Genomic DNA, 57,671 nt, shown 5'->3' with positions numbered 1-57,671 from the left:
AAACCCAGCGAGTTATTTTTTCAACTCTTGAACAGGGTCTGAAATGGATCTAAAGTGTATAGAATCTGGTTCTTCTGTTTGGATAACCTTGTTCTTTTCGTCCAGTAACTATTTTTGTTGCTAGCAGAAAATAACAAGATTAAATCACGGTTAACTTATCTTCAATACATTCGCATAGGATAAATCAGGCTTTGATTCAGGAAAAGTTATATGTGTCCCATCCTGATTTTGTTCAAATACAAGTTCTTCCCCTGTACCTATCAAGGTGATTTTTTGTATTTGTCTGAATGCAGAGGGTATAAGGCTTTTGATTGAGACTTTTCCTGTCTGAGGCCAGCCTAGAAGAGTTGCATAGAGAATATCTCCTTTGATAGCAAAACGGACATCTTCACTAGTGAAAGGTTTACCTTTGCCCTCATTGAATCCCTGAGCATTGAGGGGCGCCGCCTGATCCATAGCTGGTCCTTCTCCAAAAATCTTCCAAGGCTTAGTTTGGTAAATAGATTCACTGTTCTTCTGCATCCATTGCCCTATCTCTTCTACTATTGCCCGTTCATCTGAGTCAATTGTACCGTCTCCACGAATAGGAACACTTAATAAAAGGTTACCATTTTTACTAACTACATCTATTAATGTATGGATAACTGTACGGGCACTTTTATAACCATGCCTTTCATATAAAGATCTATCATAATGCCATCCTCCAATACACGTATCAGTCTGCCAGCTAAAACGCTCTATGGTATTGCTCTGACCTCGTTCTATATCCCAAACCATACACTGGCGTTGTTTTTCATCAAGGATCTTCCCGTTGATAACTGCCTGCAAAGATCCTTTTTCGTGGATACTTTTGTTATATAGGTGCGCGGCAATTCGTAACCCAGCGTCACTGATAGGCCAAAGAGGCAAAACGGTGTCATCGAAATAAACCAGATCCGGAGAATAGTTATCAATCAGATCGATAGTTCTCAGAAAGAATTTTTCACAGTATGCTTTATTCGGCACAGACACTCCGTTTCCCCAATTCCATTGCTTATGGATTTGACCATTATCCAGACTGTTTACACTTAAAGGGTGATTCTGGGCATATAATTCCTGAGGGTCTAATCCTTGCCACCATTTTCCTTTTCCTTCTTCAGCCGAAAGCTTTCCATCATAGGCTACTCCTGCATAAGGCCCGGACTTATCGGAACGCTGTGTCGTTTCAAACCAGCTCCAGGCATGGGCCGCATGGACGCTGACTCCAAAGTACAAGCCAGCTTTGCGGGCTGCCTTCTCCCATTCACCAATGATATCTCTCTTTGGACCAACTTTTAGTGAATTCCATGATTGATATTTACTTTTAAACAAATCCAGATTATCATGGTGATTTGCCAGGGCAACAAAGTATTGTGCTCCCGCTTGTTTATACAACTTCATAAGCGCTTCAGGATCCCAATTTTCAGCTTTCCATTCATGAATTACATCCTTGAATCCAAACTTGGAAGGGTGTCCATATTTTTCCAGATGAAATTTATATTTATAGGTACCTTCCATATACATTTCTCTTGCATACCAGTCTCCAGCTTCTGGTTGACATTGTGGACCCCAGTGAGCCCATATGCCAAACTTTGCATCAGTGTACCATTTGGGTACTTTGTATTGTTGCAGAGACTCCCAATTTGGTTTAAAAGGTCCTTTCGCAATAGAATCTTTTTGCAATAGATTCGTTGCTTTAACCTGAAGAGGCTGAGCCATTCCTATAAAGGGAACTATTCCTGACAGTTTTTTAATGACACTTCTTCGTTTCATTTTCCAGATGATTAACTTCTTAACTATATAAACTATTTAATTACTGTCCTACTATTCTCACATAATGATATATACTGTATTCTCTTGATCATACCAGACATAGGGTCTGACAGTTGGAGAAGACAAGTTTACCAAAAGGTGCGTCCTATGGATTGTTTGAGATTGGACATAGGACAACTTACTCTCACAAAGATAGATGGGGTTTGGTGCTTTCTGGTATACAAATAAGACATTACTATATACAAATCCGACTTTCTACTTATCTTTACTAAACATGAGTCTGTTTCTAAAACTGTCTTTCTGTTACAAATGACCTTGAAATCGAACTTTTCTTTACTAAATGCAGATTATGTCAAATTGAATAAAAGCTGGAACTACCAAAATGTTATTAGTCCATTTTACAGATTGTATCTGATAGTTCAGGGAGAAGGGTCGGTTTTTAATGCATCAAAGGAATATTCCCTTGAAAGTGGGTATTTGTATTTGATTCCCAGCTTTACAATTTGTAATCACTTTTGTACAAACTATCTGAATCAGTATTATTTGCATTTTATGGAAGAGAGTGCTGATGGGACATCTTTATTCGACTCAAACCGCAAAATTTTTAAGATTCCGGCCATTGACACAGATTATATCCTTTTTCAACGAATACTAAAGCTAAATCCAAACCGGGGATTACAAAGTTCAGATAATCCGAAAGAATACGAAAAACAACCTATTTTGAAGGGGTTTCAGGAAAAGAATCAGTTGTTACCATTATGTGCCTATGTCGAAACACAAGGGATTCTTTTGCAGTTTCTGGCCCGTTTTTTGGGACTAGAAAATTACCAACCGGTTAATGCAGCCAACATACCATCAAAGGTTCTTCAGACAATTCGTTATATTCAGACACATCTGCAATTGCCACTGACAGTAGAAGATCTGGCTGAACGGGTTAGTCTTAATTCGGATTATTTCTCGAGATTGTTTTACCAGTATACAGGTGAGAGACCTTTGTCATATATTCAGCAAAAACGTATTGAAAGAGCGCAGTTTCTACTTATAACTACAGATTTTCCCTTTTCTGAAATTGCTGCTGAGACCGGATTTGAAACTATCTCGTATTTCTACCGGATATTTAAAAAAAATACCTGTCAAACGCCTGGAGAATACAAAGCAAATCGCCAATTTTAACAATTACAATCTAATAATTTGCAGTCTCCATTCTAATTGCTGCATTTATACGCTTTCGCCCATTTTCCAGCTATATATTCAAAGTGTCCTCTGACGACTTGATAAGTGGATTGACAAGATATATTTCACCCATGCAGTTTTTAAAGGAACTGAGAAATGATTCTGAAACATCGACATTTTTATCTTATCGTTTTCTACTTAACATAACATAAATTACAAAACGAATGATATTATTACATATATATGTTATTATTTTTTACATCTATTTTCTATTGCTATGGTCATAAGTCAGATATCCACTCATGACTAAAGAGTGAACTAATCTTCCACTTATACATGTGTTTCATTTTTGTTGTAAAAATTTGACTAGAATAAAAAAGAGAACTTAGCCAAATCCACTTTTGTTATTATTAAATCTGTACATTATACTATTTTTTGTGGAATATACATATAAAAATGATTACAAAAGAAAATGATACCCTCTGTAGAAGAATCAATAACTTTCAACCTTCAGAATTATCACCAGCTATGTGAGTACTTAGCAGATCAGGATAAGGATCTGAGAACAATTTTGGATATCAATGGTTATCCTCCAATGTGGACAAGGGAAAATACATTTGAAACACTTGTACATATTATCCTTGAGCAACAAGTTTCGTTGGCCTCTGCCTTAGCTGCTTTAAACAAACTTAAGGAGAAAACACAGAGGATCATGCCGGAAACTGTTCTTCTCCTTACTGACGAACAGATGAAAGCTTGTTTTGTCAGCCGGCAGAAAATAGGTTATATAAGAGGTCTAGCTCAGGAAGTCAAAGACAAAAAGATTCTTCTTGAACAATTTGCAAAAATGTCCAACAATCAGGTGCGTCAATCACTTATAGGTTTGAAAGGCATTGGAAATTGGACCATTGATGTATATTTAATGTTTGCACTTAAACGCGCAGATATTTTTCCGATGGGTGATCTAGCAGCAAGCAATGCATTAAAGTCTCTGAAACAACTTGCTTCATCTGCTTCGAAAGAAGAAATTCTCAAAATTAGTGAAAAATGGAAACCGTTCCGATCAATAGCCTGCATGATGCTATGGCATTATTACTTGTCTAACATCAGATGAATGTCTAATCCAGGTAACAGTAGTGCCTCTATACTATGAAGAGAGCAATGATACTAACTCAAATTTGAGACTGGATAAATCACAGCTAAGTCTCTAGAAAAATCTGCGGTATTAAAAAATGGCAATAGCTCTTCCGCTTGGCGGGCATAAGCTTGAATATCAGTAAACTAGATAAGCAAAGCTGGATTGATTCCGCATAACTTCCTCACAGGCTTCTTGATTAGATCGAACAAAGATAAACCTTCATTAGATCTAACTTTAGCTTTTAAATATAGAAATTGTGTAATTCATCGCGAAAACTCCCAGCATCTCGGTTCAATGACTCATCTGACTATGATCTAGTGTTACCTAGGTATCATAAGCCAATTTGTCCATAGCTTTGGCGATGAATACAAGGGACATATACACATAATCCATTAATTATACAATAATGAAGTGTAAATATATGTCAACTTTTCATTAATTATCCGCCTAACATTTGATTTAAATAAAAATAGATACCTTCAACTTTTCCTTTTACTTTTTTCTCTTCGAATCTGAATGCGACATCCGCATAGTGTACAAGATCTTTTTGGGCCTGATAGATTACCTTTCGTTTTAAATCATTATAACGTTCATAAATCTCTTCTATTCCTAATAAAGTTCTCAGTCTTACTAACTCTATATAAACTACAGAACCCTTACGAGATTCTCGCTTAAACAATTCATAAAAACATTGAGAATATCGACTCTGAAACTGCATTAACTCAGAAAGATATTGAGGTTCAAATTCATTCTTAATACGTAGTAGATATGGTAATAATTTGACATCAAACCGAAGTTCTATTTTTCCCTCTCGTTTGTAGTATTCTGCCGAACTGAGTAATGCGATTTGCAGAACGCGATTACCCATATCTATTTTGCATATATGCTTAATAAGTAGCTGAGTTGCCTTTTTCAGTTCTGAAAAAGCAGATTGTCCTGCTAATTCACTTTCTCCTATAAGCTGGTGAATATTGACCCATACTGAAAAGCTATCCTTTTGAATAGGATCTTCTGCATTTATCTCGGGCAAATTTTTAAGGACTGATATAAAAATTCGTCTTTCATATAGGTTCATATCATGTTGTGCAATCACCAAATTATTAAACTGTTTGATCTCTTCACTATCAATGTCATCTATACTACCTTCAATTTCTCCACTACCCGAACCCTGTATAGATTGTTTGGGTAAAAATAAGGGAAGTTGCTGAGCTTTATTCTGCCTTTTGCTAGTATTCATCTTTGCCATACACTTATATAACTTTAATACTTATATCAAAAATGTCACATTTATGTCTTTTGCACAAGTTTCTTTTCAAGAATATTAACGACTACGACTACGAAATTTCGTAGTCGTAGTAGAAAACTAAAATAAAGCCACAAATTTTAATCATCTTCCACTTCAAGAAACAAGACCAACAAATTATAATTCTCAGCCGAAAGCAGATTCCACTTTGATCTAATGAACTGCGAAGTAGGTATACTTCGATCAATACCCTAATGGTAAATAAAAGTTTCACTGATACCTCTACCTTACAAATTACAATACGTACCAATCACTTAACGTGCTATTCTCAACACAAACAGCAACTTTTTTAAAAGATAATAGAGGAACAATCGGCTTAATATTAATTATCCACATTTTCTAATTTTGAACATATCTTAATTAGCAACTCTACTTCTTTTGATCTACTAATATGCCCTGTTGGTCTGATTTAGCATTTTAGGTACTTAGTTACCACTTTTATGGCTACCGCATGGTCCCGGATTAATCTCTTTTAAAATCTCATTTTCAATTCAAGAGTACAAAAGTACAGCTTAGTGCAGTAAGCAACTCATTTCAATAATCAGCAAAGTAATGAATCCATTGATTAGGCTTTTTTCAAAGATATCGGACTTAATTATGATCAAGTGTCTCTGCTTCTATACTTATTTACTCCCAAAGAAAAAATAGTCTTATACTTAGACACAACCGAATAAAACTCTAACAAATATCAGGTCCTGATACTAACAGCAAAGACTGTACAGGTAGTCATTCCACTCTGCTGAAAGTTGTTTGAAAACAGCAGTGAGAATTCTTCTGTAGAAGCTCGCTGGCAAATACACAGGTTTGGTAGGCAAAGACCGGATAGCGCTATTAATTGCAGATCGGGAATTTGTAGGCAAACAGTCGTAAGGAAAGTTTATTGGATCAGTTATTGTTTTTTCTGCGTTAAACATCATTTGTTCATCTTATGCAATGGACAGACCCCATTGGTAGAACAATTATTAGACCGAAAGCCCAAACGCTATAAAAAGATATTTTGTTTTCAATCGGTATTACGGCCTCCGAAGAATTGGGTACTATCTACTACGTAGTAGGTGAATATTAAGGTATTGCTCCAGAACATGAAAAAGTGTGGTTTTGATTCGGAAACAACTCATCTACAATGCTTATAGAAGATAAAAGGTTGATTGTTCTGTTGCTAATCCTTTTGCTTTTTCTCCGATGACAAGCAATCAAGGTGAAAAATATTAAAACTAAGAATTATAGTATAAAGCGTATAGTTCTTTCGTAAAGGACTAGATTTACTTAAGACCTATCAGAATAATAAAACTATTGTTGATAAAACGTTTTGGGATCAGGGTTTACATAGAGTGACTGTTTAGTTTAATATAAATATCCAAGGTTGATTGCAAAATTAGTCTTCTCAAATAGGCTGCTTATTAATGGCTCTGCCCTATCTATTCACTCCTATCCTGGATTTGTTATTTCAATCTAATATAAAGTGCACTTTATTAACGCAACCTAAAATGTGTCCTTTATATTTTCTTAGGTGACTACTTGTGCTTTTTCGGTTGATAAAATCTTTCTAACAAATATTCAAGTTATAAACAGTTGGTTATTAATATCTTACAAATATTAATAAATATAAAAAAATTATAAAAATCTGATTATAAGCATTTTAAAAAATTAGCAGTAATAATCTTCTCGCTAAATATAGATAAGAAGACTTTAGAAAGAACCACCACTCTAATTTTGATTGGAATTCTGCCAGTGTTGCCAGCTATAGAGAACAAAAAACACCATCTTCCAGTAGCTAAATTTTTAGATGAGAAATTCGAATTTATATTCATAAGTGAATTTTTACCAAATTTTGACTTGATTCTCGGATACTTCACTCAATTTGATAACAAAGTGCAATTAGACCGAGTTATTTGTTTGTCTTTCCTTTAAGATTGTTTTAAGAATAAGCTTCGTGGCTTTTCTCCCAGTACTCATAATTGAACAAACCTTGCTCTCGTGTATTTTCTCCCATTACTTCGTGTATTTTCTCCCAGTTGGTTCGTGGTTTTTCTCCTAGTACATCCAAAATATCAATTACCGAATAAAGCTGAGAAATGAAAAAAGTATTCTCTTAGAGTAATAATGCTTCTTACAAATAAACTTTAGTAAATAAAATTGTCTTAAATTCAATACTGGGAGAAAAACCACGAAATTCCATTTAATTAGAATATATAAAATGCAAAGTTCAAGTGAGTAAAAGTCCTTCTTTACTCTACTAAAAAATCAGTCATTACGACTACTAGGAGAAAAACCACGAACCAACTGGGAGAAAATACACGAAGTAATGGGAGAAATTCCAGAATAGCTTAAAAATCAGCTTTCACAATAAGCAACTCATAATCAGATAGTTATTATCAAAACTAGTTTACTAAAGATCTTCATAGAGATAGCCTTGTATTTTTTTTTAGCCATAAAAACTTTTTGCGTTCGTGGAATCTCTCCTAGTTTGTGCTTCGCAAAACAAGTAATTCGATAATAACAAAAAAGTTATCTCGTTGTTGATCTACAATTCAGACTTCTTAAAATTCAATAATGATCTAATTTTAAGGCAGATAGAATACTATTCTGAAAGTTATAGATTTACTAATCTAGCTCTGTTTTATCTAAAGCTATAAGGGGGGCACGCGCAAAAAGGGGGATTCTAACTCTAGTTTAGATTTTTCTTCAAATTTGTATTAAAGTTCGTGGTTTTTCTCCCAGTTGTTCTATTTTTTTAACCCAAACCCTTTTTGGTTAAGGCTAAGTTAGTCTAGTTCTTTTCTAGTTTATCTAATTAGACCAGACTAAGTACTTGATTATAAGTTATTTATATGTATATGCTAGGAGAGAAGGCACGAAGGAATAGGAGAAAAACCACGAACATATTAGGGTTACTAGGAGAAAATACACGTTGCTATAGGAGAGAATACACGTTGTTATTTCTTGTACTAGGATAAATTCCACGAACTGGGAGGAAAAGCACGAAATATTGGGAGAAAATACACGAAGCTTTTATTCTTTTTCATTTACGTCAACCTAAGAACATTATTGTTTCGTGGAATCTCTCCCAGTACAAAAAAGCTAAATAATGGTTGAACATATCTAAAGACTAGTGATTTACTATTATATACTCATAATCCATAGGTATCATTCTGATGTTAGATTATACTAGAATGCTTACCCCTCTGCTGGTTCATATGGGTGAATAAATATGTACAGCACATTAGCGCTTTTACATAATTCACCGTGGCTAGACAAGTGCTATGAATTTTAGCCACTCAACTATGCATGCTAACAAAAATGATTTGGATAATGCCCAAAGGAAAAATGTTGTAAATAAAACCCTCTTTCTTTGTCGATCAGACATACTACAATGTCATTGTAAAAAATAGTTCACGAGTAATTAGGTGCAGACAGAAGCTTCTCTCCAAGAATCAAGAATATTGACAACTTTTACTAAGAAAGTATCCAGAATAGTTGTAAAGATGATCAACAATCCGATTGTATAACTGTCCAAGTGTATTTAGAGACACATAATCATAGATTACTCACTGAAAATTAGGAGAATCCATCTCTCATATGTAATGCTAAATGCCTTAGCAGCATTTATTAATTATGGAAGACAATCTCTAAAATAAATTTAGACAGGTTATATAAGAGAGTACTGGGAATTTTTTGTTTTTGTTTTTCCTAGTATTTGTTTACTTTAGCTCCATGGAACAGCAGTTAGAAATTTTTTCTGCCAAACCCAAGGAGGTTCGCCAGCATAATAATCTTATTTTTGCTCCATTTGCAATGGGGAGCGTTGAAAGCAAAATCTTTATTTCAATGCTTGAACGCATTAACCGGACAGATACTGAATTCCCTTTATGGCGTATTCCCCTCTCCGAGATTTTGCCACGTAAGGATGGCGATAGTTATGAACACCTAAAAAAAGCTGCAGTTGCTTTAAAATCACAGGTAATCGATATTGCTCCTGTTGATCCCATGAACCCAAATAGGAAACGGTTCCGTCTTCGCTCTATTGTAGATAAATGTGACCATGATAGTGGTACAGGATTTCTTTTATGCCAGTTTCATCCTGATGTAAAAGAATATCTACTTAATCTGATTGATAATTATACTCCAGCTGATCTGGCTACGCTCAAAATGTTTAAAGATGAGCGTACTGTACGTTTTTACTGGATGCTTCGTGCACGATTTCGTTACGAAGAATCCCGTATGGCAAAAACTAGTACAGTTTCAGATACAGTTAAGATTCAAATTACAGTTGAAGAATGTCGTAATTGCTTACTAAAGGATATCAAATCTTATCCTAATCCGAAAGATATTAAACGCCATATCCTTGAAAAGGTTGTTAAACCTGAGATTGATAAGACAGATTGTGCTTTTGAGTTTGGTGATCCTGTTAAACAGGGAAACAAAACATTGGCTTGGACATTTATCCGCCGAAGTGGTTCTGTTACCGTTTTACCTCTTGAACCACTACGAATTTCTGCAAAACTTATTGACGCCCTTGAAGCTCTCCCTATTGATGCTAAAGGTATAAGGCGTATCTCTGATGCCTTATATATGGATACTGATGGTTTTGAAGCTTCAGAGGCCTTTGTATGGTTCTTATTACATAAGCTAACTACCTCAAAGGACAAAGATAAAATAGCCTCTCCTGGTGGACAGTTGATTCGTTGGATTGAAGATCGTAAATTCAAATCTGAATTTTTGAAAAAAACAAAGGTTCCCTCCTCTCCTACTCCATCTTATGAGATTGTATCGTATTCAGAAACGGAATTGATTGAAATGCATGAGAATTCTGTAAAACGCAAACGTACTTCATTGGACTTTGCCGCCTGGGTTAAAGAGATTTATCTGGATAATGGCTTTGAAAGACAAAAGATTGATAATATTTGGTATGTAGTTAAAGAAAAATAATATAGTGGTTACTGAAGACAAAAGAAAACTTATAAAAGTGATAAGGTTTCTTGGGGAAGAATTTGTAATAAAGGTTTGTCCAATAACTGAATAATATGAGATAATAAAAAACACGAGACCTTTTCGTGCTTGGTTGTATTTTTGTTTTTCAATGATTAACATTACTATTCTTTAGCAAGAAATTTATCCAGTCCTAGTAAAGCAATAGTAAATACTACCTGAAACCCAGACTGTAATACCCGGTCATGTGACTATTTTATTGCTGATGCCCGTGTAGGTAATGCATGACGTCTAATGCTATTCTTGAAGATTTTGACAGTAGCAGACAAGCTATTTATTTAGAAAACCACAAAGGTTCAAGACATTCAATAATGGCTGGATCAATTCAAAGCATTATGAAACCAGCGTTTTATCCAGTTAGCAATCGACTTTACAATTGACAAATATGGGAACAAAATCGATGTAACGCATATCTTTGATGCTCCACTTAATAAAGTATGGGATGCGTGGACAAACAGCAAATTGCTAGATCAGTGATGGTATCCTAAACCGTGGAAAGCGGTTACTAAATAGCTGGAGTTTCAAGAAGGAAGTTACTGGCTGTATACTATTTTTGGACCCGAAGGAGAAAAAGAATAGGTCATAGCATACTACAAGCAAATTACTCCCTTCCAGAAATTTTCGGCGTTGGATGGCTTCTGTGATGAATAAAGCAATGTAGACGCAACTCATCCCAGATCTCTTTGGACAAATGTATTTACCAAAGATGATAATACAACAAAAGTTACAATTGAAGTTAGAAAAGAAATTGGAAGATCTTGAAAGGGTTAGTAATTACCTGAAAAACGTCTGGTAGGTACATTCTTATTTGCAACCAATGCATTGTAAATAAACAAAGACAACCCGTCTTTTGTAAAATAGAGTTTCAGGTAAAATACAGACCAGCGAAAATTATCTGTATGAAATAATCCAGAGAGCAAATCTTGAAACTATCTTTGACTGATAGTGCTGAACAATTACAATGTATTACTACAATCGCTTTCTGTCCGGTTTGTATACCTGACTCTCAAATACGCCTTATTATGGACCATCCACTTATCTGTCATATTATCAAAAATGTCACTCTTTCAGTTGAAGAATCGGAAAAGATTTTGAACTATTTCAACTACCACGAATACAATAAGAAAGAACATCTGGTCCGGGAAGGTCAGCCCTGTGAGCAGTTATATTTTGTGGTACAAGGTAGTCTTAGAATGTATTTCATTGACGAGAAGGGTATGGAACAAACAATACAGTTTGCCATTGAAAACTGGTGGATGACTGATTTGATGGCATTTCAGAGAGGCGGATTATCTGAGTTTAGCATCCAGACTATTGAAAAAACACAAATTATGCAGATTCAACAGGAAAAGTTGGAAAAACTCTTGGTGGAAGTGCCTCAACTGGAACGATACTTTAAAAACATTCACCAACGTGCCTATGCAGCGTCTCTTCTACGGGTTAAGTACCTGTTTACAATGTCTAAAGAAACGTTTTATGACTATTTTAGCGGCAAATATCCAGAATTTATTCAACGTATACCTCAAAAAATTCTCGCTTCATTTCTGGGCTTTACCCCTGAATATTTAAGCGAACTCCGCAGAAAGAAGCATAAAGAAAGAGTTAAAACTATATGATAGCCAGCTCTTTAGCCAATACATTAAAATTGGTTCATATTTAGCCTACTGAAAAAGACGAGATTCTCACATATTTTCAATAAATCACCTTTCTTAAACCAGCTTAAGTTTTTTTATCCTCTGTATCGTGACCTTTGTAATGTAATAAAATCATTCATTATAACACATCAAAACAATGGAAACACGAGTGAAAATACAAGAAGCTCAGCCGGCTGCATGGAAGGCAATGTATGGTTTAGAAACTTATCTGGCATCTACACAGGTAGCCAAAACACATAAGGAATTAATTAAAATCAGAGCTTCTCAAATGAATGGCTGTGCATTCTGTATTGATATGCATACCAAAGATGCACTTAAGAATGGTGAATCTGCCCAACGGATTTTTCTGCTGAATGCATGGAAAGAGGCTGATGTATTTACAGAAGAAGAAAAGGTTATTCTAGCAATTGCGGAAGAGGTAACACTTATTCATCAGCGTGGACTTACAGAAGAAACCTATCAGAAGGCAAAGGACCTATTTGGTGAAAGTTATATTGCCCAGTTGATCATGGTTGTAGTCAGTATTAATGCTTGGAACCGAATTGCTGTGAGCACACATCTGGAGATTTTACATTAATTATCAGTTTCATAGAGTATATACTATTACCCTTGGCTATTATATAGGCTGAGGGTTTCTTATTTTATAACTTTTTCCTTAAAACCGTGAAATTGAAGATAATCTGAGGCTAGATAAAGTGGACATCTAATGCTAATAACGTAAAGAAACTGCTACCCCCTCCCCTACTGTCTTACTGCAAGAAGCCTAGGACAAGACTGTTAGCATTTACTTTTGGAGCGTATTTTCTCTCAGAAAACATGGATTACTCTATTTGTCACAAGTATCCGTCGTGGAGGGAAGTTTCTTTTAGAAGGAAATAAATAAAAAGAGCAGAAATCAATGTGTTCTACCAAATTTGCCCCCTTCCATTGCCGAAAAATCTACCATCTGTTACTAGACAAACTATTACTTTTGTAAAGTATTTTCCTGTTATTGATAAATCATAATTTCACAGCCTTCACCTTTATGAAAAAATCAGTTTTTTTACTGCTGGCAATCCTACTTAGTGGAGCGAAAATCTATACACCCGATTCAAATGGAGAGCATACAATAACTCCTCCCTCCTCTCCTATTCATTTACTGCCTATAAACCAGCTATATATACCAAATGATACAACGTGGCATTTGGTATGGGCGGATGAATTCAATCAGGAAGGTGCTCCTAACCCAAAGAACTGGAAGTTTGAACAGGGGTTTGTTCGTAATCATGAACTGCAATGGTATCAACCCGAGAATGCGCGTTGTGAAAAGGGCATGCTTATTATTGAAGCGCGGAAAGAAAGAATGCTTAATCCGTCCTATAAGGCAGGTAGTACCGAATGGAGGACTAGTCGCAAAACCATTGAATACACAGCATCCAGCCTCAACACGCAGGGACTATATAGTTTTCAGTATGGACGTTTTGAAATGCGGGCTAAAATCGATACCCATCCGGGTCTGTGGCCAGCTTTCTGGACGCTAGGTGTTGCTGGTGAATGGCCATCTAATGGAGAAATAGACATTATGGAGTATTATAGAGATATGTTACTCGCCAATGTAGCTTGGGGAACAAACAAGCGGTATAGTGCCAAATGGAGGACCACTAAAAAACAGCTATCTACTTTTACAGATAACCATTGGGCTGAAAAGTTTCATGTCTGGCGCATGGACTGGGATGAGACTGCTATACAGCTTTATGTTGACAATGAACTCCTCAATGAAGTACTTCTCAATGAAACCATCAATGGAGATGGAAGTGGCAAAAACCCATTTCAACAACCCCATTATATCTTACTCAATCTTGCTTTGGGAGGAGACAACGGAGGAGACCCAACGGCAACTACCTTTCCAGCGCGTTTTGAAGTGGATTATGTACGGGTATACCAGCATCCGAAATAAGCGGTGCTGAAATTCACCATAACAGGAATAGATAAACCTGGGTCATCTATATTTTTAAAAATGCTGATAACCCAGAATAAGATATAAAGTGAGGTTACTGTAAAACAACCCATGCTATAGCATCAAATGGTGCTGTCCATAGTTCTCTTCTGTCTGAAGCTACATTAAATCCTTCTGCTTCTTTGCATACCAGAACCAGTGTTTGAATCCGGTAAATCCTTGACTTGGCACCAGTAGGCCGCACTCCTGTTGGTGGTACCGTATTAACTTATTTGCATCATTTAGCTAATTACAGATACATGTTTATTCTTATCAACCTGCTATTTTTTCTTGCTTAATATATTCTGTAGAAATAGTACAACTTATATCAGTACAGAATCTTTTATTGTCTAACTTGTCATCAGATTTTACTTTTCTAAAAAATACGAGTCCTTTGTTATGTCTAATTATTGTTACGGTTTTTTTGTAGTTGCATGTCTATACATTTTAACAGGCTGTGGCTCAGAAACCACCACTGAGAAGAAGCCTACAAACCAGAATACTATACAACAGCCGATATCCCCTTCACATCCCACAGCCAAGCCAGTACTCTTATCTTATAACTTCAGAAAAAACTTTCCTCTTGTGTTTAGGTCTGACAACAAAGGAGGATATTATGTACCTGATGATACTACTATCTTACTTTTTAATTCTAAAGGAACCTTGCTGAATAAAATTCACTGGAAAAGCCTGGATAAAGATATAACAGGAGTCTATGATATGGTTTCAGATGAAAATGGACTCATGTGTATCTCTTATGGAAAAATATTTCATGTCGATTTACTAGGAAATAGTACCCTAATATCAACTGCAAATTTTAATGGACATATTCGAATAACAGCAAATCATCTTCTGATTACGGATTATTTTACTAGAGATACCAGTACAACAGAGAATAATACATACAATGGGTTAGCTATAACCGATACTAGTGGCAATATGGTATCCTATCCTATTCAATACGATTACGAAAATACTAATTTTGAGATAGCTGAAGATAAAATCCTGTTATATGGAATTGATAACTATTTTTATCAACTTCCCTTGGACACACTGCAGCCCATAAAGAGAAACAAGCTTGAACTGTCAGAATATGACCGAGCCTGGTTTTTAGGCAAAATTGACGATCAGTTCATATTTAAAACCCATAATTACATTACAAAAATTGATCATATATTTTTCTTTAGTGCAGATTTAAAATTGATACGGGAAGCAATTGTAGATTTACCAACTTATGGAATCAACAGGGTATTTTTCTACATCTTCGAGAATGGCTTTGACTTTCCATCTGGTATTATTTATTCGTACGAACCCCGACAAAATGCTATTTTTCTCCTTCGTAATACCTACCGTGGTGCAGTAGTATATAACCTGATGGATGTAATAAAATGATAATTATGGATATCATCCCATAGATTAGCGTCTAATACTCTGTTCATTAGGCTTGTTCATAAAAATGTAAATATTCTTTCTGTTCAGGAGTAAGTTCCTGTCCTTTGTATAATTTAGACATAGCATAACAGATATCTCCTTCAAGCCATACTCTATATAAGAAGCATTCAAAATCAGGTACGCATTCATAAAGAAATGTATGAGAGCATGCGTCTACCTCTTCAATCATTTTTTCTGTATCCTCATCAGCATCCACTTCAGGATCAGACATAACAGTGTAAGTATGTAGCTGTTGAAACTCTGCATAGCGGTTATAAAAGAAGAAGACAACACTAATTTTCTCATAGATGCTTGTTGCTCAATTGTACTCCATTTTCAGAAAAGAAGGTGGAAGTTCCTTGCTTTTTTCCCTAGTTTTCTCCCATGCAGCCATTTCTAGAGGGAGATTCAGGGATCTGCGTTGAGGACCATTGTTGAGGACCATTGGCAATAGCTTGTAACCACTGCAGCGAACCATCCAATTTTTCAGTATTTAATGATAGTAATACTTCATAATCAAAAGATTCATATGTGTTTTCAGCTGGACGAACTGATGGTAAGCAAAAAAATACCACGTTTTTGAGAACTGAGGGAATGTTGTCGCCATACTTTAAAACAGAGTAGCTATTAAATACTAACAAAACATCACTCATATGCAAACCTAACTCTACCAATTCTCCACTCCCTATCTATATCATCCAGATCAACATCAGGATATCTATATTTCTCCATAAGATCACTCATCGCAATCTGCTGATTGCAAGGGTCTATAATCTGACAAAGTACAGTACATGATCAATGATAGCAAGATGAGGTATGATTTGCTTCTGAACCTCAGTAGTCAGTATATTATACGACTATACCAGTACCCAACAGAGAATCCTTCAAGCATACCACCCCACGGGTAAGTGACATTATACATCTCCATTCGGAAACTTAATAATTTACCATACAACCAACTCACTTCATAATGTTTGGGAAAACGCATATCTGTTTCGTTTAGCGATGTAAGCTCTTTCCTGACAACATCAATTGCCTGATCCATAAGAGGTACATAAGTCTTTATATCTCTTTCCGCCAGAAATGTGTTTTTTGTAAAATAATGAAGGATGGCTATTCGCTTCATATCCTCAGCTCGTTGATGTGCAAGCTCTTCATCTTCATCAGAAACTGCGAGCCTCAGTTCTTTTGGACCAAAAACTTTATTTAGCCAACCTCGAAAAGAATTCCTATCTGAATTTATTTCCGTCTGTACCAAATCATTTGATACTGTCACATTATTTATTTATTTATCCAATGAAGGAACAATGCCAAATGCCTTCAGCATAGCTACTAGCTGCTGTTCACGAAACTGGGCAGGACGAGCAGTCGCAAAGTTACATTGTACCCAGTTGCAATGATAATTAAGATATTTAAGTAATAGGTTTTGAGCAATAACAATTTCACTCATGTTAGTTCAGATTAGGATATTAAACAAAGCTATCAATACTAACATATCTCCTCCTCTTTTTTGTTGCCATTCTACATTAACTTATTTTATATTTATTTAATGTGTCATTTATTCATATTTAATCTTTATTCGATGAATAGATTAGTGACTATTTATTGCATATACATTTTAATCATGTGTATGCAGTAAATGACTATTCTATAAGTGTCTTGTTTTATGCGCTATCCGCGTATTAATACATTCTCCTCATCTTGACTTTTTATTCATACATTGACTTACTCTACATTTTTTCAATGTGTTATTTATACGTATTTAATTTTTACCTACTCAATGTAACAATGTATACGTAATATGTAGTTGTCTTATAGTCACTAATGTATGAATATAAATTATGTGAATATTTTATTATTAAATAATTGTTGATGCAATAAATAGTATGTTAATAAACATTTATAGATTAATTATTAGTTAAATACACGATGTTAAGTTTAGTTGTTTTGTTAATGTAATATCATACAATAATTATTTAATTATTATATGATAGATATTGTATAAATGTTTAATTCTTAAATGTTTATTAAGGTAATATTTAAATGAGTATTTTTTCATTGTTTAATTGTTCATTTAGTTGTTATATGAATGCTTATTTTATATTTATTGAATGATTAGTGATTTAATAAAGATTAATTGATTAAATTATTTTTTAATGTATATTTAAATATTGTGTAATTAGTAGTTATATATTGTGCTATTTTTTATTGTTTGCATAGTTATTAATTGCTTGCTTAGTAAGTGAATATTTATTTATTATGTGTATATGTAATATGTCTATGTTAATTATGTATATATTTGCTGAATATATATACTATGCATGCTGATTTATTAAATATTTGTTGCTTTATTGTAGGTGTATTGCATGTATATGTAGAGATTTTAAAAATACTGAATGAAGATTTAGTGTATGTTCATGCTTTTTATATTTATAAACTGAATGTGCAAAAAGTACTTATAAAATCAGTGAATACTACTTGCTTTTATCTATATTGAATGAATAAGTATTAATTTACTATTTAATCTATTGGTGTGTAATACGTATTGAGTGAATGAGCCTTGAAAGATTCGTAGTTGAGTATATGATAGAATATATATGTAAAACATGTTTAAGTACTACTTGTACATTCTAAATTGAAAAGTCTATCTCTGTTAAGCCGTAAAAAGAAGTAGTAAGAAGAGAAGGTACATTCATAAGAAATGAAAAAAATAATATACAAGGATAACTAAACAATATAAACCACAACATCAGAATGAGAACCATAGCTGTTGCCAACATGAAGGGTGGGGTAGGGAAAACTACCACAACTTTGAACGTAGGTGCTGCCCTGCGTGATCTGGGAAAAAAGGTATTGCTTATAGATGCCGATCCTCAGGCCAACCTGACCATTTCTTTTCGGTTAGAAACAAGTTTTTCTGAAAATAACCTGGCAAGCCTATTGTTGGGGTTACACTCGCTGAAGGAGGTGGTTGTTCCTGCACTGGGAATGGATTTGATTCCTGCTCATCCGATTATGGATAGTGTAATTTCAACTCTAAATGAAAAATCTTTGCGTGAACTGCTGCTTTACAAAGCGTTAAAGCCTATCCGAGAGGCTAATGTGTATGATTATATTCTGATTGATTGTGGTCCTAACCTGGGAATTTATACCAAGAATGCGATGTCTACAGCTACGGATTTGTTGGTTCCTTATCAGACTGCCTATTTCTCTTATGTGGGTATTTCTACACTGGATGAGTATCTGACAAAGATTCAGCAGGAGGTAAATGAAAACATTGAGTTGTTGGGTATTGTTATTATTCAATACAATGCGAAAGAACGAAATAACACCAAGAAAGGATTTGCAGATGCTATCAGGGATAGTGCCTTGGGAGAAAAGGTTTTCTCTACTTATATTCGTACATGTACGGCGTTGGGCGATTCGCCTATGAAAGGACAATCTATTTTTGAATATGATGGAAATTGTAACGGTGCAGTTGATTATTTATCCCTCACTAAAGAAATCCTGACTCGCCATGAATAAAAAAGATCTTATCTCTGAATCGCTTAAAAACACACCTTTGGCTACAAAAGGTAAGACACTGCTCGAATTGGCAGAAGAAGAAGAGAAATTAAATCGTGAAGCATTGACTGGATCATCCGTAGCTACTAAACCAACAGATGGAGACACACAAAATAGTGAAGGGGGAGGGGAGAAGACAATAGAAGATGTGAACTCTGTCAAAAACACTGGTAAAAACACAGCTTCGACTATATCGAAAACTAAGCCGGAGGCTGTGAAAGCTAAAGAAGCTGAGGTAAATTCAAAAGCCATCCCCAGAAAGGATACAAGTGTAAAGGATAATGTTGGAAAACAAGCGGTAGAGAGAAGCAACTATACTTTTTATCTTTCACAGGATGTAATGGAGCATCTGCAACGGATGATCTATTGGGAAGGACTACGTCAGAAGAAGCAAGGTGCAAGTTATGTTGTCGAAAATCTGCTGATCCGTTTTATGAGTGATAAAAAAGATTATCCACCAATACCAGACTCAGGTTTAGAGCTTGAGTTCTAAATGTGAGTGTCTTTTGACTACAAGTTCTTGATTCCAGATTACACACTAACATCCGATCAATTGAATGTTAGTGTGTAATCTGATATGATAGGTTATGGATTTGCTATTGATTTATCACGAATAGCTTTAAATTCAGATCCTTGTTTCCACTCGGGCCATTTTTCTTCTGAGGTCAAGCGTTTGCCTACTTCAAATAACAGCTGCAGATCACCAATGGCTCCTTCTAAGTTCCATGTAGCTGCATTGTATTCATCCGAAGGGCGATGGTAGTGTTGTTTTGTATATTCATCTGCCTTCTGTTGTCCATACTCTTTACCTTTATCAACCACATCTATACCATTGTTGATATATAGAGCGGGCACACCTGCTTTGGCAAAATTAAAGTGATCAGAACGATAATAATATCCAGATTCCGGATGCGTTTCAAATGATATCACGCGATCTTTTTTTTCGGCTGCTTCCTTCAGGTAATCTTCCAATTGAGACTGGTTACGTCCTACTATAACTATATCTTTAGTTTTCCCATAGGAGTTAAGTACATCCATGTTGATGTTGGCAACTGTTTTATTTAGCGGGTAGACTGGATTTAGTGCATAATAGGCTGAACCCCACAACCCTTGTTCTTCTGCTGTAACAGACAGGAATACTACCGTTCGGGTAGGTTTATCAGCGAGACTTTTAAAACCTCTTGCCAGTTCAAACAATCCTGCTGTTGCACTGGCATTATCCAGGGCACCATTGTAAATCGAATCACCTGTTTCATCAGGTTTACCAATCCCCAGGTGATCCCAGTGAGCCGTATAGATAATATATTCATCGGGATGTTTAGAACCTGTAATCTTTGCGATTACGTTATGTGATTTATTAAAGGTCGCTTTTACCTTGATGCTGGTTGATAACTTCACCCCCAAAGGAACAGGTTTAAATCCAGGTTTATTAGCTTGAGCATACAAGGTTGTATCTTTCCCTGCTGCTGAAAGCAGACGTTGAGCGGTTTGTTGTGTTACCCAGCCCACTGTTGAACAATATTTTTGTTCTTTTCCTCTGTCATCAAGGCGTAGACGTGAACCATTCCAATTATTTTGCACAACGCTGAAAGGGTAGCTAGCTCCTTTGGTAGTATGAATAATCAGACATCCCTTAGCTCCTTGCCGGGCAGCTTCTTCAAATTTGTAGGTCCAGCGTCCATAATATGTCATTGTATCTCCTTTAAACAAACGTTGGTCTACCCTAAAACCAGGATCATTTACCATGACCAGTACAATTTTGCCTTTGGCGTCCAGGCCTGCATAGTCATTCCAGTTATATTCGGGAGCTACTACACCATATCCAGCGAAAACTAATTCGTCTTTATTTAATGAAATCACCGAATCTGTTTTCTCAGTCCAGATTACATAGTCAGTAAAACCTTTCAACTCAAAACTTCCTTTAGTCCCTTGTACCTGCATACTTGGTGATGCTTCTGTAGCTATGTTTACCATTGGCACATCCTGTACATAACTATTGCCATTCCCAGGCTCTAAGCCCATAGCAGCAAATTTCTGCTCCAAAAACTGTACAGTTTTAGTTTCCCCTTCAGTAAAGGGTTTACGTCCCTGAAAGTCATCAGAGGCTAATACACTGATATTTTTACCAAGACTATCTGCACTAAAGGCTGATAGTCCATCCCCTCCTGTAGGGGATTCTGTTGTTTTCTGGCTGCAGCCAGTTAAAGCAATGCCTGCAACACAGCCTAAAATAAGAATTCGATATTTCATATATTATCAGAATTTGGATAAGTGACACATATAATTGGCCGGAAAATAAAAGATGTTTTCTGATACAGATGTCATTTGTATCAAAATAGTATTGGTCTTTTGGTCTAATCTATTTGCTTTCAGAAGGTGCCTGTAGCTCCTCTTTTATAGAAACCGGAATGCCCAGATTGGGAGTGCCGTCTGCATTCCATGTAAATTTCTGCATACGAGGAGATCGTTTTCCTCCACAACCATCACCCGGATTGTCATTAGCATGATAGAGTATCCAATCTTCTTTTCCATCGGGAGAGGTGAAAAATGAGTTATGTGCAGGACTATATACTCCGTTTTCTTCTGAAGTTGTGAATATAGGTTGAGGATGCTTCTTCCATTGATCCGGATTGAGTAAATCGTGGCCTTGCAGTTCTAGCAAACCCAGAGAATAGTGATCTGTCCAGCAACCACTAGCAGAGTAGACAATAAATACCTTGTCACCATGTTGAAGGAACTGTGGACCCTCGTTTACATATACCTCAGGACCTCCCTGCCATCTTCTTTCCCACTCAAGGGTAGGAGAGGAGATCTTTACCCGTTCACCTTCCAGAGTATACGGATTTTTCATTCTAGCTATGTAGATATCTTGCTGGCCGTTTTTATCACCTTCCCATCCAGACCAGATCATATATAGCTGATTTTCGTAAGAGAACACATCTCCATCAATAGCCCATTTATCAGAAGGTGTAGCAAGTTTGCCTTTAAATTTCCATTCTCCCTGAAAAGGATCTTCTGAACTGTTCTCTATCACATACATTCGGTGATTGTTGTTATCGCCATCATCCGCTGCATAATAAACATACCACTTTCCGTTTATGTGATGTACTTCAGGAGCCCATAATTCTTTTGAATGTTTAGTATTTATGGGTGGTTGCCAGATGATTTTTGTTTCACCTTGCTTTAAATTGGCTAAGTTTTTGGTTTTTCGCAATTGCAAACGGTCACCTCCTATACTGTTTGAATAGTAGTAATAGCCTTTATAATAAGTGCTATACGGGTCAGCTCCTGAAGGTAGTAAAGGATTGGAAAAGGTTTGTTCCTGAGCCTTTAGATTAGTCAGGAATGAAAAATAAAATACTGTAGTGATAGCTAGCAAAAAATGTTTCATGAAGGAAGTGTTAAAAGTGTCTTCCCAAATTTAAATGTTTTTTGCTTTTGGAAAAGTGGGTAAAACTATCTGATCTTTTTAATTCTGGAACCTATTGTCACTAACGTGACAAGCTATTTGATGAGATACTTCTCTCATCAACACTTTCTAAGATCTATCAAATTTAGTTGGACGAAGACTAGCATGAGACTTGCATTATTCATTGCTCTCTTCCAGATTGTCCCCACGATCCAGACAGAATTTTCCAAATATTATCTGTGCCTTAATATTGTCAGGGTCGAGTGTGAGAATTTCTCTAAGCAGACTTCTATCCCTTCCAAGATTGCATCATATTCATGACCATCTATCTTTAGATCCAATAGTGTGTTCTGATTGGCATGAACTGCCCTGAATAAGTGGTTTGACTTCTTTGGAAATTGGCTGCTTTGCAGAACAGAATGTTTTACTCTGTTATTTGAGATATATTCTATGAATGTTTACCAGAAGTTTGTTTTTATTTATCAGACGACAAAGTAGTTTTATAAGATATATATTAATGAGAATTTGAGTTTTGGAAAAGCGTGTAGATATGTTATCTCCCGAAGAACTTTTATTAAACAAGATTGCGCAGAATAAACTGCCTTTAGAAGATGGTATTCAATGGTATGATTCTTTGAATGAGGAACAACAGAAAAAAGCTACATATCATATAATGTTTTATCTGTCTCAATCAGGTCCTACACCTGAAACGATAGCACAGGGAATTGACGAGGCACCTATAAAAAAAACGATGACTCCTGTAGTTATCTTTCAGAAGAACAATCTTTCATTGGCATTTCAAAAGATAAGTAAACTTCCTGCTACAGAATACCGCAAATCATTTATTGTTATGCTCAGTATCTTTAAGGCTTCGGATACACTTCGTCGGGAAAAGTGGTGCAAAGGAGAGTGTTCTCATGAATGGCATCACCTGGATGATGAAAGTTAATTGTGTAGCTTCTATTAAATACATAACAAATCGCCCTATAGGAAGGAATTGACTCATTCAAATAGGGTGATTATTTACTAGTAAGAGATTCGATTACAATGCTTTGTTTAGAGCCTGCTCAATTTCTGGTTTCGTGATCCCACCTGATTGTCTCCAGACAGGCTTGTTATTTTTATATAAGATTAGAGTAGGTACAGACTCAATTTGAAGCTGGCTTGCCAACTGCCGGTTGTCATATAATTCAATCTTAACAAGTTTCAAGGTAGACGCATGTTCATTAACCACTGTATCTACCACAGGTGCCAGCTTTTTACAACCCCCACAATATTTAGAGCCAACTTCTACCAGTACCAGTTCATTCGATGCTACCAGTTGATTATACTCCTGTTGAGCTAGTCCTTTACCTACTTTTGTTTCTACAGGTTTACCAGCACCCAACCAATGGGCTATACCTCCTGGTAACTCATACACACTAGAGAAGCCTTGAGTGCGTAATTGTTTTGCGACCTGACCACTACGTCCATTGTTAATGGAATACACAAAAACGGGTTGTTGCTTATCAAGCAGGCTAACTCCCTTCTTAAAGCCAATAGAGTCAGCTACACTTAGGTTTACAGCTCCTTTCAGGTGATTTTCTGCAAATTCAGCAGGTGTACGAACATCCAAGATTTGGGGATGTGCTGTATTTAGCAATTTTTGCTCAAAGGCATCTAGTGTGAGCTGTTCGGGTTTATTGCCTGATTGGGCATAAAGTGGTGTTCCAAATGGTAATAGAACCACTACAAACAGAGTAAGTAGGATTTGTTTCATACGGAGTACAGATAAAAATGTGAATCAATCAACCACACAATTCAAACAAAACGAGTAGAATAAACTCTATTTGAGTTGGTGCTTTCAAATTTGCTTTTGGGTATTCAAAAAAAGTTTAGCATTCACTGACAGGCTTTATAGACTGTCTGATCAGATCAATAATTGCCTATGCCCCGGGAATCAGGAGCATCTAATTAAGTTGGTGGGCATTAATTAGAGGATAAAACAAATGTAAAAGAGGATTAATACATTTACAATTATTTCCTACTAAATTTATAGAGATATATCTATAAATTTTTTAATGAAGAATATGTACGTTAATTACTATAAATCAGGAGTGTATCATCAAGTTAAACAAACAAGTATCACGGGATCATACTAAAAGGAGTATATAAATGAATAAAGTGCTTTATTTCTTATATACATATGCTAAAGTGGGACTTATGGCATTGTCTTTTGTTTCAGTGATATGTTGTATACTTTCTCTTTTATTACTTGGCAGGATTCCTCAGTGAACAGTCTATATAAGCATTTTGTTGGTTGGCACATTACTTGGCTGGCCGTATTCAAAGCAGGCCGCTGTCATGTTGCGGCATAATAGAGATAGAAAAGAAGGTATTTATTATAGAAATTATCCAAGGGGAAAACCGGTCAAAAGGCTGCAGGATATGACATATTGTTTATACATTTAATGTGGAGCCTTACAATAAGTCCTTCTTTTTGAAAATCAAAATAAAAGAGAAAATGGTAATTCAGATAATGTATAGAGCTCATTTTACCGAATTCTGTGATTCTGAACAAGACACTAATTTTGGATTAGCTATCTACATTTCAGTTAAAAGCCTGACTTCAGAACAGGAAAGCGCTTAAACCAAGTTTTATATCAATTTGCCCAGCCTATAGAAAATCAGAGCCCTGCTACACCTGCACTCTATAGTATGATGGATGTAGGGAAACGTATCTATTATGCAGGAGAATTAATTTCGAAAATCCTTAAAGATGTTTTTTATCTCACTACAGAATCAGATTTGCAATTAGATTTGTTTGATGATGGTGTTTTACCCTATGAAAAGATGCAGATAGAATAAGTAAATAGTAGAAGATACTTTTGTTTTAAACAAACATATGTTTTTGTCTGCATTTTTGCTTTCTATCTGAAGAGTTAAAGGATATAACAGTGTCTTTCTAACAATTGAAAAGACATAAGCAATTGAAATAGATCTTATGTGCATAGTTGTATTTAGTCTTTGTTTGTGACCTTAATTATGCGCGTGAGAATTTTTGCGGTGAATTCCAATCACATACCAATCTTACGGTTTATTCTATGCAAAAATTACTTTGAGAAGAGCCGGGCATACAAACCTATCAAATTTTTTATGCATAGAATTATGCGTATGATATACGACTGTGCAGAGTTTATCATGAGCATAGGTAGGTACTATGGTAAAATTAATACAAACAATACATATTTGCTATCTCTGTAAAAAAAGTCATAGCTTTCAGACGATTTAACTGCTTCATCAAATTTGCCTGAAAACAAACCATTACTAACACATGGGAATTTTTGATTTTTTGAAAAATAGAAAAGATAAACCTGAAAGCAACCAGCTGGATCTGCAGCTACAAGTTGAGATAGATAGCTTTGAAAATGAGATAATTGCTACAACTGCAAGATATATCTCACAACCAGGAGTGCAGGTTAACATTCGGGCACGTCATACCGAAACAAATGAAGTGATTCCATTTGCAGTAGGCTTTCCGGAACAGTTTAACGAATGGAAAACCGTAAAATCGCTGGCAGACAGGCGAGGTATCATTTATAGGTTATTAGACTCTCAGATTGGAAATCAACTGGCCTTGTGGCAAGTAATTGAGAGATTCAATGATGACAGATATCCTCAACGTGCATTACAGATTGCCACAGAACACAAGCAAGAGGCTGATGAACAGGACCCGAACTTCTGGAATGCATTGGCACGAACAAATTTTATCTTAACTTATTACGAAGAAGCAGAACGTAATTGCCAGAAAGCGCTTGGACTGGATAGCACTTCAATCAGAAGCAAACGCATCTTAGCTGATACACTGCATGTGATGGGCAATCACGACAAAGCACACGAGTTGTATCAGGAAATTTTAGCAGAAAAGCTACCTAAAGACCAGCCTATGAGCTTACCATTACAGGATCTACTTGGTTTTGATGGAGATATTGTTAACTCACCTATCTATGCAATTGGCTGGCTTAAAAGCGATAAAAATGTAAAACCAGAGGTTTGGGATTGGGCAGTAGAAGAATTTTACTATAGTCCACATTTTCGGACTGAACATGCCTTTTATCTAATCCAAAACAATGAGGTAATGAAGGGGTTTGCCAAGTTATTACATGTAAGCAAAGAAATGCCCTGGTTCAAAGACGCAGTGGTAAACAGCTATCACATCATTGATCAGCTGGGCTTAAGTGATAAAATGGAAGATGAAAGAGCCCGACTGAAAGGAATAATGGATAAGCAAAACTGGAAATGAATCTATTCAGGATTTAACCAACCATGACTTTCTGTAATTCTTTGTGGTGTGGTTGGTTAAAATTCTCTTATTTAAGAATAACTTCTGAAATTTATTTGACAATTCTGAGGAATATATCTTTGCCATCATTACAACTCGAAATACTTAAAGGATAAGTACCGTCTGACAAATCTCTGATATCTATCTTTATAAATGTTTCCATCCCCATGAAGGTGTGATATCTTCGTCTATTACCTTTATAAATAAGGTAGGCATCTGTTTCTGTACCTAGAGGGGCAAGTAGGAGGTATTTGTCTTTAACTCTACTTAATGTTATTGTTTCCAAACTTTCAAGATTACCTCCATGGATATGGACAGGAAATATTGTGCAATAAATATCATATGAAACCATACGGTCATTATCCAGTGTCTGTATAGTAAGAGTGTCACTCAACGCATATATGATGTTTTCAGGTTCTGCAATAAACTTTAATGTAAATTCAGCTTCCTGATTTGGAGATATAGAAATTGGATAAGAATTAATGTGAGGAATTATCTCAACTATGCCAGATCCGGATGTAATCGAAAGAATTTTCAGAGCACTTTTACTAGACAACTTTAATGGATATGTTCCTATGTTATTCTCAAGCAACATTATATCAATTTCAGGCTCAGCTTCCGGGATGATTAGGTTGCGATTGGGATAGTATCTTCTCACTCTTTCTCCGTATGGATCATATTCTTTCAGGTAGCATTCTCCCTCCCTATAATAGCAACTGTAATGTCTGTCATTCTGAAAGTCATAATAATAATAATTTGTAGTATCTCCATCAGAATTGAAAGAGGCTGATTCAATATTTAATCCATCCTGCCATAACATGCGGTTATATACAGTGCCCGAAGAATCGTGGGTCTCCCAAGTACCATCCTTTACTGAAATGAAGTTCTCGTATTTTCCCTCAATTGAAAGATAGGGTATCCTTTCGTGTTCTGGATAAGCTATACCAAATATATTACTATCTAGGGTATCTGTAATAATATAGGCACTCGCTTGAATTATTTTATAATTACCTGTATGTATTTCTAACTCTTCATTATTCATCTCTTTTTCTATCCATTTACCCACTTTAAGTCCGTATTCTGTAGTACGGTTTTGAGCCAGACAGCATACTATTTCCAGAAAATACAAAATGGTTATCCAATACCTGATCATTCTATTCAAAAGGCTACTATTCAACCATATATACATCTTTATTAAAAGATGTAAGTTACTTAAAGCTAGAAAATTCTACTAGTATCAATCAGATGCTTAGTTCACAATGAATCAAACTGAATGCTCAAACTAATGTTTCAAGCATGCGATCTATAAGTAATCTGTTGTTTGTCGATTCTCTTGCCTATGAACCGGTCGGGTGGCCCTTGTACTTGTTCGGTTTCAAGATAGATAGTAGTGGCAGATAAATTCATAATGATTGAGGCAAATCCTCGCCCATATATAGCATCGAATGACTCTGTAAATGTCAATATCTGATTATCTACCTCCTCATAATGAGAAATTACATAACACGTCTCTTTCTCTTTAAAGCCAAGCAACTCCTGAATATCTTCGGGATAGGTAAACTCTTTTTCGATCTTATGCAGGTATTTTATCTGTACTACATTCTCCCATGTATGGTTAAATCTTCTTATAAAAGATGGCCTTCGTTTGGGAGTTGACAACTCAAAAAGACTTCGTTCTTTTCTTTCTTTAAGAACAAAGTTAGCTATAAACTGTGTGATGGTCGTTTCTGGATCTGGCATGACTCTATTATTGAATAGTATGTCTTTTTATATGGGTTGTAATTGAGGCTGGCTGGGAAATACCACTGTTTCATTTTACTCTCCTGTCCACCAATTGTGTACAATGTATTTTGATCCCAGATCAAAAAGATAAACATTGTCATACCAGTCTTTCCGCATCAGCAAACATCCTTTGATGGCATTTGGATCAAAATCTTTGACAAAGTGTTGAATCTCCACTATTTTGCCAGCAACCTCTGTCAGAGGTACAGGAATACAGCTTCCATAGAAAAAACTATTGAAATAAGTAGCATTTTGGAGTAAGGCTAGATTATTCTGTTCAACTTGACCATTACTTATCCAGGCGATATACGATATCCAAAAGTCTGTAACGTCTTTGTAATGGACAGATGTTCCTGAATAAATATCTGTTTGCTGATTGTAATATATACCTATTACTTCGATGTGAGGAACTATTGGAGGGATTGTTAGATCAACCTGATCAATTCTTTCCTTTATCATCAATGGTTCTATTGTTCGGCCAAGAAGTTCAATAGCTTCTGACTCTGTAGGAGTTAATGTTTCCAGATAATACCAGTAATTACTGGATAGCTTAAAGAAATCTTCTATAAGCACTACAATTTGTGGATACTCTCTATTGACAAATGGCTTCCATGTACTACTATGGATTTCTATTTCCATAACATACTGACGATTTGTTATCACATATTCATACTGAACCTTTGCCTCACTGATTATCTGTTTTGAGTTATAGGGAAGTTGATAGTCATGTGTAACCAGGTAAGTCTGTAATTCTCTTTCCAGAAAAGGAACATGTCCAGTTGGATTGCCGGGAAGTTTACTGTATGCACTGATCGTCCATTTCATAAATGATGTATGAGGTAGTAACAAAATGAGATGTTAATGAATATAACAGCCAAAATTGAGCATAAGCGATTGGCCCTGTCCCTGAATACATAAAAACCGCTGCTCATAACTAATGTAATACTCATGAGTAGTAGCCTGCCAGTCTTCAACAATATGAATAATCTGATTCTGAACCTTTTGGATGACTTGATGTAAATTATCCATATGATAGTTGCTTTGAAAAAGAGTTGGTGCCTGATTACATATAATTAGATGGTCCAGACACCATTGAAAGTTTTCAATGATTCGTTTAGATACAGATGAAACAGGTGTTTTTGTCTCATTAATGTATTCAAAGTGACGTCGATTTTCTTGCTCGTTATTTCCTCCCAAATGCTTAGGGAGTACAAAATATTCTCTTTCATCCAGATTTCGGTCCAAGGTTAATGTTACATAAATCAACGCCGGATTATACCCATCCGATAGTACCATAAAGAAATCGGTTAACATTTCAACAGAGTTCTTCATCAGCAGGCATTCTACATGTTTTTCATTCATAGTTTTTATAGTTGTGTTTTGTATGCAATACGTATGTTTTTGAAACGGAGTGTAAGAAGTCAGGCAAATCATTTGCTTTATATATTCTGCGTTGTCTAACCTTATTTCCTAAATCCGTTTCAAAACAAATCGCCTACTGTGCAATATTTCTGCGCAGTAGGCGATTTGTTTTCTGTAATGAAGATTAGTTCCTGCTATTTATGAAACTCCAGGCAAGATTTGCCAGTCGTCTTCCCGAGTTTGAACTGTGTTGACATTGGGATGAAGCAGGATTCGTCAAACATCAGCATTTTTCTATTATACTTTCATGAACGTATTACGCCAGACGTTTTATTAGCTTATTCTTCAAATAGGTGCGAAACGGAATGTCGAGCAGGATCATAATGAGATAAGCCCATACAATTAGTAGCACAGTACCCACCACCGCAATAAGTATCATCTGATCAAATGTGGGTTTTTTAGCTTCTACATAACTCAGAAATATCCACATAAAAGGATAGTGAGTCATATACAAAGGATAGGAGATTTCACCTGCAAAATTACAGACTTTGGTAAGGGTAGAAGATAAACGTGCACCCGCTCCTAATGCGACCAGAAAAGGAAAATAAAACAGTACAATCAGAGGATCTACAAGCCAGTTGACACTCTTCACAAAGGGTGCCAAAAAGCTAAGCATCAGCAATATCCCTACTGGAATAAGTCCGAGGCGGGATTGAATTATCCATTTGGAACGATATACCAGTATGCCTATGATAAAGGAATAAGAAACACGTATGGCTCCACCTAAAATGTTATCGCCACTCCAGCCTACAATTAAAGAACCAGAAATATAGGATTCATAGACAATAGCTACTGCTGAAATAATGACTAAAACCCAGATTATTTTATTAGGTAACCTGACAAGAATAAACGCATATGCAATATTGGCAACATACTCCCAAAACAACGACCAGGAGGGAGGATTGAGGTGAAAGAGATTGAAAAACCGTTCCCCTACAATCGGATAGGGGATCATCAGGCAGGATGTAACAAACAACAACACTGATTGGCCTGAGTATTTATCGAACAAATTGCTAAACGGATCAAATATAAAACTAAGTAATCCAATAACCGAACCAATGAGTACCAGAGGATGTAAGCGAATAAGTCGTAACTTAAAGAATGTGGCAATGCTTATTTGCGGTAGTCTCTGATCATAAGCGTAGGCAATTACAAAGCCCGACAAACAGAAAAAGAAATCAACAGCCAGATAGGCGTGAGCAATAAAATTCTTGCTGGGATCTGGAAAGATTATTTCCATAAAATGAAAGATAACCACTGCTATTGCGGCTATACCTCTAAGGCCATCCAAAATGGCAAAATGCTGGGTAGTTTTTAAAAGGGACGACTCTGCTTTTGATTGATACATCACTATTCACTAAATGAGATCGCATAATACGGATTTGTTCCCGTGATGACAAGGAGATGTAAGATTACTAATAGAGATACAAGCGGAAACAGACGTTTTGGAATGATAAAGTGACATAGGGCATCAACTGGGACATTTGCGGTATACAAATACGAAGTCTGAAAGAAGCGGATCACCTGTATATAAAAGGCATTGATACTGACATGACCGACGAGGAAATGCAACGAATCAATGAGGTAACCGAAGAATACCGATTACGTTCAAAAGAAGAGTAATTGATTATCCGACACTTTACGAAATGCAGTCAGGGCATCGTCTTTGTGTCGGCTACGACGATTGGTAACTTTCTTCAATTCTATAGCTCCTACAAAAATCTAAGTCCAGATAAGATTGGCCGGGTTATGAAGTCGTTTGGTTTTGATAACAACAATGGTAAGCCTGTTAAGCTATTAGGTAAAACGAGTTGGAGATTCTGGATACTGTGCGACAAAGACAAACACCACAGTCTCAGATAGGTTGCACTTCTAACCTCCAAAATTCGGGTCGGGTTACACTTGACGCTTGTCGGTTATATTTCTTGTTATACTACTAAGTTATTGATCATCTGTAGTATACAAACAAAGCATATGCAACCAACCCAATCCCCCTTACAAAGTCTGTGTTTTCAATAACATTGGAACACATTCCTTCACTATAGAGGCTTATTACATATAGTCAACTAAATATCTGGTTGATTGACCGGATCTTTGAATACAAAACTCCTAATCACAAGTCTATAACACAAGGAGAAGCTTGATAAATTCTAAAATTATACAAAGTAGCCTTGTCAATACCTCTGTAATAAATAGGGTACTTATTACACGTATAAGCAATTGATTACTAGTATCTTTACTTCTGAAATCCTGCATTCTGCCTACAATCTGTGTTCAGCATTCATTAACACTAAAATCTCCTCTATGTATGATGCACTCTGCACAGCCTCCCATACCTGCCAATGAAATGGAAAGAATCATCGAGCTTTCAGAATTGGATCTGGATTATAGTAGTCTTCAAGATCAGTTTAAAGAGCTGACAACTTTGGCTGCCAAGGTAGCAGGTACAAATATTTCACTCATCAATCTGATTGATAGCTATACGTCATGGACTATTGCCAATCATGGGTTGGCAATTGAACAACTTCCTCGTCAGGAGGTTGTCTGTCAATATACCTTGGTGGAGGAGGAAAAACTGGAAATCAAAGATCTATCTGCTGATGATCGTTTCAAAGATAAAGGATATGTGTCTGGTGAGCTGGGACTACGGTACTATCTGGGTATTCCGCTGAAGACAGCAACTGGTAACCATATTGGCTCTTTGTGTGTACTGGATAAAGAAACCAAACCTCTCTCTCCTGAAAAAGTAGAAATGCTAAAAATTATTGCAGGTGAGATCGTTAACCGTTTGCAAACATATAAACTTATTCATACGTTGCAGGCAACTATGAATGAAGCCATCGAAAGCAAACTACGGGTAGCTCATGACATCAGAGGTCCGATCGGAGGTATTATAGGTCTGGCTGGGATCATCTGTGAACAAGGTGATAAAACCACATTGGCAACTGTACTGAATTTTATTTCGATAATTCATAAAAGTGGAAATTCTATTCTGGAGCTGGCAAACGAAATCTTGAGTACAGAAACAGCAAAGAGAAATCAGGCAAGCGTTGAGGCACATCAATTTAATCAGCTTACCTTAAAAGATAAACTGGAAAAACTTTATACACCACAGGCAGTTAATAAAGGTATTGATTTTGTAATCACTACCCACTATCAGACCGAAGTTATTCCGTTTCCCAAAAACAAGCTTTTACAGATCATTGGTAATTTGATTTCCAATTCTATGAAATTTACGCCAATAGGAGGCAAAGTAAGTGTAGGTTTGAATGTAAAATCAGGGTCGGAAGAAAATATACTGCATTTTACAGTACAGGATACAGGGATTGGAATGCCAGCAGATAAAGTTCAATCCATTCTGGAGGGAGAAGGCGTTTCGACCAATGGTACACAAGGTGAGCAGGGCTATGGCTTTGGGTTGGCCCTGGTAAAACATCTGGTTGACAGCCTGAAAGGGGAGATGAAAATTACCTCCCAGCCGAACCATGGAACCATCTTTGAAATTTTTATTCCTGATAAAAAAGCAAATTTGAATCTGGAACAATCTACTTTATCCGCCTCCCTGGTATTGACGTCCTGATTTCTTAAAAAGAAGTAAATTGCTTGCGGATATACCATAAACAAAATCTGGAAATACCTACGTATGACAGAACTTGATGGACGAATAGTCACTCAGAAGTATCTGCGGCCTATGACAGAAGAAGAGATTGAGATACTCAAAGATATGACTCGTGTATCTCTACTTGAGATCTCTATTAGCATTTTCTTTTTTATACTTTTTATCTGTTTAGGCTTTTGGGAACGGTCTATTATGTGGCATTTAGGAGCATTGTTCATACTTGTTTTAGGAATAACGTATTATGTTAGTTCAGAAAACCCCGATGATCCAATCAAACAGGGCATGAAGAAGTGCCAGAAGATAGTAATAAAGGCGCGAATAGAAAATAAAGAGGGGACACCATCAGGCGATGACCCTATGTATTTTCTGACTATTCTCAACTATAGATTTGATGTATCTTTTGAAGATTGGAAAGCCTTTGCGGTTAGTGATGTTGTCGAAATCCATTTTGCTCCTAAGAGCAAGTATCTGTTTGAACTCCTTCGTGTCTGATAAGATCATCAGCTAGTCTTTTCCCCTAAGCGTTGGACATAATAGCAGTCTTACCCTTTCTCCGTGATTCCTCCCATACTGCTTAACCCGCGATTTGGATTAGACTTGCCGTATTCTGGATACATGTAAAGATCTGCATTTTTTCACCTTTGTATCATCTTTTCATGTTAACACATACCATCATTATGAAACACGTAAAATTAGGTAGTCAGGGATTAATAGTTCCCGCCATTGGGTTAGGATGTATGGGAATGACTCCCATAGCAGGTGGAGACATTTACGGCAAGGCTGACGAAAAAGAGTCTATTGCTACTATACATCGTTCATTGGAGCTAGGTGGAAACTTTCTGGATACCGCCGATCTGTATGGACCATTACTCAACGAACGACTGCTTGCAAAAGCCATCAAAGGCAATCGGGATAAGTACATCATTGCTACCAAGTTTGGTTTTGAGATTGATGACAACGAACAAATGACCTGGCGTATCAATGGAAAAAAAGCCTATGTGAAAAAGGCCATTGAACGGTCTCTCCAGAACCTGGGTATCGACTATATTGACTTGTACTATCTGCATCGCCTAGACAAAGATACACCTATCGAAGAAACGGTCGAAGCAATGGCAGAACTAGTCAAAGAAGGCAAGGTAAAATACCTGGGTCTGTCGGAAGTTGGTTCGGAAACTATTCGCAAAGCACATGCAGTCCATCCGATCACAGCTTTGCAGACAGAGTATTCGTTATTTGAACGGACTGTTGAGGAAGCTGGTATTCTGGCTACAATCCAAGGATTAGGCATTGGATTTATAGCCTATTCTCCACTAGGAAGAGGATTTCTTTCAGGACAAATCAAATCCCCTGACGATTTTCCGGAAGATGATTTCCGAAGACATATACCCAAATATCAGGGGGAACAGTTTCAGAAAAACATACGTTTGCTGGAAGAGATTGAAGCCATTGCTGCTGAAAAAGGCATTACTACGGCACAACTAGCCATTGCCTGGACTATTGCCAAAGGTGCTGTCCCGATTCCGGGAACCAAGAAGGTAAAGTATATTGAACAGAATATTGCTGCTACTGATATAGCTCTGTCATCAGAGGAGTTACAAAGACTGGAAGCGATTATTCCGCTAGGTACTCAAACAGGTGACCGGTACGATTCCGTATCTATGACAATGGTCGAATAAAGATAGTACATACCAGAATAGTGTATTTTAGAAAGCACCTGAGCGAAATTCACGACAACTGAGTGTTTGCCGTGAATTTCGCTCAAACTTGGATGTTGCGGTTTATTCCGATCAAAAAAAGTTTTGCCGTGAGTTATGCGCAAACACAAAACTGCCGTGAGTTCTGATCAAAATGTTCTTTAAGGGAGAGACAATCTATCTGGATTTATTCAGGAGCCCTGCCGTGAACTATGCGCAGAAAAAAATTAAGTCCAAAGCATCCGGGTAAAACTAAACTCTGGCATTACTCATGTACCTTTACGATTTCAATCTTTTGTTTCTATGAAGCAGCCTGTCACTCCTCCCAAACCGATCCTGTCTATATCAGAGATGCACCATCTGCTAGGTTTGAAAAAGCCAAAGCATCCATTGGTCAGTGTAATCAGATTTGAAGACATGGCATCAACCGGAACAACTGTTCCCAGATCAATATCCTATAATTTTTACCACATTGCTCTCAAGAAAAATTATCAGGGAAAGATTAAATATGGGCAACAATACTATGACTTTGATGAAGGTATGATGACGTTTGTTGCTCCTCAGCAAGTAATCACTATTGATCCCGATACACCTACCAGTCTGGAAGGATTTATGTTGATAATTCATCCGGATTTTCTGCAATCCTATCCACTAGCCAGTAAGATTAAGTCCTATGGATTTTTCTCCTACGCTGCCTATGAAGCCCTGCATTTATCCGAACAGGAAGAGCAGGCTATCATGCAGTTAGTAGCCAATATCGAACGTGAGATAGACACCAATATGGATCATTTTACTCAGGAACTGATAGTATCTAATATTGATTTGCTGCTTACTTACTGCAACCGGTTTTATAACCGACAATTTATCACCCGCAAACTGGCCAATAACGACTTACTGATCAAACTGGAAACACTCCTTGATGTCTACTTTGCTAGTGTTGAACTGGAAAAGTCAGGCCTGCCTACAGTAAAGTATGTAGCGGATCAATTGCATGTGTCGGCTAGTTATCTAAGTGATATGCTTCGGGCTCACACCGGACAGAGTACACAACAGCATATTCACAATAAACTCATCGAAAAGGCAAAGACTATCTTGTCTACTACAGCATTGTCTGTGAGTGAAGTAGCCTACCAACTGGGGTTTGAATACCCTCAGTCATTTAATAAACTCTTCAAAAGCAAAACCAATCAGTCTCCACTGGAGTTTCGACAGTCCTTTCAGTAGAGCCAGAGTTTTGCCTTATTTTACTATTGTGACTACAGGTGTACTGATGGTGAAATAATTTGTAAACGTTCCTGTGTCTGTATAATCCATATACATCATGATATAGCCAGTACCCACTCTGGGAGGAATTCTTACACCAACTGAATCTGTGGTAGCAAATACTATTTCGGAAAAAGGAGCTGAAGGACTTTCTTCCGGACGTAGATCCAGCAAAGCTCCGGTTGCACTGGTAGAATCGTGGAAACTTAGTCTGTGTTGTGCTTTACTGGTGGCAAAGTACTTGCCATGAATGGTAATAATATCTCCTACCTTGCCACTTTCCGGACTTATTTTAGTGATATAAGGTAGAGGAGCTGGAAGTATAGAAAAGCCAAACGAGTTTTCTATGTACCCCCTTCGTTTTAGTGTATGCCAGCCGGACGCGGCATTGGGTGGCACCTGAAGGGTTATCTCTGTTTCTGTAACAGAAACAATGGTAGCAGGTATGTCACTCCCATTAAATTTAATTTCCAGGTCCTCTTTGACCTTTCCAAACATCTTTCCATGTAGCGTAACCAATGTGCCACTTGGGCCTCCCTTGGGAAAAAGGTTTTGTACCTGTACTCCGCTTTTTCCAGGATCTTCCTTACAGGAAAATAACATAGACACACATAAAAACAATCCAATGGTAGTTGTTTTCATAGAGGTATAGATGATTGTTAAGGGATTGACAGCTAGTGGTAAATATAAGATTCCTTTATTTGAGAATAAAGTAAATATTTAAAATGTTACTCAACTTTGTTAGGGGGAATTACAAATTTACAGGATAAAAAACAGTGTGTTCTTTGGGTAGAAAGTAGTTCGTTTTTTAGTTGCTTATTCTATGTTAATTACAGGTCCCAATTTGAAAGTTTTAGCAATCCATATTTCCTGTATAGGTAATTTATCTGCCTCGTTTTCAGTAATTTTCAACATATTATTGCAATTGCATCGTGAAACAAACTGTATTTTTTTGCATACATAAAATATCTCATTTTTTCCCTGCATTATATACCGACGACGATATTTTATGTATGCATCACCTAGTATAGATGTCTCTAACTTAATATCCTTTTCAGTTTTACCCTGAAAGTTTCCATAGGCAATAACAACTGTTACCTTATGAGTTTCAGGATTGATTTTAAACTTTAACCCTAGAACTGAATAATCTAGCAGATAGTTATTGTAACTTGTATCTAAGGTAAAGTTAGTCCCATAAATTTTTCTTAATTCATTTTCCGTTGTTTTGTTTAGTTTTACTGTTCCCACGCCTTTGCCAGGATATAATGTCAGATCGTCTTGAGCCCATGAGGTTAAGGGAAGCATTAGTAGAAGGATTAGTATTAGTCTCATTTTTTGGTTTCTATTTTTTAAGTACTGGAGAAATATAAAAACACTCCTGATTTACAATAAGAGGCGTTAGGGATTAGTAAATGGTAATAATCTTGTTGTACCCGAACTTTCTAGCAATCCAAATTTCTCTTATTGGTAGTTTATTGACTATATCTTTTGGCGTTGACAAATCCGTGCATTTACAATCAGCAACGAACACAATCTCTTTGTAAACATAATGTATTTCCTTTCTCACTGCCAATAGTTTTGGACGATCATATATTTTTTCAGCATTCCCCAATATAGATGTGCCTAGTTTGCTCTCCTTTTTGGTGTTTCCTTTAAATGTACAAGGAAGATGGTTTGAACCTGCACCGTAAACGCCCATCTGAGCTGAGGTGTTACGCAATCGGTCAGCCAACCATCAGCTAGAAAAAGAGGTACCCTAAGAAAAATCAGACCTCAAGTATAAACTTTGTCCCGGGTCAACTTTTTGCTGGTCGTAAGTTTAGATCTTTGACAGTAATCTTTAATTATTCTTTTAAGCGTTTGGGTATTCTGGTTGGTAAATGCTTCAGAGGTTTGGCGACTGGAATACAATTTGACGACTGGAATACAACCGGTTTCTTCATTATAGATCATTGAAAGGATTTACACCTTGCCACATGGAAGAGCAATCTCTATCGTCCTATACTGCGGGTTTTCCACTTTTGCTTAGCCTTGAATTTAGGTGGGGATCAAGAGTTATAAGAGTATGAGGCTTTTCTTCTGCTTTTCTGGTAGATACTGCTAACTTCCAATGAAAAAAATCATAGATAATGTAGTTTTTCAGACCTCTCTGCAACTAATTGATAAATGCATGAAACAATACAGCGAATGAAAACACCTGTAGATACCCAATTTATTCAGCATATCAATGAAAATATAGGAATCGCTCATAAAGTATGTCGCATCTACTTTGAAGACACAGATGAACGGGCAGATATGCTGCAGGAGATGATGTACCAGCTATGGAAATCCTATCCAGGATTTGATGGTCGTTCGAAATTCTCTACCTGGATGTATCAGGTATGCCTTAATACAGCCTTGGGGTGGCGTCGTAAACATAAACAAACACAAGACGAACGCATTTCATTGAGGCACTATGGAATTGCAGAACAGGGCCCAGATCAACTGGAAGAAAGCATTCAACAGCTTTTTCGAGCAATCGGAACGCTGTCTTCCTTAAACAAAGCTATTGTGCTTTTGTATCTGGATGAGATGAGTTATGAAGAAATCGCAGCCATTACAGGCCTTACCCGATCCAATGTAAGTGTGCGCCTGGTCAGGATTAAAAAAGAACTGGAAGAACAACTAAAAAAAAATAACGTTACGAATTATGTCAACTCTTGATGAATTTAAGAAACAATGGGGGCATTCATTTTCTGAATCCATCCCATATGATGAACTAGCTTTTCAGAAAGTGATTAAAAGGCGGGTCAATCAGCATACCAAGTCTTCGATGCAGTATTTCTGGGCATCTTTTGCACTTCAGATTCTGATATATGCCATGTGCGGGCATTTGGTGATCCGATACTGGTTTGCTACTCCTATTCTGCTGCTCAGCCTGACTGGTATATTACTTTACATTCCCTTTACAATAATGCTGCTTAAAAAATTCAAACGTTTTGCTGGTACCTCTGTTCTCTGCAAAGAAACGTCTTCTATCCACAAGTATTTGCTTGAAAAGCAATCCTTGCTGGAAAGCTTTTTCCGCTTTAAAAAAAGATATGAATTGTTTCTGATTCCACTGATTTCAGCCATTGCTATGTTTCTGGTATTTGCCATTTATGTACCCGGAGGCGTTCAGAGTTTCCCTTTGGGTGCAGCGATCACGTATCTGATTACGCTTTTATCCTGTTATTTAGCTATACGGGCTGAAAATCGTAAGAGTTTTGTCCAGCCTCTGGCTCAGATAAAGGCGATTTTGAGTGAGTATGAGACTGGTGCTTCTATGCAGGAATAAGGGGATTGTTTTCTTTTTTACACTCTTATTCATTGTTCTAGCCTTTCGCGAATGTTTACGCCCGTCTTTTTGCCTGATCAAAAAGACGGAAACTCAATGAGAATTTGGTGGACGAGCCTTGTCCTCCATTAAAATAGTATATCTTGATTAATGGAGTTCAGGTCTGCTGCTTGCTATATAAGATAAATCAAAAAATAAGACATAAAAAATTTGATTATAAGTGACCTGTTGTATTAACGATTAACTTTTGTGCCAAACTTTTAATGTAGGCCACTAACACTGATATTGCAGCATTAGTATCGCAACACTATTTGCCTACTAATTGTTTACATACTATAATATTTGTCATCATCAACCAGTTGTTTTGGAGCTGTCTCACTGTCTGTTATCTGATTGAGGTTGTTTTCAATCGTTACCGCAATGGCTGTCATCGGTGTATCGGTAGGGCGGTTCTCAAAGGGGTCCTGCAAGAGAATAGCCGTCTTTTCGATCATGATAAAAAGCAGTGGAATCAACATGGTTACTACCATTTCGGGTATGTCACCCACCTCTTCCAGCCCAAAGGGTAATGCAGTCAGGAAAACATAAATGATAAAATGAATCAGCACACTATAGGATTTGGGAAAAACCGTGTTTTTAATACGTTCACATTTTCCCATCGCATCGGTTAACCTGACTAAGGTTGAGTCAAGCTGGACCTGTTTGTTGGGATCCAGCTTGTAGTGATTGGCTACCTGTTTTAACTCTTCCGAATGCTTTTCCAGTAGTAAATTAGGAATATTGCTGCTTGGCAGCTTGTTTTTGTCCAAAAGCCTGTGCTTGTCCAGATAAGCAGTTACCTGACCGGAAAACGGCAGTTTGCGCAGCGATTCTCCTAATGCATAAACCCATATAATCTGTCGGTCTTTAAAACTGAGTATGTGTTGATCTATCTGTGCCTTCGCCAATTCGTCTTCAGGGAGAAATTGCCTGAGCTGACGAATCAAGGTACGGCTGTCATTGACAATGCTTCCCCAGATGATGCGTGCTTCCCACCAGCGTTCATACGACTGCGATGTTCTAAATGCAAGCAAAAGTGAGATAAGTGTCCCAATGATTGCCGCTATGGAAATGGGAATCGATACATCATGCAGAAACTTGTAATGATGGACAATCAATGAAAGGCTGCTATAAGCGAAAATGACAAGGATATCATATTTGATTAAATTAATGAAATACCCAATGGAAATCGGCCGGTTTAATAACATAGTTTAGTAACGTAACTGATCGCATAACTATAAAACAAAAGATTAGATTTCCTGGGTCAGATCATATATTTCCTGAATGGAAGCAAGCATTTTGGGTAAGTTAAACTTCAAATCAATCAGCCGACCGGTAGAGACATCAAAGACCCAACCGTGAATTTGTGGGTATTGGTTTTTCAGATACGATTTTTGAACCACTGCCATTTTTAGCACATTGATACATTGCTCTTCCACATTAATCTCAACGAGTCGATTGTAACGTTGATCCGGATCTTCAATGGCATTGAGTTCATCTTTATGTAATCGATACACATCCCGAATATTGCGAAGCCAGGCATTAAGCACACCCAAATCCTTACTTTCCATAGCTGCTTTCACACCGCCGCAGAAATAATGGCCACAGACCACAATGTGTTTAACCTTCAGGTATTCTACTGCATAGGCAACCACCGATTGCGAACTGTTGTCGTTGTTAGGAACCAGGTTGGCAATATTGCGGTGAACAAACATCTGCCCGGGCTGGGTGCCGGTCAGTTCTTCGGCAGTCACGCGGCTGTCACTGCAACCTATGTAAAGTATCTCAGGGGATTGTCCCTTGGAAAGGTGTTCAAAAAAATCGGTTTGACTGGCTTTTTTTTCTAAAACCCATTTGCGGTTGTTCTCAAAGATTTCATCGTACAATGCCATAATAAGTTAATTTATAGTGGTTGATTTATAGAAAGCAAAACCGCCTTGTTAAGCCTTTCATGAAAGGCTTCTTGTGTGGTTTGTAACTATTATATTATCTCTCAGATGTACTCTAAGAGCAATTTATTCTATATAATGAATGAGCCTTTACAACTTTACCAACTTTTTCATAGAGTCTTAAAAAAGATTGCTTTGTATACATTATTGTGCCCTTTTCTGTCTATATTCTATCAATCTGTTCGCACCAAAGTCAAAACATAAGGTAAAATATAGTAAAATCCAAATCCTTTCCTGGAAACTCCTGCAAGATAAACAACCTTACAGACAATATCAGATTTGGTTACTAATCAGCTGTCTGTGCTATTTCATCGTTTTTACTATTCCATTTTGTTGTGGTGGGGATGTTTAAAAATTTGTTGAATTAAAATTAATAATTAGGTAAGTGGTCAATCGTGTCTGTTTCGCACAAAAGTACACATCGTTCAATTAAGTGTTCCATTTCCCGAATATTTCCAGACCTGTGGGAAGACATAAGGGTTTGTAATAGATGAGCAGAGATATCTCTAATCTGTTTGTCATATTTTCTGCTGTACAGAGTATTAAAGATTCTGACTTTCCTGAAACACATATAGTGCTTCTTTATTTAGTTGTATTTGCGATTGAGATTCTAGTGACTCAATACTATTTGAACATTATTCTTGACACAGTAGTATACCTTCTTTAGTAGCCATTTCTTTTCTGTTAACAGATGTTTTAACTCTGTATTGCTTTTTTATTTGGGTCGATACAAACAGTACAGCAGTCAGACTATAAGAAGCTGTAATCCTGAACCAACAAAGGTAGCATGCTGTCCAAATTGAAATTATTGCAACTTTATTTTTGTAACTCTCCTTCTTGTTTTAAAAGCTGAATAATCCTGCCTTTTTCTCTGCTTCATATTTTACCAATAACTCGTCCACATTCTTTAACTGTTGCAACACAATGATCAACTCTTTAAAATCTTCCGGATAAACTGCTCCCAGCTTTTTCTTAAGTAATTTGATAGGGTATTGACTCATGAGTATGGGTTAATATTACTAATTATACCTCTTAAGATATATCTTGGAGGTAAAATAATAAGGGTATAAAATAAGGCTAGCCGTACTTGTATAGTAATGTTACAAAAATAAATTTGATTGCATGGGAATATATGTATAATGTGACAGGTGATGAAAAGTTGTGATTTCAGCCAGATTTGGGGATGTATCAGCAAATATGTATCAAAATGGCAATGAATTACATGCAATTTGTATCTATAGGTTGGCGTTGAAGAGAAACACACAACCACTTTCCGATGCAATTTTTCTGCCAGTACTCTTTGATGTCTCGTTTTAGGATGAGAAGCCTGGTTTTATGGACTATTTTTATCTATACGAGTTGCTCTCATAAAATAGCTCCCTATGCTGGAGGGCCAGTTATGAGCAAAAAAAGTATCCGTAAAACATTTTTGCCTATTCTGGAATTCATGGAAGTCAAGCCGGGTATGCGTTTTGCAGATGTGGGTGCAGGTTCTGGTACTTTTACTGTGATGATGGCTAGCCTTATGGATAGTGCCACTGTTTATATTCAGGATATAGACAGACAAGTGTTGAATGAAGAGAATGTAGAAAAGATGGTTGACTTTTATTCACAGCAAGGTTCTGAAAACTTGCGTGATAAGGTACAATTTCATCTAATTATCGGAGATACTATTCATTCCAATTTACCTGATTCGACTTTGGATCTGATTTATACTAATGCTACGATACATGTATTTAATCAACCTGATGCTATGTTTCAGGACCTACACAAAAAATTAAAGCATGGAGGTCGGATATTTATCCGGGACAGCTTTAAAAACGATCACGGAGCAGGGGAGTTTTGCTCTGATCCAACTTGTGCCAAACCTTTGCTGAGTATTGCAGATTTTCTAAGTCTTATGCAGAAAAATGGCTTTAAGCTTCTCAAACAATCTTCAGATATGAGTGGCTATCCTGTGTTTGGGTTTACGCAGAGTGATTAATATATTGTGGTAAAGAAAAAAGACAAGCCTGATTCTTGGTGGAAAGCCCACAAAAAAGGTTCGGAAATATTTTCAAACCAGAAGGCGCAAATTATACTATTTGTCCATAATTCTATACGTTCATCAGTTACCAATCTGTACTGATAGCATGTTTTTTCGTCATTCGTTTCCAGGTAAGAACTGTTACTAAAAACCAGGATAAAATCAGTGTATAATACAATGGGACAAGAAGTGCATGGGTTGAATAAATATATTCAACAAATCCTCTGTTATTGGCTGTAATCAGTACAATAAACGACAAAATACCTGTGAAAATAAGCTTGGTACCCAGACGACGTGTCAAACTTCCTTTTGTAGTGCGAGTGCCTATTTGTATTATAAAAACCATGCTTATAAGACTAAGTCCTACTGTAAACCCTGTCATAAAGTCATTTATGCTCAATGGATTTTTGGATTTGAGAGCAACAGTAAAAAAGAAGCTTCCAATTGCCAGAAAAACAAGTAAAGAAGGCACATGTGTGAGAGTTCTTGTGAACTCATTCCAATAAAGTCCCAGTATAGTTTTACCCATCAGTTGTCTATAACTTTCTTCTAATTCTATAAGACCCATTTGGCCTCCAAATTCTTTATCTATGAGTTGTAAGGCAGCTTCAAAAGAGACTCCTTTATCCATTTGTGTTTCAATAGCAGAAATATAATGATCTGTCATTTCTGCCAAAAACTCTTTTTCTTCCAATTGAGAAGAGGACAGATGTTCCTTTATTTTTCGGATATGCTCAGATGTCAAAGCCATACGGTCAGATAGGTTTAATAGTTAGGATAGTTTGTAGATTCTGGAGAAAGTTTGTCATTTCAGCCAGGCGGTTCACTGATTCAGTTTTGCCTTGTTTGGTCAGAGAATAGTACTTGCGGGCTCTGCCTTCTACAATCTGGGTTTCAGTGGTCAGCAGGCCTTCTGACTCCAGCTTATGTAGTGCCGGATATAAGGCTCCTTCTGTGAGTTGCATCTGGCCACTGGTTAATTCCTTTACCTTTTGAGTAATTTCATAACCATACATTTTTTCACGGTCTTCGAGTAGTCGCAGAATGATAACTGACAGGCTACCTTTCAGGAGATTCTGGCTTTGTGTATTCATGTGTCAAATATATAGGAATATCTTATATACCTACAAGTGTTAGGTATGTTATTTTCCTATATATATATAAGTTTTTTGTAGGTAAGTACAATACGAGGGGGTGGGAAAACTCCGTTAGTAGATGGGTAATATGGATAACACAACTACCTCAACCAATAATCTCCTTTCTATGATAATATCCCCATTCTTTGAGGGCATGAATCACCTTGTGCAGTGATTTAGCGTGAGAGGTGGTCGTGTATTCTACCACAGGAGGGAATGCATCAATTACTACTCTGGTTACCAAGTGATTTGACTCCAGTTCTTTTAGTTCTTTTGAGAGCATCCTGTCACTGATACCATCTATATCCCTGGCAATCTCTTTAAATCTTCTTTTTCCATTTAATAAAGCAATCAGGATCTGTAGTTTCCATCTGCCATTCAGCACATCTAGGGCATCCTTTACCGCCCGTAAATCCTCTTTTGAACATTGGGTATAAGTTGACATAAGACCTTGAAATAACCATTACTAACCTATCAGTAAGCACTTACTACTTGTTTAGCGCTTACAAACCAAATGCTAAGATAGCTAGTTTTGCGACAGTAAGAGAAGGCAAAATGTAACCTGCTTACTATCGGATATTAATAGAAAGGCAGCACATGGATTCTTTGGAAAGTAAAACAACCTATCTTTATGAATAAACGAATTCTCATTTTTGGAGCTAATGGGAGAACAGGCCAATTAATAGTCAAATATGCCTTGGAGAAGGGATACTCCATCACTGCATTGGTACGTAATCCTGAAAAACTTACGATAACTTCCGAACGACTAACCATACACAAAGGATCACCTACTCATTTAGAGGATGTGCAAAAAGCTATGGCTGGATGTAACTATGTACTCAGTGCCTTGAGTGCTCTTTCTGTAAAAGACAGCTTTTCATTTAAAATGATTACTCCTCCGAAGACACTCGAAAAAAGTATTGGTAATGCAATACAGGCAATGAATGAGTATGGTATCAGGCGCATTGTTACACTTTCGTCTGTTGGGGCAGGAGATTCCTATTCGTATGCTCCCTGGTTTATGAGATGGGTCATCCGACTAACCAATTTTAAAATTGTATTTGCTGATCATAACCAACAGGAGCAGTTAGTACAGCAATCCGGTCTGGATTGGGTAATAGCCCGACCTGTAGGACTCACAAATACTACTAATCCGGGAAAACTGGTAGTTAGTTATAACAAAACTCCTTCGCCCTTTAAAATAAGTAGAATGTTGCTGGCCAAATTTATGGTAGACCAGCTCACTGAGGATGCCTTCCTGCATAAAACTCCCATTTTATCCGAATCGTAAAATGTTGCTACTATGAATTGTGCTCGACAAAAATTTTGTGGTAAACTCAATGTATAAATAATGTTGCGGTTTATTCTATACAAAAACTTTTTTACGGTTTCTTCTAGCCAAAAGAACTTTTGATCAAAACAATCTCCGGATTAATGGCTCACTTTCGTTCCTGAAATGAATAGACCTACTATTGTTAAAATACAGCAATAATTCATAGAGTAGGATACCGTGATGAGCTTTATATAATTAATTTCGTAGTAAAGTTTTTTCATAGAAGTAGATGCGTATGTTTCGTATGATTAATGCCTGGATTTAAGTTCGCCTTCATTTACTAGACAGAAAAATACCTAACCATATAATGTCTCTCAAAAGGCTACTTTAACTCCTGCATACCATTCAACCTTTAGTCTACCTCATATTGTGTCATAATATGTTGAATCTCTATCTGAGCAAATACATCCTTGTTGATGATTCTGAAATTCAAGCTATCATTGCTACAGGTAATTATCTGATAGTTTGCCGTGTCTTTCACTTGTTTTATACAATGTAACTCAATACTTCCCTGATTACCTAGTGTGACAATATGCCAGTTTTGAGAATAGCCGGAAATAGGAATGAGTATCAGGAACAGATCTACCAAACTATAGGTTTTTAGTAAATTTTTTCATGAATAAGTAGATTATGTATAGTGCCCTTCACACACTTGCAAAGTGAATGAAAATTATTGAGGGTTATCTTTTGTAACCTGAGTTTCTATTCACTAAAGGGTTTTATATGTTGTATGATTTAAAAGAAGTAGTATAATTTCTTTTAAGGACTAATCAGTTGCTTCTTATTTTATACTATAGCAGCTATGCCTCAATTGGGTTTATTATAAATATAAATGTGAAAATAAAGAATCCTAGAAGGAGTGCTGGTTCTATTCTATAATTTATCTGCAATTTGCTAATGAAGTATCTGTTGTTTGTTGTTAATCAGAAGTTTATGGTTTTTTTACTTTATAACAGTATGGCTAAGATGTAATGTAGAGTATTGGGTGTATGATATTTTATTTGCAAAACAGATGTATTTTTTTTCACTTTCTTGTTTACTATCAAGCATAGTAGTTATTAAGAGATAAATATTCTTTAGTAACAGTTCTACTATATTATCTACCTATACCAATTTATACTATGAATCATTTTTACAAGCTGTTGTTCGTATTCAGCTATTTTTTGACACAAGCCAGTTATGCTTCAGATCCTTTAGTCATTTCTCCTGCTGATCGTTCAACTGTCAACGTTGCTGCACCATTGGTCATTAAAACACAAGCCAATGATTCATTAGCTGCACAGGTAAAAGTAAAGATCCTGTTAAATGACCCTCGGACATTTGTTTATGAAGCAACTCAGAATGCAGCCTCTACCAACCAGTTTTTAATTGCAGATGCTCCATTGCAGCCAGGTAATCAGTACCTGATTGAAGTAAGCACATTGGGAAGCCATGGCTATGTGATAGGACAAACCTATTACACTATTTTTACAGAATATGTACCTGTTGTAGAAGCTAAGCCTTTTCTGATTAATTCGGCTGATACCTTGGTTTTGTATGAAACAAACAGATATTTTGGTTTTAATGTTAACCCCAATAATCCTAACGCCCGTAAAATTACTGTACGATTTTATGTAGGTTCTCCTTATACAGCAGATACAAAAACCTTAACATCTGACGAGGCAGTACAACCTGTTAACTTTACATATATATATGATGCTACGCAGATCGAAAAGGGTATAGTGCATTTTAAAGAGTTAACTATTACCACATTTGATTCCTTAGGAACTATACTAGCTCAAAATACATACAACGTTCCCTATATTGTTCCAACTCCAAAGGCAGCTGAGTTTATTAGTCCTACAACAGGTGCTACAGATGTTTCTACTACACCTACTATTACTCTTGGTAATTATTCAACTAATCCAAATGGGGGCTGCACTCAATGGATATTTATCAGTTATGAAATTGATCGTTATCCGGCAGACTGGCAAGGAGAAGATTATATTCGTCAGAATGTAAGTCAAAATGTCAATCAGTGGACACCCTCTGTTGCTTTACAGCCTAATACCAAATATGAAGTACGTGTGAGCGGCGGCTTTGTATGTTATGGACCAACATCTGTTACTTCTACCTTTACTACTGGAGGTGGTAGTTTGTCTTCTCGTTTGGCTGGAGCGGCTATCAGTGATGAGTTGGATAGCCCTTCCATTGTTTCACCAAACCCTTTCTCAGATCAAGTATCTATTCAGCTTAAGCCTACTTATCAAAACGCTAATGTAACACTAATGTCTATGCAAGGAAGAGTGCTCTTCTCGAAAAAAGCGTCTGCTAATGAGACTATTTCATTCAAAGATAATTCTTTAGCTCCTGGGTTGTATCTGATTAACATCACCGATCAAACGGGTAAAAACGAACAGTTCAAAATCATTAAACAGTAAACATATTTTATGCTATGTACAGAACAACCCCTCCTTAAATCAGGGGTTTGTTTTTTCAAATCTTTCCCGAAGAATATGTGAAAAGTGTACATCTGATTTCGTTGTTGCAATAAGTACTCTATCTGTGATCTAAAAACAATCCGTAATGTTTCTCATAGAGACTAACAGAGAAGCGTTACGGATTGTTTTGTTTGATAAGCCCTCTACTCACCTGTTCACAATTTCTAAATACTTATACAAGTTTGTAATAGAATTGACAACAACCTATAAAGACATTAGACAATTTAGGCTACAATATTTTATAAATGGACTTGGGCCTTCTCAGTTATTTACCTATAAAAACAATACTGGAGCCCTATTTCGAAAAATATTAGATTATGCCAATAGATTTTCTATATAGATTTAGATAGATAGATTCCTTAGATGGTCGTACACTGAAGGAAACTTTGTATGTTATTGTTTATCCCAAACCTTGCATATCAGAGTAATAACGTTTATAAAATTGCTTGAAATGTGAATAAGTTAAAAGTCACTTTAATGGTATTCAACCTTGCCATTAACCTAAAATAAAGGATGAGGTTTCCGATGTATAAACATTTATACATTATACAACAAGACAACCCATAAATAATAGAATTCAGAGGATAGCATTTAGTAAAAGCTAAGCTACCATTAATACGGCTCTCAGGATAAGACTATGTTGGAAGGAAAACCCCACATTCAGGGAACGCAAGGTTTTCACCACAGTTTGAATAATTCAACCACTCAACTGAGAGTGGTATAAAAAAAGCAACAAAAATAATGCCCAGGCAGTGGTTAACTGGTTATGTATCAGTGTTTTATTTTGTCGTTGATTCCATATGTGTAAATTCAAAAAGCAATGGAAACAAGTCTATTTCTATTCTATTAGAAGTTAATTTATAATTTCTTAACCTCCATTCAAGCTTATTTTCGATAATAATTCAATTACAAGAACTTTTTCAGCTAAAAACATCTGCTAAAAACTTGTTAGATCAACATGTATGAGCCTGTATTCTCAATGGAGATCGGCGGTACATTTTTTAGTCCGGCATCCTTGTATACCTTGTGACGCTGATGGTCCAGAGTTAGGTTTTTAATTTATCTTTGGTACGCAATATGACTCTCTACTTGGTTCTGAGAACACAATAATGACTCCACAAGAGGCAGAAAAACTCTCAGGCATTGAGTCAATCGAAATTCAATGCAGATGGGCTCATCAAAAAACACATCCATTCTGTGATGTGTTTGAAAAACTGGTTTCGCTGTCTTCTCTAAAAGCAATCAGGGTGGCAGACTTTAAATTGTCTTCACAAACACAAGCTGCAGATATCCGATTTCTGGAACTAGTGGGTTCTGTGGAATCATTAACCCAATTGGATATTTTATACATTCAGAAGTTCTTGAGAGTGAACAATTACTGGATACTCTTGCCCGATTAACAAATCTGAAGCACCTGAAGCTATCTTTTCTATTCATTTTAAGTATTTTCCAGAATTTGTCAGCCAGCTAACTAATCTGGAGATTCTTTCTATTGAAGTAAGTAACCAGTGTATCTTTCCTCTGGAGATATTTTTTCCATTCCGAAGCTCAAAATATTCAGGCTAATTATTTCTGGTTTTCCTTTCCCGGATTCTGTAAAATCGATCATAAACAATTTGTTCCAATTGTCGCATCTCAAAGAAATCGAGATGCGTGTGGTAAGTTCATCCGCCTCAAAAGGGAAAGCAATCTTATTTTCGGATACAGATTCTACTTTACAAACGTTATCTAATCTGCAAAAACTTATACTGCAAAATCTAAATCTGGGGCAATTGCCTGTTGTTATCCAAAATTGTGAAAACCTGGAAATACTAAATGTTGAAGACAACAATATAGTCCATTTTCCTGGCTATATGCCTAACATAAGTAATCTTATTCTTAACGGTAATAGAAGGATTGATTTGGATCAGATTCTAAGTTGTCTCAATCCATCTACCCTCCAATTTCTGAACATAGGTAGTTGCAATCTCTCTCAACTTCCTTCCCGAATTGCTGATTTTCAAAAAAAAGAGAATATCTATTTTGGACGTACTTGCTTGCAAAAAATTCCGGTTGAACTAGTTTTTCTGGAGCGGATGTATGTTACTTGCAAGTATATTGTAAAGTAAAGTTGATGACTTCATCCGCCTTTCCCGATTGGGAGATGGTCTGTTTAACAGTAAGTGGAAAACCTTTATCGTTGTAAGTGTATGCATAAGCTGAGGTCGAACTCACTGTTTCACCATCATACGACTTCTCACTGATGGGGTTATTCGAACTCACCACATCCGCAATGTCTCCAAATACCACAGCAAAAACCAATAGAGCTACGTATGTACGATGTGGATTAGGTTTGTTATCGTAGGTATACTCAGTGACTAATTCTTCGGCCTGGCTGCCAATTTTGTAAAAGATCTTGGTCAGGTTGCCATTGCCATCATATTCATAGCGGAATTGAGTGTCATTGCGTGTAATTTTAGTTATATTATCACCAGTATAGGTAAAAGTAGCCGTAGACGAAACACCACCTAAAAAGGGGGCTGTCAGCGTTTGAATTTTGCCGGAGGCGTTGGTAGTGGCCATAGCAGTTATGTCTGGTGTACCAGAATTTTTTCCATTATAAAAAATCCGGATCTTTTCTACCTTTCCATTGGTATAATCAGTGAATAAGGTGCTTTCTAGAGCATTATTCTTTGTTTTATCATAGGAGGATGCCTTAATTATCTTTTCATCAGTATTGTATTCAAACAATACATATCCTTCCTCATCTTCTTCACGAGTTACCTGACAGTCAGTATTTACGGATGGTGTTGTTGGAGCATCATCTTTTTTACAAGCTACTATGACAAGCAATAGGAAGAGGAAGGCAATGAAAGAAATACGGTAATGAGCAAATGCAGAAAGATTCATAAAATTTTCGTTGGATTGATTATAGGATAAAGGAGTATAACTGAATGAGATAAATTAACAGAAGCAATTACAACGGCTGTCGATAGCCTAAATGAACGAACACTTAATGAATGCGTTATATTTCATGAGTCAAATTGATTTTAATAACCAGTTTTCAGATTCTGTCCACATCTCCATTATGGTAGACCAGGTGCATACCAATTTAAGATTCAGAGAAAGCTGTTTTAGACAGAGGTTTCACAAAAGTAGTAGCTCACTTAAGGCTGTTCAATACATGAATATGTGTATTTGCAGAAAGTGAAAAGGTGTTTTTTGTAATCCTTGAAAAAGTCTACCTGAATTTTTAAGAAGAAGTTTATCTGTCTTAGATTTTTTAACAGTTGCCTCACTTGTAGCAGCCTGCCAGAAAGAAGAATCGACACCCTCTTCACAACTGGAAGCTCCACTACAGGTTCTACAACTGGAGACCCTAGCAGTAATTGTACTGTCACCAATACGGAAACAGCAGGACCTTACCCCATTCATAAGCTATCTTCTTTGGTAAGATCTAACATTTTCGGAGATCGTTTGGGAGTTAATCTATCTGCAAAGATTACTATTAAGAATAAAAATTCAGACTAGGCAGTCTTATCAGAAGTATTAGTTAACCTCTGGCATTGTAACACTTTAGGAAACTACTCCGAATATGGAGCATTGAAATCTGTGAGTTGGCTCAGAGGCCGGCAAGCCAACGATTCTAACGGACAGGTTTCTTTTACAAGTATTTTTCCGGGTTGGTACAGAGGTCGTTTGCCACATATTCATGTACATGTATAGTGCAAGTGGAACTTCAGTATTAATCAGACAAATAGCATTTTCTAACGATTTGTGTCAAATACTTTATACAACAGTACCAGACTATGTTGGTCGGGGAGTACATGATAGATTACTGAAAAATGACAGTATCTTCAGAGATGGCTATGCTAACGAAATGGGGATTTTCTCAGGAAGTATAGTTTCTGGATATATGCTGACACATACTATTGTTGTTAATGGATAGTCTATTACTCTCTGGATTTTAAGGTCAGGACTTTGAGGTATATTCTCAGAGTCCTGTTTGTCTAGTGATACAATGATAATTATTTATATGATTCCTCAAACTGAAGGCATACTTCTTATCAATCAAAAACGGCAGCTTGTTTCTACAGAAGATTTCAGTCTGTACTAGCGCATACCTGACACAAATAGATCTCCATTGATAAAACAAAAGTTTGGGAGTATTTTAAGTTTGAATGATATCCTGTTAGCACCAAAAAAACAATCTCTTTGTCTATTGAACAACCATGTTATTTTATTCTATTACCATTGGTGTGTGCTTTGCTGGTAAATGAACATATTGTGGATGCAGGACAGATTTTCTGTCAGGTTGTTAAATCCGGTGAACAATTAAATATAACTACTCCGTTTGATGATGAATATATTAACTTTATAGAAGTTTCTGTTCGAGCAGATAAAAACAATTCTGCCCAAGGGTATGAGCCACCATTATGTGTTTGTGATTTTAGCCTTACCCAAAATTCGTTAACCCTACTCTCTCTGGATTTTCTATTGGAGTGTTTCTATATTGGAAAATTTGATAGAAGAGCAGAATATATTCTTGATTTAAAACATACCAGCCCCAAAGTTCTTGCTTTTAATCTGAATGAACCTTTTGAAATAGAGGGACGGCTACTTTACGAAAGAGATATGGTCCTTTTATGGGATTGCGAGGCAATGGAATCACTCACCTCAGAAAGTCTTTTACTAGCCATTACACCATAATACCTATAACAGAGTTGAAGTAAACTGAGGTTTTCTTAAATACTTTAATACAAAGAACAGCAATTTGAGAGAATACAAGACACGTCCAGTAACAACAAAGTTGAAAATCAGTCAAAAGAGCACAGAGCCTACATTCTGTTAAAAATATAGGCTCTGGTATTTATAAGATTTCAGATCGAACTCCTATATCTGACATTCAGGATGGTATATATTTCCAGATAATGCAAAATCATTATTTAAATACTATCTGTGAAAACTCGAACAAATCATGACGCCAAACGGGCCAGGTGTGCCCACCTGCGTATTCACTATAGTTGTAGCGGATACCCATCTGATCAAATTTTCCCCGCATGATTTTGCAATTTTCATAAGCAATGTCTTCCTTTCCGCCCATTGAAATCCAGAACTGTTTCAAATTAGTATTGATGGCAGAAGCATTATTTTTCATAAAGTCATATTGAGGATCAGATAGGGCAGTATTGTTGGCAAACCAACCTGAGCTAAAAACACCTAAATAGTTAAACATATTGGTATTCTTGATCCCCGCATACAATGTTTGCAATCCACCCATAGACAACCCTGCCAGGGCTCGGTTTTTTGCATCGGTATGCACACGATAGTTACTTTCTACAAACGGAATCGCAGTTTGCTTTAATTCATTTTCAAATGCCCGTAACACATTCTCATTAAATCCGGCGAGTCCACCACCGTTGTTTACATTCCCATCCAGCATGACAATGAGCATGGGTTTGGCTTTGCCTTCAGCAATGAGATTATCCACAATCAGATCTGTTTTTCCCTGAGTAGCCCATCCACGCTGATCTTCTCCTCCTCCGTGTAACAGATAGAGAACAGGAAAATTATTAGATGACTTGTCGTATTCCGGAGGTGTGTATATATACATCTCACGCCAGGTATTGGTCACTGCTGAGAAATACTTTCGGATGCGTATATCCCCATGTGGAACCTCTTTAAGGGCATAAAAGCTGCCATCTCTGTCAGGAATTTCAATACCGCTGGCCATTCGTCCCATACCATAGAAACTTTCACTGGCAGGATCCGCCAACGCAACTCCATCAATCAGAAGAGAATAATAATGAAATCCCCGACTAATGGAATCGGTAGTAACAGTCCAAAATCCAGCTGTATCTTTTGTCATATCATATTTTTTGCCCAGGTCAATCTGAACCTTTTGTGCCTGTGGAGCTTTGATGCGAAAAACTACCCGATTATTAGGCAATAGCTGGGGATATTTTCCATTGCGGATATTGGTAGAAGCAGGTGAACCTAAGATAGTGTATTTGGAAAAGCTGGAAACATCAACAGGTTTGAACAGGAACTGGGAGAACATATACAAACCATTTTTCCATACCTTAAAATCGTGTACACCCGGTTCAATATAATAGATGTGTGGAACTCCTTTTTCATACAGATAGTCATGTGTACGTTTGCTGAAGTTGATCAGATTGTCATTATCCCCACAGGAAATCCATAAAAGTTTGAGTTTGTTTTTAGCCTCTTGTGGATTGGAAATAAGCTCTTCAGGCTTTTTGGTATTCGGCGCAGATGAAAAACCACCAACCCATGCGAATTTGTCAAGATTGCCTAATCCAAAGTTCAGCGATTGTCCACCACCCATCGAAAGCCCGGCAATAGCCCGTGATTCCCGATTGGTGAGCGTTGCATATTTTTTCTCGATAAAGGGAATTAAGTCATTGAGCAGATCTTTTTCAAAAGTGGCAAAAGCCTCTACTTTATCTTTATCGAAAATATTGCCGATAGGTCTGTCATCTTTCATAGCCCTGCCATTAGGTAAAACTACAATCATAGGTTTGATTTTACCATCCGCATAGAGATTGTCCAGAATCACCTGTGGTGAGCCGCCATTGAGCCATTCTTTTTCATCCCCTCCAATGCCATGTAGAAGATATAGTACAGGGTATTTTGTTTTTTTGTTATAATTAGGAGGAGTGTAAACCAACGCTTTTCGAGTAGTACCTACAGTTTTGGAGTTGTACCGGATGGTATCTATTTTCCCATGAGCAATTCCTGTACGTACTATATCAAATCCTTTGGGAGCCTCCTTGGCTATGCTTTGTTGAGCAACATTTTGTGAATGGGTATTGATTTGTAGAATCAGAAAAGTCAGGGATATAAGTAAAAACCGTTTCATACGTGTATAGCTTTCAGCGTGAATAAATGCCAGTGAAGAGAATAGGTACTAAAGTTAATGTGTTTGTGGAGTAATGATCTGGTATTTTCCGCTCAGATGCATCAGGGTGAATAAATACAATAATCCATCATAATAGGGATCAAAATATCCATCGTTGTAAGGTTCGAGTTTAGCCTTCCATAGGGCATGCACAAAGTCAAGGCTTTTCTTATCCGAGTTAATCAGAGAAAGAGAGGACGCAGTCGCCACCAAACCCAACGAATGCCTGAGCTTTTTTTCCGGACCCGCTTGCAGGACAAACTCCGGGCGTGAACCATCCAGATTAAACTGGTCTTCAAACGTGTCAATGCCTTTTGAGCGGAGAAATCCTTGAAAGCGTTTAGCATATTCCTGTTGCCATTTTTTGTCTTTACCAAACCAGACATAGTCCATGGCAATATTCATTGGAACCCTCCACGAATCATATCGAAACGCAGACGGCGACCATGGTGTATCATGTGGCTTTCCGCTAAATTCTGTATAGTCAGCATTTAGTCCGGTAACAGGATGGCAGGCTCGGTGCAGAAATGCCCGTGATGTATCCGCACAGACTTTGTAAAACGATTCATGTCCATCGTTGGCATACAACGCCCATACTTCCATAAAGGCCGGCAAGTGATACGATGGGTCCGTCCACTGATAGCCATTCCCTTCAGGAACAAAGGTGATTTGTTTATGCTCAGTATTAATCAGGTTGTATATGTTTCCGGACCCATCTTTCTTCCACATGGCATCCAGTATACGCCGGGCTTCATTGTAATAATGAATGCCTGTGCTGTTGCCCCACTTATTGGCCGCAAACAAAAGGCTGGTAACATAATAAAGCTCTCCATCCGAAGCCGATCCTTCGGAGTTACGCTTCATGGTTTTGGGATTAATGCTCCAGGCAAAATATGCCTCCCGTGGGCCACTCTGATGTTGCAGATAGGCTTTCGACCACCGCCAGATACGATCAAATACATCTTTTTTATTCAGTTGAACAGCTATCATCATCCCATAGGAGAGTCCTTCCGTACGGGCATCATGATTTTTAATATCTGAAACATAAGCCATGGTATCACCAACCTGAAAGTATACCCGGTTGGGACCTTCAAAGATGTCGTAATAGGCTTTCGCAACCTTTGCCTCTATATCTGCCTGGCTATAACCTGCCTCTTTGAACAGATTTCGATATCGTGTGGTTTGAGCTATACCCACACCATCCGGAAAGATAGACAAGAGGAAAATAAGAATAAGGATAAGTTTCATGGTAAAGACTTGTTTTATGTACTCTTGCTTTTCCAGAATATGCTATTTAAAAAGCAAAGGTGCCATTTGGTATAAGCTTCTACGCCATGTTTGAAACTCATGCGCTGTACCTTCTGAAATATAAGTTGTGACATTGATTCCTGCAGCTTTGAGTTCTTCGCCTGCCTTCTGTACCCCCTCAGGACGTTCTTTGCTTCCACAACTGAGAAATATATGCTTTACTTTTGATTTGTCTTTGATATCCGCAGGTGTATACAATCCGCCACTTAACAGTCCATAATATGAAAAGACCTCTGGTTTGTTCAGAGTAATCTGCTTTGTCTCCATTCCTCCCATAGAAAGCCCGGCCATAGCTCTTTTATCCTTAGTGGCAAGGGTACGGAAATTAGCATCAATGTAAGGAATAAGCTCATCAACAAGTACGGTCTGGAATGGCACAATACTAAATTCGCGAATCTTGCCAAATTTTACTTCATTGGTCATGCCATAGGTCATTACGATCAGGAAAGGCTTGATTTTTCCATCAGCAATCAGGTTGTCCATTATTAAATTGGCATGTCCCTGATTACTCCACGCTGTTTCATCTTCTCCCCAGCCGTGTTGCAAATACAAAACAGGGTATTTATCTTTTCCTTTTTCATATCCAGGAGGAGTATAGACAAAAGCTCTGCGAGAAGTACCTGTACTGGGCGATGGAAAAAGAACCTGTTGTAC

The 57,671-nt window shown here is 36.9% G+C and carries 54 protein-coding genes and 1 pseudogene (1 of these 55 only partly in view); 26 read left to right on the top strand and 29 right to left on the bottom strand.

Annotated elements, in window-relative coordinates:
* Window positions 1-150 precede the first annotated feature (150 nt).
* A complete protein-coding gene (locus tag QNI22_RS36725) occupies window positions 151-1,791 on the bottom strand; it encodes an alpha-L-fucosidase (RefSeq protein WP_314519170.1) in 1,641 nt (546 codons plus the stop codon).
* A gap of 315 nt (window positions 1,792-2,106) precedes the next feature.
* On the opposite strand from QNI22_RS36725, the gene QNI22_RS36720 reads away from it, so the two are divergent.
* Both QNI22_RS36720 and QNI22_RS36715 read left to right on the top strand, forming a co-directional pair.
* Window positions 2,107-2,964, top strand: a complete 858-nt coding sequence (locus tag QNI22_RS36720) for a helix-turn-helix domain-containing protein (protein WP_314519169.1) — start codon at window positions 2,107-2,109, stop codon at window positions 2,962-2,964.
* Window positions 2,965-3,436: 472 nt separating this feature from the next.
* A complete protein-coding gene (locus QNI22_RS36715; protein ID WP_314519168.1) occupies window positions 3,437-4,078 on the top strand; it encodes a DNA-3-methyladenine glycosylase family protein in 642 nt (213 codons plus the stop codon).
* 463 nt (window positions 4,079-4,541) lie between these two features.
* Here the strand turns inward: QNI22_RS36715 and QNI22_RS36710 are convergent, their stop codons facing one another.
* Window positions 4,542-5,348, bottom strand: coding sequence for a replication initiation protein (locus tag QNI22_RS36710; RefSeq protein WP_314519166.1), 807 nt, complete (start codon window positions 5,346-5,348; stop codon window positions 4,542-4,544).
* Between the two features lie 3,771 nt (window positions 5,349-9,119).
* Between QNI22_RS36710 and QNI22_RS36705 the strand changes: the two genes are divergently transcribed.
* The 4 genes from QNI22_RS36705 (at window position 9,120) to QNI22_RS36690 (ending at window position 13,985) form a co-directional block, all read left to right on the top strand.
* On the top strand, window positions 9,120-10,334 hold the full coding sequence (locus QNI22_RS36705) for a replication initiation protein (protein ID WP_314519165.1): 1,215 nt from the start codon (window positions 9,120-9,122) through the stop codon (window positions 10,332-10,334).
* Between the two features lie 983 nt (window positions 10,335-11,317).
* Window positions 11,318-12,010, top strand: a complete 693-nt coding sequence (locus QNI22_RS36700) for a Crp/Fnr family transcriptional regulator (protein ID WP_314519163.1) — start codon at window positions 11,318-11,320, stop codon at window positions 12,008-12,010.
* 175 nt (window positions 12,011-12,185) lie between these two features.
* Window positions 12,186-12,626: a carboxymuconolactone decarboxylase family protein gene (locus QNI22_RS36695; RefSeq protein WP_314519161.1), complete on the top strand. Its 441-nt coding sequence runs from the start codon at window positions 12,186-12,188 to the stop codon at window positions 12,624-12,626.
* A 447-nt stretch (window positions 12,627-13,073) separates the two neighbouring features.
* The gene (locus QNI22_RS36690) at window positions 13,074-13,985 is read left to right on the top strand and encodes a glycoside hydrolase family 16 protein (RefSeq protein WP_314519159.1); all 912 of its coding nucleotides are present in this window, start codon (window positions 13,074-13,076) and stop codon (window positions 13,983-13,985) included.
* A gap of 94 nt (window positions 13,986-14,079) precedes the next feature.
* Here QNI22_RS36690 and QNI22_RS36685 read toward each other — a convergent pair whose 3' ends face one another.
* Window positions 14,080-14,229 (bottom strand): hypothetical protein, encoded by a 150-nt coding sequence (locus tag QNI22_RS36685; protein ID WP_314519157.1) that lies wholly within the window; start codon window positions 14,227-14,229, stop codon window positions 14,080-14,082.
* 380 nt (window positions 14,230-14,609) lie between these two features.
* On the opposite strand from QNI22_RS36685, the gene QNI22_RS36680 reads away from it, so the two are divergent.
* Window positions 14,610-15,416: a hypothetical protein gene (locus QNI22_RS36680; RefSeq protein WP_314519155.1), complete on the top strand. Its 807-nt coding sequence runs from the start codon at window positions 14,610-14,612 to the stop codon at window positions 15,414-15,416.
* A gap of 46 nt (window positions 15,417-15,462) precedes the next feature.
* Here QNI22_RS36680 and QNI22_RS36675 read toward each other — a convergent pair whose 3' ends face one another.
* The 4 genes from QNI22_RS36675 to QNI22_RS36660 form a co-directional block, all read right to left on the bottom strand.
* On the bottom strand, window positions 15,463-15,687 hold the full coding sequence (locus QNI22_RS36675) for a hypothetical protein (RefSeq protein ID WP_314519153.1): 225 nt from the start codon (window positions 15,685-15,687) through the stop codon (window positions 15,463-15,465).
* A gap of 139 nt (window positions 15,688-15,826) precedes the next feature.
* Window positions 15,827-16,108, bottom strand: coding sequence for a hypothetical protein (locus tag QNI22_RS36670; protein WP_314519152.1), 282 nt, complete (start codon window positions 16,106-16,108; stop codon window positions 15,827-15,829).
* A gap of 188 nt (window positions 16,109-16,296) precedes the next feature.
* Window positions 16,297-16,731, bottom strand: a complete 435-nt coding sequence (locus QNI22_RS36665; RefSeq protein ID WP_314519150.1) for a hypothetical protein — start codon at window positions 16,729-16,731, stop codon at window positions 16,297-16,299.
* Between the two features lie 9 nt (window positions 16,732-16,740).
* Window positions 16,741-16,905 carry a hypothetical protein gene (locus QNI22_RS36660; RefSeq protein WP_314519149.1) on the bottom strand — a complete coding sequence of 55 codons (165 nt, stop codon included), beginning with the start codon at window positions 16,903-16,905 and terminating at the stop codon, window positions 16,741-16,743.
* 1,304 nt (window positions 16,906-18,209) lie between these two features.
* On the opposite strand from QNI22_RS36660, the gene QNI22_RS36655 reads away from it, so the two are divergent.
* Window positions 18,210-18,980, top strand: coding sequence for a ParA family protein (locus tag QNI22_RS36655; RefSeq protein ID WP_313981910.1), 771 nt, complete (start codon window positions 18,210-18,212; stop codon window positions 18,978-18,980).
* Window positions 18,973-19,512, top strand: a complete 540-nt coding sequence (locus QNI22_RS36650; protein WP_314519147.1) for a hypothetical protein — start codon at window positions 18,973-18,975, stop codon at window positions 19,510-19,512. The genes QNI22_RS36655 and QNI22_RS36650 overlap by 8 nt, the downstream gene beginning before the upstream one ends.
* A 92-nt stretch (window positions 19,513-19,604) precedes the next feature.
* Here the strand turns inward: QNI22_RS36650 and QNI22_RS36645 are convergent, their stop codons facing one another.
* Together QNI22_RS36645 and QNI22_RS36640 are read right to left on the bottom strand one after the other, a co-directional pair.
* Window positions 19,605-21,269 (bottom strand): M28 family metallopeptidase, encoded by a 1,665-nt coding sequence (locus tag QNI22_RS36645; protein WP_314519145.1) that lies wholly within the window; start codon window positions 21,267-21,269, stop codon window positions 19,605-19,607.
* Between the two features lie 109 nt (window positions 21,270-21,378).
* Window positions 21,379-22,410, bottom strand: coding sequence for a glycoside hydrolase family 43 protein (locus QNI22_RS36640; RefSeq protein WP_314519143.1), 1,032 nt, complete (start codon window positions 22,408-22,410; stop codon window positions 21,379-21,381).
* Between the two features lie 568 nt (window positions 22,411-22,978).
* On the opposite strand from QNI22_RS36640, the gene QNI22_RS36635 reads away from it, so the two are divergent.
* The gene (locus QNI22_RS36635; RefSeq protein ID WP_314519141.1) at window positions 22,979-23,377 is read left to right on the top strand and encodes a DUF5958 family protein; all 399 of its coding nucleotides are present in this window, start codon (window positions 22,979-22,981) and stop codon (window positions 23,375-23,377) included.
* A 93-nt stretch (window positions 23,378-23,470) separates the two neighbouring features.
* Here QNI22_RS36635 and QNI22_RS36630 read toward each other — a convergent pair whose 3' ends face one another.
* Complete coding sequence (locus tag QNI22_RS36630; RefSeq protein ID WP_314519140.1) at window positions 23,471-24,187, bottom strand: thioredoxin domain-containing protein; 717 nt, start codon at window positions 24,185-24,187, stop codon at window positions 23,471-23,473.
* Between the two features lie 938 nt (window positions 24,188-25,125).
* On the opposite strand from QNI22_RS36630, the gene QNI22_RS36625 reads away from it, so the two are divergent.
* Together QNI22_RS36625 and QNI22_RS36620 are read left to right on the top strand one after the other, a co-directional pair.
* Window positions 25,126-25,275, top strand: coding sequence for a hypothetical protein (locus QNI22_RS36625; RefSeq protein WP_314519139.1), 150 nt, complete (start codon window positions 25,126-25,128; stop codon window positions 25,273-25,275).
* A 466-nt stretch (window positions 25,276-25,741) separates the two neighbouring features.
* The gene (locus QNI22_RS36620) at window positions 25,742-26,710 is read left to right on the top strand and encodes a tetratricopeptide repeat protein (RefSeq protein WP_314519137.1); all 969 of its coding nucleotides are present in this window, start codon (window positions 25,742-25,744) and stop codon (window positions 26,708-26,710) included.
* Between the two features lie 91 nt (window positions 26,711-26,801).
* On the opposite strand, the gene QNI22_RS36615 is transcribed toward QNI22_RS36620, so the two are convergent.
* The 5 genes from QNI22_RS36615 to QNI22_RS36595 all read right to left on the bottom strand — a co-directional run bounded on the left by QNI22_RS36615 (window position 26,802) and on the right by QNI22_RS36595 (window position 31,301).
* Window positions 26,802-27,902, bottom strand: a complete 1,101-nt coding sequence (locus QNI22_RS36615; RefSeq protein ID WP_314519136.1) for a hypothetical protein — start codon at window positions 27,900-27,902, stop codon at window positions 26,802-26,804.
* A 137-nt stretch (window positions 27,903-28,039) separates the two neighbouring features.
* Entirely contained in the window at window positions 28,040-28,489 is a 450-nt protein-coding gene (locus QNI22_RS36610; RefSeq protein ID WP_314519134.1) for a hypothetical protein, read from the bottom strand.
* Between the two features lie 75 nt (window positions 28,490-28,564).
* The gene (locus QNI22_RS36605) at window positions 28,565-29,356 is read right to left on the bottom strand and encodes a hypothetical protein (protein ID WP_314519132.1); all 792 of its coding nucleotides are present in this window, start codon (window positions 29,354-29,356) and stop codon (window positions 28,565-28,567) included.
* Between the two features lie 33 nt (window positions 29,357-29,389).
* Window positions 29,390-29,893: a hypothetical protein gene (locus tag QNI22_RS36600; protein WP_314519131.1), complete on the bottom strand. Its 504-nt coding sequence runs from the start codon at window positions 29,891-29,893 to the stop codon at window positions 29,390-29,392.
* Window positions 29,894-30,209: 316 nt separating this feature from the next.
* Complete coding sequence (locus QNI22_RS36595; protein WP_314519130.1) at window positions 30,210-31,301, bottom strand: acyltransferase family protein; 1,092 nt, start codon at window positions 31,299-31,301, stop codon at window positions 30,210-30,212.
* Window positions 31,302-32,261: 960 nt separating this feature from the next.
* Between QNI22_RS36595 and QNI22_RS36590 the strand changes: the two genes are divergently transcribed.
* From QNI22_RS36590 to QNI22_RS36575, 4 genes are all read left to right on the top strand, one after another.
* The gene (locus QNI22_RS36590) at window positions 32,262-33,533 is read left to right on the top strand and encodes a GAF domain-containing sensor histidine kinase (RefSeq protein ID WP_314519128.1); all 1,272 of its coding nucleotides are present in this window, start codon (window positions 32,262-32,264) and stop codon (window positions 33,531-33,533) included.
* 63 nt (window positions 33,534-33,596) lie between these two features.
* On the top strand, window positions 33,597-34,064 hold the full coding sequence (locus QNI22_RS36585; protein WP_314519127.1) for a hypothetical protein: 468 nt from the start codon (window positions 33,597-33,599) through the stop codon (window positions 34,062-34,064).
* 185 nt (window positions 34,065-34,249) lie between these two features.
* The gene (locus tag QNI22_RS36580) at window positions 34,250-35,248 is read left to right on the top strand and encodes an aldo/keto reductase (RefSeq protein ID WP_314519126.1); all 999 of its coding nucleotides are present in this window, start codon (window positions 34,250-34,252) and stop codon (window positions 35,246-35,248) included.
* Between the two features lie 321 nt (window positions 35,249-35,569).
* Window positions 35,570-36,490, top strand: a complete 921-nt coding sequence (locus tag QNI22_RS36575; protein WP_314519124.1) for a helix-turn-helix domain-containing protein — start codon at window positions 35,570-35,572, stop codon at window positions 36,488-36,490.
* Window positions 36,491-36,505: 15 nt separating this feature from the next.
* On the opposite strand, the gene QNI22_RS36570 is transcribed toward QNI22_RS36575, so the two are convergent.
* Together QNI22_RS36570 and QNI22_RS36565 are read right to left on the bottom strand one after the other, a co-directional pair.
* Window positions 36,506-37,171 (bottom strand): IPT/TIG domain-containing protein, encoded by a 666-nt coding sequence (locus tag QNI22_RS36570; RefSeq protein ID WP_314519123.1) that lies wholly within the window; start codon window positions 37,169-37,171, stop codon window positions 36,506-36,508.
* A 174-nt stretch (window positions 37,172-37,345) separates the two neighbouring features.
* The gene (locus QNI22_RS36565; RefSeq protein ID WP_314519122.1) at window positions 37,346-37,861 is read right to left on the bottom strand and encodes a hypothetical protein; all 516 of its coding nucleotides are present in this window, start codon (window positions 37,859-37,861) and stop codon (window positions 37,346-37,348) included.
* 855 nt (window positions 37,862-38,716) lie between these two features.
* Between QNI22_RS36565 and QNI22_RS36560 the strand changes: the two genes are divergently transcribed.
* Together QNI22_RS36560 and QNI22_RS36555 are read left to right on the top strand one after the other, a co-directional pair.
* Window positions 38,717-39,232: an RNA polymerase sigma factor gene (locus QNI22_RS36560; protein ID WP_314519121.1), complete on the top strand. Its 516-nt coding sequence runs from the start codon at window positions 38,717-38,719 to the stop codon at window positions 39,230-39,232.
* Window positions 39,219-39,845, top strand: a complete 627-nt coding sequence (locus QNI22_RS36555) for a hypothetical protein (RefSeq protein WP_314519119.1) — start codon at window positions 39,219-39,221, stop codon at window positions 39,843-39,845. The genes QNI22_RS36560 and QNI22_RS36555 overlap by 14 nt, the downstream gene beginning before the upstream one ends.
* Window positions 39,846-40,171: 326 nt before the next feature.
* Here the strand turns inward: QNI22_RS36555 and QNI22_RS36550 are convergent, their stop codons facing one another.
* The 4 genes from QNI22_RS36550 to QNI22_RS36540 all read right to left on the bottom strand — a co-directional run bounded on the left by QNI22_RS36550 (window position 40,172) and on the right by QNI22_RS36540 (window position 42,834).
* Window positions 40,172-41,092 carry a bestrophin family protein gene (locus tag QNI22_RS36550; RefSeq protein ID WP_314519118.1) on the bottom strand — a complete coding sequence of 307 codons (921 nt, stop codon included), beginning with the start codon at window positions 41,090-41,092 and terminating at the stop codon, window positions 40,172-40,174.
* A gap of 42 nt (window positions 41,093-41,134) precedes the next feature.
* Window positions 41,135-41,776, bottom strand: a complete 642-nt coding sequence (locus QNI22_RS36545; RefSeq protein WP_314519116.1) for a carbonic anhydrase — start codon at window positions 41,774-41,776, stop codon at window positions 41,135-41,137.
* Window positions 41,777-42,203: 427 nt separating this feature from the next.
* The gene (locus QNI22_RS40530) at window positions 42,204-42,404 is read right to left on the bottom strand and encodes an AAA-type ATPase lid domain-containing protein (protein ID WP_474004540.1); all 201 of its coding nucleotides are present in this window, start codon (window positions 42,402-42,404) and stop codon (window positions 42,204-42,206) included.
* A gap of 271 nt (window positions 42,405-42,675) precedes the next feature.
* A complete protein-coding gene (locus QNI22_RS36540) occupies window positions 42,676-42,834 on the bottom strand; it encodes a hypothetical protein (RefSeq protein ID WP_314519115.1) in 159 nt (52 codons plus the stop codon).
* A 398-nt stretch (window positions 42,835-43,232) separates the two neighbouring features.
* On the opposite strand from QNI22_RS36540, the gene QNI22_RS36535 reads away from it, so the two are divergent.
* Entirely contained in the window at window positions 43,233-43,817 is a 585-nt protein-coding gene (locus QNI22_RS36535) for a class I SAM-dependent methyltransferase (protein WP_314519114.1), read from the top strand.
* Between the two features lie 127 nt (window positions 43,818-43,944).
* Here QNI22_RS36535 and QNI22_RS36530 read toward each other — a convergent pair whose 3' ends face one another.
* The 3 genes from QNI22_RS36530 to QNI22_RS36520 all read right to left on the bottom strand — a co-directional run bounded on the left by QNI22_RS36530 (window position 43,945) and on the right by QNI22_RS36520 (window position 45,440).
* Window positions 43,945-44,610 (bottom strand): hypothetical protein, encoded by a 666-nt coding sequence (locus tag QNI22_RS36530; protein ID WP_314519111.1) that lies wholly within the window; start codon window positions 44,608-44,610, stop codon window positions 43,945-43,947.
* A gap of 4 nt (window positions 44,611-44,614) precedes the next feature.
* Complete coding sequence (locus QNI22_RS36525; protein ID WP_314519110.1) at window positions 44,615-44,953, bottom strand: PadR family transcriptional regulator; 339 nt, start codon at window positions 44,951-44,953, stop codon at window positions 44,615-44,617.
* A gap of 148 nt (window positions 44,954-45,101) precedes the next feature.
* Complete coding sequence (locus QNI22_RS36520; RefSeq protein ID WP_314519109.1) at window positions 45,102-45,440, bottom strand: winged helix-turn-helix transcriptional regulator; 339 nt, start codon at window positions 45,438-45,440, stop codon at window positions 45,102-45,104.
* A 186-nt stretch (window positions 45,441-45,626) separates the two neighbouring features.
* Here QNI22_RS36520 and QNI22_RS36515 point away from each other — a divergent pair, with 186 nt between their 5' ends.
* Window positions 45,627-46,286, top strand: coding sequence for an NAD(P)-dependent oxidoreductase (locus QNI22_RS36515; RefSeq protein ID WP_314519107.1), 660 nt, complete (start codon window positions 45,627-45,629; stop codon window positions 46,284-46,286).
* A 394-nt stretch (window positions 46,287-46,680) separates the two neighbouring features.
* Here QNI22_RS36515 and QNI22_RS36510 read toward each other — a convergent pair whose 3' ends face one another.
* On the bottom strand, window positions 46,681-46,917 hold the full coding sequence (locus tag QNI22_RS36510; RefSeq protein ID WP_314519106.1) for a hypothetical protein: 237 nt from the start codon (window positions 46,915-46,917) through the stop codon (window positions 46,681-46,683).
* Between the two features lie 532 nt (window positions 46,918-47,449).
* On the opposite strand from QNI22_RS36510, the gene QNI22_RS36505 reads away from it, so the two are divergent.
* The 3 genes from QNI22_RS36505 to QNI22_RS36495 all read left to right on the top strand — a co-directional run bounded on the left by QNI22_RS36505 (window position 47,450) and on the right by QNI22_RS36495 (window position 50,916).
* Complete coding sequence (locus QNI22_RS36505) at window positions 47,450-48,748, top strand: T9SS type A sorting domain-containing protein (RefSeq protein WP_314519105.1); 1,299 nt, start codon at window positions 47,450-47,452, stop codon at window positions 48,746-48,748.
* A gap of 1,169 nt (window positions 48,749-49,917) precedes the next feature.
* The gene (locus QNI22_RS36500; protein WP_314519103.1) at window positions 49,918-50,208 is read left to right on the top strand and encodes a hypothetical protein; all 291 of its coding nucleotides are present in this window, start codon (window positions 49,918-49,920) and stop codon (window positions 50,206-50,208) included.
* Between the two features lie 225 nt (window positions 50,209-50,433).
* Complete coding sequence (locus QNI22_RS36495) at window positions 50,434-50,916, top strand: leucine-rich repeat domain-containing protein (RefSeq protein WP_314519102.1); 483 nt, start codon at window positions 50,434-50,436, stop codon at window positions 50,914-50,916.
* On the opposite strand, the gene QNI22_RS36490 is transcribed toward QNI22_RS36495, so the two are convergent.
* Entirely contained in the window at window positions 50,891-51,697 is an 807-nt protein-coding gene (locus QNI22_RS36490) for a hypothetical protein (protein ID WP_314519101.1), read from the bottom strand. The genes QNI22_RS36495 and QNI22_RS36490 overlap by 26 nt on opposite strands.
* 687 nt (window positions 51,698-52,384) lie before the next feature.
* Between QNI22_RS36490 and QNI22_RS36485 the strand changes: the two are divergent.
* The 3 genes and pseudogenes from QNI22_RS36485 to QNI22_RS36475 form a co-directional block, all read left to right on the top strand.
* Window positions 52,385-52,513 (top strand): annotated as a pseudogene (locus QNI22_RS36485) (dioxygenase family protein); the annotation flags it as partial.
* Window positions 52,514-52,562: 49 nt separating this feature from the next.
* Window positions 52,563-52,736: a hypothetical protein gene (locus QNI22_RS36480; RefSeq protein WP_314519100.1), complete on the top strand. Its 174-nt coding sequence runs from the start codon at window positions 52,563-52,565 to the stop codon at window positions 52,734-52,736.
* Window positions 52,737-53,002: 266 nt separating this feature from the next.
* On the top strand, window positions 53,003-53,497 hold the full coding sequence (locus QNI22_RS36475; RefSeq protein WP_314519098.1) for a hypothetical protein: 495 nt from the start codon (window positions 53,003-53,005) through the stop codon (window positions 53,495-53,497).
* Between the two features lie 232 nt (window positions 53,498-53,729).
* Here QNI22_RS36475 and QNI22_RS36470 read toward each other — a convergent pair whose 3' ends face one another.
* The 3 genes in view from QNI22_RS36470 to QNI22_RS36460 are tightly spaced (at most 54 nt apart) and all read right to left on the bottom strand, a layout consistent with a single transcriptional unit that may run on beyond the window.
* Complete coding sequence (locus QNI22_RS36470) at window positions 53,730-55,670, bottom strand: alpha/beta hydrolase-fold protein (RefSeq protein ID WP_314519096.1); 1,941 nt, start codon at window positions 55,668-55,670, stop codon at window positions 53,730-53,732.
* A gap of 54 nt (window positions 55,671-55,724) precedes the next feature.
* The gene (locus QNI22_RS36465) at window positions 55,725-56,957 is read right to left on the bottom strand and encodes a family 8 glycosyl hydrolase (RefSeq protein ID WP_314519094.1); all 1,233 of its coding nucleotides are present in this window, start codon (window positions 56,955-56,957) and stop codon (window positions 55,725-55,727) included.
* Between the two features lie 42 nt (window positions 56,958-56,999).
* A protein-coding gene (locus tag QNI22_RS36460; protein ID WP_314519091.1) for an alpha/beta hydrolase crosses the window boundary here: on the bottom strand, window positions 57,000-57,671 show its 3' portion. The gene runs 444 nt beyond the window's last position; 672 of the gene's 1,116 nt are visible here — the last part of the coding sequence; the start codon falls outside the window, past its right edge — the gene reads right to left on this strand; the stop codon is at window positions 57,000-57,002.

Origin of the sequence: Xanthocytophaga agilis (genome assembly GCF_030068605.1) — a bacterium.
GTDB classification, from domain to species: domain Bacteria; phylum Bacteroidota; class Bacteroidia; order Cytophagales; family 172606-1; genus Xanthocytophaga; species Xanthocytophaga agilis.
Note: the sequence above shows the minus strand (reverse complement) of the source record. Positions and strands in the feature narration are given on the sequence as shown.

Excerpts from the sequence above, each read along its gene's own strand:
- QNI22_RS36535 (WP_314519114.1), top strand. The coding sequence starts at position 43,233 with ATGAGCAAAAAAAGTATCCGTAAAACATTTTTGCCTATTCTGGAATTC.
- QNI22_RS36500 (WP_314519103.1), top strand. The coding sequence starts at position 49,918 with ATGACTCCACAAGAGGCAGAAAAACTCTCAGGCATTGAGTCAATCGAA.
- QNI22_RS36675 (WP_314519153.1), bottom strand. The coding sequence starts at position 15,687 with ATGTCTGATCCTGAAGTGGATGCTGATGAGGATACAGAAAAAATGATT.
- QNI22_RS36715 (WP_314519168.1), top strand. The coding sequence starts at position 3,437 with ATGATACCCTCTGTAGAAGAATCAATAACTTTCAACCTTCAGAATTAT.
- QNI22_RS36575 (WP_314519124.1), top strand. The coding sequence starts at position 35,570 with ATGAAGCAGCCTGTCACTCCTCCCAAACCGATCCTGTCTATATCAGAG.
- QNI22_RS36635 (WP_314519141.1), top strand. The coding sequence starts at position 22,979 with ATGTTATCTCCCGAAGAACTTTTATTAAACAAGATTGCGCAGAATAAA.
- QNI22_RS36515 (WP_314519107.1), top strand. The coding sequence starts at position 45,627 with ATGAATAAACGAATTCTCATTTTTGGAGCTAATGGGAGAACAGGCCAA.
- QNI22_RS36650 (WP_314519147.1), top strand. The coding sequence starts at position 18,973 with ATGAATAAAAAAGATCTTATCTCTGAATCGCTTAAAAACACACCTTTG.
- QNI22_RS36610 (WP_314519134.1), bottom strand. The coding sequence starts at position 28,489 with ATGCCAGATCCAGAAACGACCATCACACAGTTTATAGCTAACTTTGTT.
- QNI22_RS36725 (WP_314519170.1), bottom strand. The coding sequence starts at position 1,791 with ATGAAACGAAGAAGTGTCATTAAAAAACTGTCAGGAATAGTTCCCTTT.
- QNI22_RS36520 (WP_314519109.1), bottom strand. The coding sequence starts at position 45,440 with ATGTCAACTTATACCCAATGTTCAAAAGAGGATTTACGGGCGGTAAAG.
- QNI22_RS36465 (WP_314519094.1), bottom strand. The coding sequence starts at position 56,957 with ATGAAACTTATCCTTATTCTTATTTTCCTCTTGTCTATCTTTCCGGAT.
- QNI22_RS36565 (WP_314519122.1), bottom strand. The coding sequence starts at position 37,861 with ATGAGACTAATACTAATCCTTCTACTAATGCTTCCCTTAACCTCATGG.
- QNI22_RS36620 (WP_314519137.1), top strand. The coding sequence starts at position 25,742 with ATGGGAATTTTTGATTTTTTGAAAAATAGAAAAGATAAACCTGAAAGC.
- QNI22_RS36640 (WP_314519143.1), bottom strand. The coding sequence starts at position 22,410 with ATGAAACATTTTTTGCTAGCTATCACTACAGTATTTTATTTTTCATTC.
- QNI22_RS36555 (WP_314519119.1), top strand. The coding sequence starts at position 39,219 with ATGTCAACTCTTGATGAATTTAAGAAACAATGGGGGCATTCATTTTCT.
- QNI22_RS36695 (WP_314519161.1), top strand. The coding sequence starts at position 12,186 with ATGGAAACACGAGTGAAAATACAAGAAGCTCAGCCGGCTGCATGGAAG.
- QNI22_RS36525 (WP_314519110.1), bottom strand. The coding sequence starts at position 44,953 with ATGAATACACAAAGCCAGAATCTCCTGAAAGGTAGCCTGTCAGTTATC.
- QNI22_RS36660 (WP_314519149.1), bottom strand. The coding sequence starts at position 16,905 with ATGAGTGAAATTGTTATTGCTCAAAACCTATTACTTAAATATCTTAAT.
- QNI22_RS36615 (WP_314519136.1), bottom strand. The coding sequence starts at position 27,902 with ATGATCAGGTATTGGATAACCATTTTGTATTTTCTGGAAATAGTATGC.
- QNI22_RS36560 (WP_314519121.1), top strand. The coding sequence starts at position 38,717 with ATGAAAACACCTGTAGATACCCAATTTATTCAGCATATCAATGAAAAT.
- QNI22_RS36670 (WP_314519152.1), bottom strand. The coding sequence starts at position 16,108 with ATGAGTGATGTTTTGTTAGTATTTAATAGCTACTCTGTTTTAAAGTAT.
- QNI22_RS36505 (WP_314519105.1), top strand. The coding sequence starts at position 47,450 with ATGAATCATTTTTACAAGCTGTTGTTCGTATTCAGCTATTTTTTGACA.
- QNI22_RS36470 (WP_314519096.1), bottom strand. The coding sequence starts at position 55,670 with ATGAAACGGTTTTTACTTATATCCCTGACTTTTCTGATTCTACAAATC.
- QNI22_RS36705 (WP_314519165.1), top strand. The coding sequence starts at position 9,120 with ATGGAACAGCAGTTAGAAATTTTTTCTGCCAAACCCAAGGAGGTTCGC.
- QNI22_RS36600 (WP_314519131.1), bottom strand. The coding sequence starts at position 29,893 with ATGAATGAAAAACATGTAGAATGCCTGCTGATGAAGAACTCTGTTGAA.
- QNI22_RS36530 (WP_314519111.1), bottom strand. The coding sequence starts at position 44,610 with ATGGCTTTGACATCTGAGCATATCCGAAAAATAAAGGAACATCTGTCC.
- QNI22_RS36645 (WP_314519145.1), bottom strand. The coding sequence starts at position 21,269 with ATGAAATATCGAATTCTTATTTTAGGCTGTGTTGCAGGCATTGCTTTA.
- QNI22_RS40530 (WP_474004540.1), bottom strand. The coding sequence starts at position 42,404 with ATGTGTTTCAGGAAAGTCAGAATCTTTAATACTCTGTACAGCAGAAAA.
- QNI22_RS36490 (WP_314519101.1), bottom strand. The coding sequence starts at position 51,697 with ATGAATCTTTCTGCATTTGCTCATTACCGTATTTCTTTCATTGCCTTC.
- QNI22_RS36545 (WP_314519116.1), bottom strand. The coding sequence starts at position 41,776 with ATGGCATTGTACGATGAAATCTTTGAGAACAACCGCAAATGGGTTTTA.
- QNI22_RS36625 (WP_314519139.1), top strand. The coding sequence starts at position 25,126 with ATGATGGATGTAGGGAAACGTATCTATTATGCAGGAGAATTAATTTCG.
- QNI22_RS36655 (WP_313981910.1), top strand. The coding sequence starts at position 18,210 with ATGAGAACCATAGCTGTTGCCAACATGAAGGGTGGGGTAGGGAAAACT.
- QNI22_RS36590 (WP_314519128.1), top strand. The coding sequence starts at position 32,262 with ATGATGCACTCTGCACAGCCTCCCATACCTGCCAATGAAATGGAAAGA.
- QNI22_RS36550 (WP_314519118.1), bottom strand. The coding sequence starts at position 41,092 with ATGTTATTAAACCGGCCGATTTCCATTGGGTATTTCATTAATTTAATC.
- QNI22_RS36595 (WP_314519130.1), bottom strand. The coding sequence starts at position 31,301 with ATGTATCAATCAAAAGCAGAGTCGTCCCTTTTAAAAACTACCCAGCAT.
- QNI22_RS36710 (WP_314519166.1), bottom strand. The coding sequence starts at position 5,348 with ATGGCAAAGATGAATACTAGCAAAAGGCAGAATAAAGCTCAGCAACTT.
- QNI22_RS36580 (WP_314519126.1), top strand. The coding sequence starts at position 34,250 with ATGAAACACGTAAAATTAGGTAGTCAGGGATTAATAGTTCCCGCCATT.
- QNI22_RS36585 (WP_314519127.1), top strand. The coding sequence starts at position 33,597 with ATGACAGAACTTGATGGACGAATAGTCACTCAGAAGTATCTGCGGCCT.
- QNI22_RS36570 (WP_314519123.1), bottom strand. The coding sequence starts at position 37,171 with ATGAAAACAACTACCATTGGATTGTTTTTATGTGTGTCTATGTTATTT.
- QNI22_RS36630 (WP_314519140.1), bottom strand. The coding sequence starts at position 24,187 with ATGAAACAAATCCTACTTACTCTGTTTGTAGTGGTTCTATTACCATTT.
- QNI22_RS36690 (WP_314519159.1), top strand. The coding sequence starts at position 13,074 with ATGAAAAAATCAGTTTTTTTACTGCTGGCAATCCTACTTAGTGGAGCG.
- QNI22_RS36540 (WP_314519115.1), bottom strand. The coding sequence starts at position 42,834 with ATGAGTCAATACCCTATCAAATTACTTAAGAAAAAGCTGGGAGCAGTT.
- QNI22_RS36605 (WP_314519132.1), bottom strand. The coding sequence starts at position 29,356 with ATGAAATGGACGATCAGTGCATACAGTAAACTTCCCGGCAATCCAACT.